Source organism: Burkholderia pseudomultivorans (assembly GCF_902499075.1).
GTDB classification, from domain to species: domain Bacteria; phylum Pseudomonadota; class Gammaproteobacteria; order Burkholderiales; family Burkholderiaceae; genus Burkholderia; species Burkholderia pseudomultivorans.
Window position 1 is genome coordinate 53,841 of sequence record NZ_CABVPP010000017.1, and the last position, 52,745, is coordinate 106,585.

The 52,745-nt window shown below is 68.0% G+C and carries 47 protein-coding genes (1 of these 47 only partly in view); 22 read left to right on the forward strand and 25 right to left on the reverse strand.

From position 1 onward, the window contains the following. The 3 genes from BST28156_RS14190 to BST28156_RS14200 all read right to left on the reverse strand — a co-directional run. Positions 1 to 278: the 5' end (the start) of a branched-chain amino acid ABC transporter gene (locus tag BST28156_RS14190; protein ID WP_254596376.1), read on the reverse strand. It extends 553 nt beyond the left edge of the window; the window shows 278 of its 831 coding nt (coding positions 1-278); it begins with the start codon at positions 276 to 278; its stop codon lies off the left edge, out of view. A 226-nt stretch (positions 279 to 504) separates the two neighbouring features. Then, positions 505 to 1,485 carry a 4-hydroxy-3-methylbut-2-enyl diphosphate reductase gene (gene ispH, locus BST28156_RS14195; RefSeq protein WP_009688994.1) on the reverse strand — a complete coding sequence of 327 codons (981 nt, stop codon included), beginning with the start codon at positions 1,483 to 1,485 and terminating at the stop codon, positions 505 to 507. 2 nt (positions 1,486 to 1,487) lie between these two features. Further along, positions 1,488 to 1,943: an FKBP-type peptidyl-prolyl cis-trans isomerase gene (locus tag BST28156_RS14200; protein WP_009688995.1), complete on the reverse strand. Its 456-nt coding sequence runs from the start codon at positions 1,941 to 1,943 to the stop codon at positions 1,488 to 1,490. Positions 1,944 to 2,078: 135 nt separating this feature from the next. On the opposite strand from BST28156_RS14200, the gene radC reads away from it, so the two are divergent. The 4 genes from radC (at position 2,079) to nadB (ending at position 5,294) form a co-directional block, all read left to right on the forward strand. Next, positions 2,079 to 2,876, forward strand: coding sequence for a RadC family protein (gene radC, locus BST28156_RS14205; RefSeq protein WP_174902511.1), 798 nt, complete (start codon positions 2,079 to 2,081; stop codon positions 2,874 to 2,876). Between the two features lie 238 nt (positions 2,877 to 3,114). Further along, positions 3,115 to 3,348 (forward strand): 50S ribosomal protein L28, encoded by a 234-nt coding sequence (rpmB, locus tag BST28156_RS14210; protein ID WP_004186391.1) that lies wholly within the window; start codon positions 3,115 to 3,117, stop codon positions 3,346 to 3,348. Between the two features lie 17 nt (positions 3,349 to 3,365). Further along, on the forward strand, positions 3,366 to 3,533 hold the full coding sequence (rpmG, locus tag BST28156_RS14215) for a 50S ribosomal protein L33 (RefSeq protein WP_006478046.1): 168 nt from the start codon (positions 3,366 to 3,368) through the stop codon (positions 3,531 to 3,533). A gap of 174 nt (positions 3,534 to 3,707) precedes the next feature. Further along, positions 3,708 to 5,294 carry an L-aspartate oxidase gene (nadB, locus tag BST28156_RS14220; RefSeq protein WP_060245143.1) on the forward strand — a complete coding sequence of 529 codons (1,587 nt, stop codon included), beginning with the start codon at positions 3,708 to 3,710 and terminating at the stop codon, positions 5,292 to 5,294. A gap of 104 nt (positions 5,295 to 5,398) precedes the next feature. Here nadB and nadC read toward each other — a convergent pair whose 3' ends face one another. The 6 genes from nadC to purN form a co-directional block, all read right to left on the reverse strand. After that, positions 5,399 to 6,280, reverse strand: coding sequence for a carboxylating nicotinate-nucleotide diphosphorylase (gene nadC, locus BST28156_RS14225; protein WP_174902512.1), 882 nt, complete (start codon positions 6,278 to 6,280; stop codon positions 5,399 to 5,401). Next, positions 6,277 to 7,413, reverse strand: coding sequence for a quinolinate synthase NadA (gene nadA, locus BST28156_RS14230; protein WP_009687723.1), 1,137 nt, complete (start codon positions 7,411 to 7,413; stop codon positions 6,277 to 6,279). The genes nadC and nadA overlap by 4 nt, the downstream gene beginning before the upstream one ends. A gap of 200 nt (positions 7,414 to 7,613) precedes the next feature. Further along, complete coding sequence (locus tag BST28156_RS14235) at positions 7,614 to 8,807, reverse strand: DesA family fatty acid desaturase (protein WP_040128002.1); 1,194 nt, start codon at positions 8,805 to 8,807, stop codon at positions 7,614 to 7,616. Between the two features lie 211 nt (positions 8,808 to 9,018). Beyond that, on the reverse strand, positions 9,019 to 10,440 hold the full coding sequence (locus BST28156_RS14240) for a mechanosensitive ion channel family protein (protein ID WP_244131359.1): 1,422 nt from the start codon (positions 10,438 to 10,440) through the stop codon (positions 9,019 to 9,021). 18 nt (positions 10,441 to 10,458) lie between these two features. Further along, complete coding sequence (locus tag BST28156_RS14245; protein WP_060299393.1) at positions 10,459 to 11,724, reverse strand: RsmB/NOP family class I SAM-dependent RNA methyltransferase; 1,266 nt, start codon at positions 11,722 to 11,724, stop codon at positions 10,459 to 10,461. Further along, a complete protein-coding gene (gene purN / locus BST28156_RS14250; RefSeq protein ID WP_174902513.1) occupies positions 11,721 to 12,383 on the reverse strand; it encodes a phosphoribosylglycinamide formyltransferase in 663 nt (220 codons plus the stop codon). Before purN ends, BST28156_RS14245 begins: the two co-directional genes overlap by 4 nt. Positions 12,384 to 12,505: 122 nt before the next feature. Here purN and BST28156_RS14255 point away from each other — a divergent pair, with 122 nt between their 5' ends. From BST28156_RS14255 to dut, 5 genes are all read left to right on the forward strand, one after another. Continuing rightward, complete coding sequence (locus tag BST28156_RS14255) at positions 12,506 to 13,498, forward strand: bifunctional riboflavin kinase/FAD synthetase (protein ID WP_040128006.1); 993 nt, start codon at positions 12,506 to 12,508, stop codon at positions 13,496 to 13,498. A gap of 105 nt (positions 13,499 to 13,603) precedes the next feature. After that, a complete protein-coding gene (gene ileS, locus BST28156_RS14260) occupies positions 13,604 to 16,441 on the forward strand; it encodes an isoleucine--tRNA ligase (protein ID WP_174902514.1) in 2,838 nt (945 codons plus the stop codon). A 2-nt stretch (positions 16,442 to 16,443) separates the two neighbouring features. After that, complete coding sequence (gene lspA, locus BST28156_RS14265; protein WP_174902515.1) at positions 16,444 to 16,944, forward strand: signal peptidase II; 501 nt, start codon at positions 16,444 to 16,446, stop codon at positions 16,942 to 16,944. Positions 16,945 to 17,018: 74 nt separating this feature from the next. Further along, complete coding sequence (gene coaBC, locus BST28156_RS14270) at positions 17,019 to 18,230, forward strand: bifunctional phosphopantothenoylcysteine decarboxylase/phosphopantothenate--cysteine ligase CoaBC (protein ID WP_174902516.1); 1,212 nt, start codon at positions 17,019 to 17,021, stop codon at positions 18,228 to 18,230. 55 nt (positions 18,231 to 18,285) lie between these two features. Continuing rightward, on the forward strand, positions 18,286 to 18,732 hold the full coding sequence (dut, locus tag BST28156_RS14275; RefSeq protein ID WP_060245153.1) for a dUTP diphosphatase: 447 nt from the start codon (positions 18,286 to 18,288) through the stop codon (positions 18,730 to 18,732). A 70-nt stretch (positions 18,733 to 18,802) separates the two neighbouring features. Here dut and BST28156_RS14280 read toward each other — a convergent pair whose 3' ends face one another. From BST28156_RS14280 to clpS, 4 genes are all read right to left on the reverse strand, one after another. After that, positions 18,803 to 19,573, reverse strand: a complete 771-nt coding sequence (locus BST28156_RS14280; RefSeq protein ID WP_174902517.1) for a COG4705 family protein — start codon at positions 19,571 to 19,573, stop codon at positions 18,803 to 18,805. Between the two features lie 153 nt (positions 19,574 to 19,726). Beyond that, positions 19,727 to 21,106 carry an amino acid permease gene (locus BST28156_RS14285; protein ID WP_174902518.1) on the reverse strand — a complete coding sequence of 460 codons (1,380 nt, stop codon included), beginning with the start codon at positions 21,104 to 21,106 and terminating at the stop codon, positions 19,727 to 19,729. A gap of 103 nt (positions 21,107 to 21,209) precedes the next feature. Then, positions 21,210 to 23,510: an ATP-dependent Clp protease ATP-binding subunit ClpA gene (clpA, locus tag BST28156_RS14290; protein WP_040128011.1), complete on the reverse strand. Its 2,301-nt coding sequence runs from the start codon at positions 23,508 to 23,510 to the stop codon at positions 21,210 to 21,212. Further along, positions 23,507 to 23,821: an ATP-dependent Clp protease adapter ClpS gene (gene clpS / locus BST28156_RS14295; RefSeq protein ID WP_009689693.1), complete on the reverse strand. Its 315-nt coding sequence runs from the start codon at positions 23,819 to 23,821 to the stop codon at positions 23,507 to 23,509. Before clpS ends, clpA begins: the two co-directional genes overlap by 4 nt. Positions 23,822 to 24,361: 540 nt before the next feature. Here clpS and BST28156_RS14300 point away from each other — a divergent pair. Continuing rightward, positions 24,362 to 24,565 (forward strand): cold-shock protein, encoded by a 204-nt coding sequence (locus BST28156_RS14300; RefSeq protein WP_004196460.1) that lies wholly within the window; start codon positions 24,362 to 24,364, stop codon positions 24,563 to 24,565. A gap of 237 nt (positions 24,566 to 24,802) precedes the next feature. On the opposite strand, the gene BST28156_RS14305 is transcribed toward BST28156_RS14300, so the two are convergent. Then, positions 24,803 to 26,743: a YadA family autotransporter adhesin gene (locus BST28156_RS14305; protein WP_437341288.1), complete on the reverse strand. Its 1,941-nt coding sequence runs from the start codon at positions 26,741 to 26,743 to the stop codon at positions 24,803 to 24,805. Positions 26,744 to 27,174: 431 nt separating this feature from the next. Next, positions 27,175 to 28,758 carry a multicopper oxidase family protein gene (locus tag BST28156_RS14310; protein WP_174902519.1) on the reverse strand — a complete coding sequence of 528 codons (1,584 nt, stop codon included), beginning with the start codon at positions 28,756 to 28,758 and terminating at the stop codon, positions 27,175 to 27,177. A gap of 641 nt (positions 28,759 to 29,399) precedes the next feature. Between BST28156_RS14310 and BST28156_RS14315 the strand changes: the two genes are divergently transcribed. Next, a complete protein-coding gene (locus BST28156_RS14315; protein ID WP_009689862.1) occupies positions 29,400 to 29,624 on the forward strand; it encodes a hypothetical protein in 225 nt (74 codons plus the stop codon). A 141-nt stretch (positions 29,625 to 29,765) separates the two neighbouring features. Here the strand turns inward: BST28156_RS14315 and BST28156_RS14320 are convergent, their stop codons facing one another. Together BST28156_RS14320 and icd are read right to left on the reverse strand one after the other, a co-directional pair. Then, a complete protein-coding gene (locus BST28156_RS14320) occupies positions 29,766 to 31,991 on the reverse strand; it encodes an NADP-dependent isocitrate dehydrogenase (RefSeq protein ID WP_174902520.1) in 2,226 nt (741 codons plus the stop codon). Between the two features lie 274 nt (positions 31,992 to 32,265). Beyond that, the gene (gene icd / locus BST28156_RS14325) at positions 32,266 to 33,522 is read right to left on the reverse strand and encodes an NADP-dependent isocitrate dehydrogenase (RefSeq protein ID WP_174902521.1); all 1,257 of its coding nucleotides are present in this window, start codon (positions 33,520 to 33,522) and stop codon (positions 32,266 to 32,268) included. A gap of 276 nt (positions 33,523 to 33,798) precedes the next feature. Between icd and BST28156_RS14330 the strand changes: the two genes are divergently transcribed. From BST28156_RS14330 to BST28156_RS14350, 5 genes are all read left to right on the forward strand, one after another. Then, positions 33,799 to 34,377: a pseudouridine synthase gene (locus BST28156_RS14330; RefSeq protein WP_174902522.1), complete on the forward strand. Its 579-nt coding sequence runs from the start codon at positions 33,799 to 33,801 to the stop codon at positions 34,375 to 34,377. Positions 34,378 to 34,659: 282 nt separating this feature from the next. Further along, complete coding sequence (locus BST28156_RS14335; RefSeq protein WP_006398520.1) at positions 34,660 to 34,872, forward strand: hypothetical protein; 213 nt, start codon at positions 34,660 to 34,662, stop codon at positions 34,870 to 34,872. Between the two features lie 160 nt (positions 34,873 to 35,032). Continuing rightward, positions 35,033 to 35,533, forward strand: coding sequence for a DUF192 domain-containing protein (locus BST28156_RS14340; RefSeq protein ID WP_009689868.1), 501 nt, complete (start codon positions 35,033 to 35,035; stop codon positions 35,531 to 35,533). Positions 35,534 to 35,751: 218 nt separating this feature from the next. After that, on the forward strand, positions 35,752 to 37,863 hold the full coding sequence (fusA, locus tag BST28156_RS14345) for an elongation factor G (RefSeq protein ID WP_060245160.1): 2,112 nt from the start codon (positions 35,752 to 35,754) through the stop codon (positions 37,861 to 37,863). Between the two features lie 154 nt (positions 37,864 to 38,017). Then, on the forward strand, positions 38,018 to 39,037 hold the full coding sequence (locus tag BST28156_RS14350) for a HoxN/HupN/NixA family nickel/cobalt transporter (RefSeq protein WP_060245161.1): 1,020 nt from the start codon (positions 38,018 to 38,020) through the stop codon (positions 39,035 to 39,037). A 51-nt stretch (positions 39,038 to 39,088) separates the two neighbouring features. On the opposite strand, the gene BST28156_RS14355 is transcribed toward BST28156_RS14350, so the two are convergent. Then, positions 39,089 to 39,934: an aldo/keto reductase gene (locus BST28156_RS14355; RefSeq protein WP_174902523.1), complete on the reverse strand. Its 846-nt coding sequence runs from the start codon at positions 39,932 to 39,934 to the stop codon at positions 39,089 to 39,091. 167 nt (positions 39,935 to 40,101) lie between these two features. Here BST28156_RS14355 and BST28156_RS14360 point away from each other — a divergent pair, with 167 nt between their 5' ends. Then, complete coding sequence (locus BST28156_RS14360) at positions 40,102 to 40,848, forward strand: GntR family transcriptional regulator (RefSeq protein ID WP_060245163.1); 747 nt, start codon at positions 40,102 to 40,104, stop codon at positions 40,846 to 40,848. 51 nt (positions 40,849 to 40,899) lie between these two features. On the opposite strand, the gene BST28156_RS14365 is transcribed toward BST28156_RS14360, so the two are convergent. Continuing rightward, positions 40,900 to 42,291 (reverse strand): CoA transferase, encoded by a 1,392-nt coding sequence (locus BST28156_RS14365; protein WP_174902524.1) that lies wholly within the window; start codon positions 42,289 to 42,291, stop codon positions 40,900 to 40,902. 140 nt (positions 42,292 to 42,431) lie between these two features. On the opposite strand from BST28156_RS14365, the gene BST28156_RS14370 reads away from it, so the two are divergent. Then, positions 42,432 to 43,664 (forward strand): citrate/2-methylcitrate synthase, encoded by a 1,233-nt coding sequence (locus tag BST28156_RS14370; RefSeq protein ID WP_174902525.1) that lies wholly within the window; start codon positions 42,432 to 42,434, stop codon positions 43,662 to 43,664. Here BST28156_RS14370 and BST28156_RS14375 read toward each other — a convergent pair. After that, a complete protein-coding gene (locus BST28156_RS14375) occupies positions 43,637 to 43,960 on the reverse strand; it encodes a DUF2917 domain-containing protein (RefSeq protein ID WP_174902526.1) in 324 nt (107 codons plus the stop codon). The two genes, BST28156_RS14370 and BST28156_RS14375, sit on opposite strands and share 28 nt — an antisense overlap. A 230-nt stretch (positions 43,961 to 44,190) precedes the next feature. Here BST28156_RS14375 and mdtD point away from each other — a divergent pair, with 230 nt between their 5' ends. Together mdtD and BST28156_RS14385 are read left to right on the forward strand one after the other, a co-directional pair. Beyond that, positions 44,191 to 45,627 (forward strand): multidrug transporter subunit MdtD, encoded by a 1,437-nt coding sequence (gene mdtD, locus BST28156_RS14380; protein WP_174902527.1) that lies wholly within the window; start codon positions 44,191 to 44,193, stop codon positions 45,625 to 45,627. A 145-nt stretch (positions 45,628 to 45,772) separates the two neighbouring features. Next, positions 45,773 to 47,047 carry an EAL domain-containing protein gene (locus BST28156_RS14385; RefSeq protein ID WP_060245167.1) on the forward strand — a complete coding sequence of 425 codons (1,275 nt, stop codon included), beginning with the start codon at positions 45,773 to 45,775 and terminating at the stop codon, positions 47,045 to 47,047. Here the strand turns inward: BST28156_RS14385 and BST28156_RS14390 are convergent. The 3 genes from BST28156_RS14390 to BST28156_RS14400 form a co-directional block, all read right to left on the reverse strand. Then, complete coding sequence (locus BST28156_RS14390) at positions 47,016 to 47,648, reverse strand: class I SAM-dependent methyltransferase (RefSeq protein ID WP_174902528.1); 633 nt, start codon at positions 47,646 to 47,648, stop codon at positions 47,016 to 47,018. The genes BST28156_RS14385 and BST28156_RS14390 overlap by 32 nt on opposite strands. Positions 47,649 to 47,747: 99 nt before the next feature. Further along, positions 47,748 to 48,803 carry a 2-dehydropantoate 2-reductase gene (locus BST28156_RS14395; protein WP_174902529.1) on the reverse strand — a complete coding sequence of 352 codons (1,056 nt, stop codon included), beginning with the start codon at positions 48,801 to 48,803 and terminating at the stop codon, positions 47,748 to 47,750. Next, positions 48,796 to 49,320: an Mpo1 family 2-hydroxy fatty acid dioxygenase gene (locus BST28156_RS14400; RefSeq protein WP_174902530.1), complete on the reverse strand. Its 525-nt coding sequence runs from the start codon at positions 49,318 to 49,320 to the stop codon at positions 48,796 to 48,798. Before BST28156_RS14400 ends, BST28156_RS14395 begins: the two co-directional genes overlap by 8 nt. An 89-nt stretch (positions 49,321 to 49,409) precedes the next feature. Here BST28156_RS14400 and BST28156_RS14405 point away from each other — a divergent pair, with 89 nt between their 5' ends. Together BST28156_RS14405 and chrA are read left to right on the forward strand one after the other, a co-directional pair. Next, the gene (locus BST28156_RS14405; RefSeq protein WP_060245171.1) at positions 49,410 to 50,120 is read left to right on the forward strand and encodes a Crp/Fnr family transcriptional regulator; all 711 of its coding nucleotides are present in this window, start codon (positions 49,410 to 49,412) and stop codon (positions 50,118 to 50,120) included. A gap of 119 nt (positions 50,121 to 50,239) precedes the next feature. Beyond that, positions 50,240 to 51,451, forward strand: a complete 1,212-nt coding sequence (gene chrA / locus BST28156_RS14410) for a chromate efflux transporter (RefSeq protein ID WP_174902531.1) — start codon at positions 50,240 to 50,242, stop codon at positions 51,449 to 51,451. A gap of 108 nt (positions 51,452 to 51,559) precedes the next feature. Here chrA and sodB read toward each other — a convergent pair whose 3' ends face one another. Continuing rightward, complete coding sequence (sodB, locus tag BST28156_RS14415; protein WP_040128027.1) at positions 51,560 to 52,138, reverse strand: superoxide dismutase [Fe]; 579 nt, start codon at positions 52,136 to 52,138, stop codon at positions 51,560 to 51,562. Positions 52,139 to 52,377: 239 nt separating this feature from the next. Then, the coding region (locus BST28156_RS14420; protein ID WP_302478017.1) for an exodeoxyribonuclease VII large subunit at positions 52,378 to 52,745 on the reverse strand (368 nt) is incomplete at its 5' end.

Here is a 52,745-nt window from a genome sequence, read left to right on the forward strand (position 1 = left end):
TGCATGTCCTCGATCGCCAAACGTGCCCCGTTTCCCTTGTCCTTGCCCGATTGCGCGATGCGGCGCCCGAACGACGCCGCCCGACCGGTTCTGGCGACGCGCACGTCGCCGGCCGGCGGTGCCGCGAATGCCGCAGCCTCGTTGCCCGCCCCGTCGTCGCTCTTTTTGCTGCAACCGGCAGGCATTGCAACCGGTACGGCGACGGACACGGCGTAAGCCGACTTCACATGCATCGAATAGGTCTCCCGCGCCTTGCCAAAACCCGTTTTCAAAGCCATTCCGGCCTCAAAACGGGCGCATTGTAACTCCATTTATAGAACGCCAATATTCCTGATTTGATGGGGTTTTCCTGCATTGCAACCAATTTTGAGAGACAGGCCGGAATCAGTGGAGCAACCCGGTTGCACCATGATTGTGAACAATGGTTGCGATTGCGCTTTCAATGCACGAAAAAAAAGCGCGCCGTGAGGCGCGCTTCGGTGTTCACCGGGTGCGATGCGGCAATCAGGCGGCGGGCGGCAGGTTCAACCCGCGCGGCAGCGGAAACGAGACGTTTTCCTCGATCCCGTCGAGCGCACGCACGTTGCGCACGCCGAGTTCGCGCAGCCGCGCGATCACGGCCTGCGCGAGCACCTCGGGCGCCGACGCGCCGGCCGTCACGCCGATGCGGCGCTTGCCGGCGACCCATGCCGGATCGATCTGCTCGGGCGCGTCGACCATGTACGCGTCCACACCGCGCTTCTCGGCCACTTCGCGCAGCCGGCTCGAATTCGAGCTGTTCGGGCTGCCGACGACGATCACGACGTCGCACTGCGGCGCCATGAACTTCACCGCGTCCTGGCGATTCTGCGTCGCATAGCAGATGTCCTGTTTCTTCGGCTCGCGGATCTTCGGGTACTTCGCCTTCAGCGCCGCGATGATCTCGGCCGCGTCGTCGACCGACAGCGTCGTTTGCGTGACGAGCGCGATGCGCTCGGGATCGGCGAGTTCGAGCTTCTGCACGTCCTCGACGCTCTCGACCAGATGCATGCCGCGCTCGACCTGCCCCATCGTGCCTTCGACTTCCGGATGGCCCTTGTGGCCGATCATCACGATGTCGACGCCGTCCTGGCGCATCTTCGCGACTTCGACGTGCACCTTCGTGACGAGCGGGCACGTCGCATCGTAGATGCGCAGCCCGCGCACGCCGGCTTCGTCGCGCACGGACTTCGACACGCCGTGTGCGCTGAAGATCACGGTATTGCCGGCCGGCACTTCCTCGAGTTCCTCGACAAAGATCGCGCCCTTCTTCTTCAGATCCTCGACCACGTACTTGTTGTGGACGATCTCGTGACGGACGTAGATCGGCGCGCCATGCATCGCGATCGCGCGCTCGACGATCTCAATCGCACGGTCGACCCCCGCGCAAAAGCCGCGCGGCTGCGCGAGCAGGATTTCGGCGTCGGCTGCGACGGTCTGTCCGGACAGCGTATCGGTGGTGCTCATGATTACAGGATTCCGATGATTTTCACTTCGAACGTGAGCGACTGGCCCGCGAGCGGATGATTGAAATCGAACAGCGCGGAGGTTTCGCCGACTTCCTTCAGCACCCCTGCATACCGTCCGCCGTCCGGCGCATTGAACTCGATCAGTTCGCCCGGCGTGAAATCGTCGCCGACCATCCCGTTCTCGCGCAGCGTCGACAGCGTCACGCGCTGCAGCATGTCGGGATTTCGGGGACCGAACCCCTGTTCGGGCGTTAGCTGAAAAGTCGAGTGGTCGCCGACCTTGAGCCCGAGCAGAATCTGTTCCAGCGAGGGCGCCAGTTGCCCGGCGCCGAGCAGCAGCGTGGCGGGCTTGTCGGAGAAGGTGTTGACGATGTCCGCGCCGTCGGCCAGTGCAAGCCGGTAATGCAGCGTGACATGGGAACCGGGCTTCACTTCGGATAGATCGATGAGGCTCATGAATTACTCGTTCAGTCGGCGCCCGAAAACGGCCGCAAGGCCCAGCGCAAAGCCAATATTGTAAGTCACCTGAGCGCGCAAGGCTGAAAGTGCGACGACGTCGCGCAGCAGGCCGCCGCCAATGGAGTTTCGACGATGCCGACACCCTGCCTTGTTTTCCCCCTCGCCGAGTGCCGCGACGCCGCCGGCCGGCCGCCGATCCGAGCGGTTACGCCGCCGCCCGATCCACCCCGCCGCGCGCGCCCGGCGAAGCCGCGTCGCGGCCGGCCGCGGGGCTGGCAGTCCGACCTGCCGCGCGAGCGGCTGCTGGAACGCGGGCCGGCCGCGCTGACCGACGAGGAGCTGGTCGCGCTGCTGCTCGGCTCGGGCGTGCGCGGCCACAACGTGTTCGACAGCGCCGCGAAGCTGCTCAAGCGGTTCGGCACGCTGCGCGGGATGCTCGACGCGACGGCGGACGATTTCGCCGCGTACCCGGGCATCGGCCCGGCGCGCGCCGCGCTGCTCAGCGCGGTGACCGAGCTCGCGCGCCGCGCGCTCGCCGAAAAGGCCACTGCGCGGCAGCCGATCGATTCGCCGGGCGCGGTGGAGGACTACCTGCGGCTGATGATCGGCGCGCGCACGCACGAAGTGTTCGTCACGCTCTATCTCGACGCGCGCCACTGCCTGATCGACGTGGAGGAAAGCGCGCGCGGCTCGCTGACACGCATGGCCGTCTACCCGCGCGAGATCGCGCGCCGCGCGCTGACGCTGAACGCCGCCGCGGCGATCGTCGCGCACAATCATCCGTCGGGCGCGGTGCGGCCGAGCGCCGAGGATCGCCGCCTGACCCGCGTGCTGCGCGACGCACTCGCGCTGGTCGACACGCGCCTGCTCGATCACGTGGTCGTGGGCGTCGGCGACACTTTCTCGTTCGCGCGCGCCGGTTGGCTGTAGACTGTGGCGCGGCGGCCCGTCCAGCGGCCGCCGCAACGGTGAAGCGAAATTAGGTTTGATTTTCCTGATCTTTTTCTGCTAGAATCGCCGTCTGTCTTTTTTCCAACCAGTTCTAGCCATCGAAGGGCCTTGTCTGCAAGGGCTTGGGCGTTCTGAGTGCGGCCATGGATCACGTGGCGGTACGATGGAACCTTCACCGGCGATCGAACCCCGAATTTAGCGTATTAGGAGTGCTCTCATGGCACGCGTATGCCAAGTAACTGGGAAAGCGCCGATGAGCGGCAACAACGTTTCCCACGCGAACAACAAGACCAAGCGTCGTTTTCTGCCGAACCTGCAAAACCGCCGGTTCTGGGTTGAAAGCGAAAACCGTTGGGTGCGCCTGCGCGTTTCGAACGCCGGCCTGCGCCTGATCGACAAGAACGGCATCGATTCCGTGCTCGCTGACCTGCGCGCACGCGGCGAAGCCTAAGCCTCAGGAGCACAATCATGGCAAAAGGCGCACGCGACAAGATCAAGCTTGAGTCGACCGCTGGCACGGGTCACTTCTATACGACCACGAAGAACAAGCGCAACATGCCGGAAAAGATGGCGATCAAGAAGTTCGATCCCGTCGTCCGCAAGCATGTGGAATACAAAGAAACCAAGATCAAGTAATCTCCGGTTTCTGCCAGCCTGACGACAACGAAAAGCCCCGCGAATGCGGGGCTTTTTGTTTTGCGCGCACGCTGGCGCCCGACGCGGTATGCTCTCCCCTTCCCGCGCGCCGGCCGCCCGAGCGCCGGCCGCAGGGAACGCACAAGATCAAAAGCGTAACGATGGAGATGCAGCATGAAATTCGACGTGGCGATCGTCGGCAGCGGCCTGGCAGGGCTGTCGGTCGCACTCAACCTGGCCAGCACGCGACGTGTCGCGCTGATCGCGAAACGTTCGATGATGGAGGGCGCGAGCGATAACGCGCAGGGTGGCATCGCCGCCGTCCTCGATTCGGCCGACAGCATCGAGAACCATGTCGACGACACGCTGGTCGCCGGCGGCGGCCTATGCGACGAAGGCGCGACGCGCTACATCGTCGAGCACGGCCGCGAAGCGATCGAATGGCTGATCTCGCAGGGCGTGCCGTTCACGAAGGACGACGCGGCCGAACTCGGCTTCCACCTGACGCGCGAAGGCGGCCACAGCCACCGCCGCATCATTCACGCGGCCGACGCGACCGGTCATGCGGTGCTCGCGACGCTGTCCGAGCGTGCGCGCCGTCATCCGAACATCACGTTCTTCGAAAACCATCACGCGATCGACCTGATCACGTCGGAACGGCTCGGCCTCGCCGGCCGCCGCTGTCACGGGCTCTATGCGCTCGACGTCGAACACGACCGCACGATCACGATCGAGGCGCCGCATACGGTGCTCGCGACCGGTGGCGCCGGCAAGGTCTACCTGTACACGACGAATCCCGACACCGCGACCGGCGACGGCATCGCGATGGCATGGCGCGCGGGCTGCCGCGTCGCGAACATGGAATTCATCCAGTTCCACCCGACCTGCCTGTTCCATCCGTATGCGAAATCGTTCCTGATCTCGGAAGCCGTGCGCGGCGAAGGCGGCCTGCTGAAGCTGCCCGACGGCACGCGCTTCATGCCCGCGCACGATCCGCGCGCGGAGCTGGCGCCGCGCGACATCGTCGCGCGCGCGATCGACTTCGAGATCAAGAAGCGCGGGATCGACTGCGTGTACCTCGACATCAGCCACCAGCCGGAAGCGTTCCTGCGCGAGCACTTCCCGATGATCCACGCACGCTGCCTCGAATTCGGCATCGACATCGCAAAGGACCCGATCCCCGTCGTGCCGGCCGCGCACTACACGTGCGGCGGCGTCGTGACCGACCTGGCCGGGCGCACCGATCTCGCGGGACTGTATGCGGTCGGCGAGACCTCGTACACCGGGCTGCACGGCGCGAACCGGCTCGCCAGCAACTCGCTGCTCGAATGCCTGGTGATCGGCCGTGCGGCGGCCGAGGCGATCGAGGCGGCCGGCTTCGACGCGCAAGCGACCGGCGCGCTGCCCGCATGGGACGAAAGCCGCGTGTCGGACGCGGACGAGGAAGTCGTCGTCGCGCACAACTGGGACGAACTGCGCCGCCTGATGTGGAACTACGTCGGCATCGTGCGCACCGACAAGCGCCTCGAACGCGCGAAGCACCGGCTGTCGCTGCTGCGCGACGAGATCCACGAGTACTACGCGAACTTCCGCGTGACGCGCGACCTGCTCGAACTACGCAACCTGGTCGACGTCGCAACGCTGATCGTGAAGAGCGCGCACTCGCGCCGCGAAAGCCGCGGGCTGCACTACAGCCGCGACTGGCCGAACACGCTGCCCAAGGCGCTGCCGAGTGTGCTGCAGCCGCGCGCGCGGCGCTGAGCGGCGCACGCGCGCCGTTCACGGCCGCACGATGAAAAAAGCCGCTGGCAGTTGCATGCCAGCGGCTTTGTCGTTTCGTCGGCGCGCATCCCGCGCACCGGCGCTCAGTCGACGATGCGCATCGAATAGTCGGTCGCGCGCACGTCCTTCGTCAACGCGCCGATCGAGATGCGATCGACGCCCGTCTCCGCGAATGCGCGCACCGTGTCGAGATTGACGCCGCCCGACACTTCGAGCAACGCCTTGCCCGCCGCCACGCGCACCGCTTCGCGCATCATGTCGAGCGTGAAGTTGTCGATCAGCACCGACTGCGCGCCGTGCGCGAGCGCCGTGTCGAGCTGCGCGAGCGTCTCGACCTCGACCTGCACCGGCACGCCCGCGTTCAGCGCGAACGCGGCATCGAGCGCCTCGCCGACGCCGCCCGCCGCCGCGATGTGGTTCTCCTTGATCAGGATGCCGTCGTACAGCGCGAGACGCTGGTTCTCGCCGCCGCCGACGCGCACCGCGTACTTCTGCGCGAGCCGCAAGCCCGGCAGCGTCTTGCGCGTATCGAGGATCTTCGCGCGCGTGCCTTCGACGCGGTCGACGTAGCGGCGCGTCGCGGTCGCGACGCCCGACAGCAGTTGCAGGAAGTTCAGCCCGTTGCGCTCGGCGGTCAGCAGCGCGCGCGCGGGCCCTTCGAGTTCGCAGACGGTCGAATCGGCCGACATCCGGTCGCCTTCGCGGTAGCGCCACTGCACGGCAATCGCCGGGTCGATCCGGCCCGTCACGGCCTCGAACCACGGCACGCCGCACAGCACGGCTTCCTCGCGCACGATGATGCGTGCACGGCGGCGTTCGCCGTCCGGCACGAGCCGGCCGGTCTGGTCGCCGGTGCCGACGTCTTCGGCGATCGCATCGGCGACGTTGCGCGCGATCGCGTCCTCGAATGCCGCGCCGTATTGCGCGCGCACGATGTCGTAAAGCGGAGAAACGGCGCTCGTCATGCCGCCCCCACGTTCGCGAACAGCTGCTGGTCGCGCTGCAGGTCGCCGCTCGCCTGCACGCGCTTCTTGTGCGCGGCCGCGAAGGCGAGCATCCGGTCGATCGGCACGCGTGCGCGCTCGCCGATCGCCGGCTCGACAAAGATCTCGTTGTGGCCGCGTTCGAGCACGTCGGCGAGGTTCGCGAGGCCGTTCATCGCCATCCACGGGCAATGCGCGCAGCTCTTGCAGGTCGCGCTGTTGCCGGCCGTCGGCGCGGCGATGAAGGTCTTGCCGGGCGCCGCGAGCTGCATCTTGTGCAGGATGCCGAGATCGGTCGCGACGATGAAGCGCGTCGCGTCGAACCTGACCGCCGCATCGATCAGCTGCGTCGTCGAACCGACGACGTCGGCCTGCGCGACGACGTTCTCCGGCGATTCGGGATGGACGAGCACCTTCGCGTCCGGATACTCGGCGCGCAGCAGGTCGAGCTCGATGCCCTTGAATTCGTCATGAACGAGGCACGAGCCCTGCCACATCAGCATGTCCGCGCCGGTTTTCTTCTGAATATAGCTGCCGAGATGGCGATCCGGCGCCCAGATGATCTTCTCGCCACGCGCGTGCAGGTCCGCGACGATCTCGAGGCCGATCGACGACGTGACCATCCAGTCCGCGCGCGCCTTCACGGCCGCGCTGGTGTTCGCGTAGACGACGACGGTGCGATCGGGATGCGCATCGCAGAACGCGGAGAATTCGTCGACCGGGCAGCCGAGATCGAGCGAGCAGGTCGCATCGAGATCGGGCATCAGGATGCGCTTGTTCGGGCTCAGGATCTTCGCGGTCTCGCCCATGAAGCGCACGCCCGCGACGACGAGCGTCTGCGCGTCGTGATCGCGGCCGAAGCGCGCCATCTCGAGCGAATCGGCGACGCATCCGCCGGTTTCGTCAGCCAATTCCTGCAGTTCGGCATCCACGTAATAGTGTGCGACCAGCACGGCCTTTTCGCGCACGAGCAATGCCTTGATGCGCGCCTTCAGTGCAGCGCGCTCCTCGGCGGACGGCGTTTCCGGCACCTTCGCCCAGGCCTGCCCGACTCCGCACACGGCCCCTGCCGCGACCGGTCGGTCGTACTCGACGGATTTGATCGTCGATTGCATCTCCAAGTCTCCTGTCGACCGCAGCGCGCGTCGGCGCAGCCCGCGATCCCATGCTTCGCACCGGCCGGCACGCACGCGCGGCGCATGCCCGGCCCCACACCTACCAGCGTCGCCGGCCGCCCGCAAAAACCGGCGGCCGAAAAGAAAAAACCCCGCCAGCGCGGGGTTTGTGACGTCCTCAGATTCTAATCGATTTCGAATCAGGCGTAGCGGCGCAGGCGCATCGCAAATTCCTGCAGCGCCTTGATGCCGCTTTGTTCCGCGCGATGACACCAATCCTGCAATTGCGCGAGCAGCTGTTCGCGCGAGGCGGTCGAGCGGTCCCAGATCGCGGCGAGATCCTGGCGCAGCTGGAAGTACGTATGCAGCTTCTGGCTGTTCGCGAAGATTTCCGGCAGCAGCTTCTTCTGCGGCTCGTCGAGGCCGTCGGCATCCTTGTGGAACCACTTGCGCGCGCCGCGCATCAGCTGGTACTTCTCGCCGCCGATTTCCTTCAGGTGCGCGAGCTCCTGACGGTATGCACGCTTCACGGCCTTGCCGTAGCGCGCCATCACCTCGTAGCGGTTCGACAGCACGGCCTGCAGCGTTTCCTGGTCGAGCACCGTCTTCGGCTTGTTCAGGCGCGGCGTCGGTGCGACCTTCTTGACCTTCGCGAGACCGAACGCCGACATGATGCGGATGTACATCCAGCCGATGTCGAATTCGTACCACTTGTTCGACAGCTTCGCCGACGTCGCGAACGTGTGGTGGTTGTTGTGCAGCTCTTCGCCGCCGATCACGATGCCCCACGGGAACAGGTTCGTGCTCGCGTCGGCCGAGTTGAAGTTGCGGTAGCCCCAGAAGTGGCCGAAACCGTTGACGACGCCCGCGGCCCAGAACGGGATCCAGACCATCTGCACGGCCCACACGGTGAGGCCGAGCACGCCGAACAGCGCGACGTCGATCACCATCATCAGGCTCACGCCGAGGATCGGGTACTTCGAGTAGAGATTGCGCTCGATCCAGTCGTTCGGCGTGCCGTGGCTGAACTTGCGCATCGTCTCCTCGTTCTTCGCTTCCGCGCGATAGAGCTCGGCGCCTTCGAGGAACACCTTCCAGATGCCGCGCGTCTGCGGGCTGTGCGGATCCTCTTCGGTTTCGCACTTCGCGTGGTGCTTGCGATGGATCGCGGCCCACTGGCCGGTCAGCATGCCCGTGGTCATCCACAGCCACGCACGGAAGAAATGGCTGGCGATCGGATGCAGCTCCAGCGCGCGGTGCGCCTGGCAGCGGTGCAGATAGACCGTCACGCCGATGATCGTGACGTGCGTGACGGCAAGCGCGAACAGCACGACCTGCCACCACGAAAAACGCAGGAGCCCGTGGGAAAGAAAATCGAGCAGGGAATTCAACAAGGCAGTTACCTGTGGTGAGTGCGGCGCCGGCGACAGGCCGGCGTCAGAAAGATGAAAGCATACCGCGGATAGACCGAAATTTTACTTCAACCGTTCCAAGTCTTTGTAAAAAATGAATATTTTCTTGTCATGACGCAACGCGGACAGTCCACGGACGGACCGGGAAGGCGCGGCGCTCCGGTTCTGGCCGGCTCGCCCGCGCGCCGGCCGCCTAAACCGCCGGAGATTGCCCGTTCGCCGCGCCGTCGGGCGGCGCGCCGGCGGCGCTCGCCGCGATCGCCGGACGGCCGGAGCCCGGCCCCGGGTCCGGTTCGCCTGCGCCCGCACCGGCGCCCGCGAACCCGTCCGGCAGCCCGATCACACGCACCTCGCGCTGCGGGAACGGAATCGAGATCCCGTGCTCGACGAACAGCCGCCAGATGTTCCGGTTCACGGCCGAACGCACGCCTCCCGTGCCTTTTGCCGCATCCTCGATCCAGAAGCCGAGCTCGAGGTCGATGCCGTCCGCGCCGAAGCCGACCAGATACGGCGTCGGCGCCGGCTCGGCGAGCACGCGCGGCACGTCCTTCGCCGCCTCGGCGAGCAGCGCGAGCGCCTGCTCGACGTCGTTCGTGTACGCGACCTGCACCGCGAGCTTCGCATAGCCGCGCGTCAGGTACGACGACTGGTTCTGCACGACGTCGGTGATCAGCTTCTCGTTCGGAATCAGCGTCTCGTTGCCGTCGAGGCCGCGCACGACCGTATAGCGCGTGCGGATCTGCGTGACGACGCCCTGCAGGCCGCCGACGCTGATCGCATCGCCGAGCCGCAGCGACCGGTCGAGCAGGATGATGAAGCCCGACACGTAGTTGCTCGCGATCTTCTGCAGCCCGAAGCCGAGGCCGACGCCCACCGCGCCGCCGAACACGCCGAGCACCGTCACGTCGATGCCGACCAGCGACAGCCCGATCAGGATCGCCGCGAACGCGAGCAGCGCGCGGCCGACCCGCGACAGCACGACCTTCAGGTTCGCGTCGAGCGTGCTCGCGCGCGCAAGCCGCTCCTCGAACACCGAGCCGAGCCACATCGCGACCATCAGCGTCACGCACACCCACAGCGCGCCGGAGATCAGCGACAGCAGCGTCAGGTGCGCGTTGGCGACGCGGAACTGCACGCTGTCGAGCCAGTCGAGCACGTCGCGCTGGATGCCGAGCACGGTCAGCACCATCGCGGCCCACACGATCACCGACACGATCTTCTCGACGATCGACAGCCACGCATGCGTGTGGCCGTCGCGCGCGAACACGCGCCGCGCGAAGAAGAACAGCACGTAGATCAGCCCGATGCCGAACAGCGGCACGAGTGCGAGCGACAGCAGCGACGTCGACATGAACGGCTCGAACGCGAGCTGCGCGGCCAGCACGACGAGGCCGCCGAACAGCGGGAACAGCGCGCGCTTCAGGCTTTGCGCGCCCGCGCCGGGCATGCGGCCGGCAGCGCGCCGGCGCGCGTCGATGCGGCCATGCACGAAGCGCGCCGCGACCCACGCGAAACACAGCGCGCCGACCAGGATCGCCGCCTGCCAGATCATCACCGGCTGGTTGAAGTCGCGGATCACCGACGCGAGCCGGTGCGACAGCAGTCGGTTCTCCATCATCCGTGCCCTGCTCCGTTACTGCGCCGCGCGCCGCTCGAGCACCGCGGCGAAGAAGCCGTCGGTCGCGTGGCGATGCGGCCACAGCGACAGGTAGTCGCCCGTCTCGAGCTCGATGCGCTGGTCGGCCAGCACCTTCTGTGCGGGCACCAGCACGAAGTCCGGATGATCGGCGAGGAACTGCTCGACGATGCGCTCGTTCTCCGCGTCGAGCACGCTGCAGGTCGCGTAGACGAGCCGGCCGCCCTTCTTCACGAGGCGCGCCGCGCTCGCGAGGATCGACGCCTGCTTCGGCGTCAACTCGTCGATCGACGTACGCGTCTGGCGCCATTTCAGGTCCGGATTGCGGCGCAGCGTGCCGAGGCCGCTGCACGGCGCGTCGACCAGCACGCGGTCGATCTTGCCGGCGAGCCGCTTGATCTTCGCGTCGTGCTCGCTGTCGATCAGCACCGGGTTCACGTTCGACAGCCCGCTGCGCGCAAGGCGCGGCTTCAGCTTCGCGAGGCGCTTTTCCGATACGTCGAACGCGTAAAGGCGCCCGGTCGAGCGCATCATCGCGCCGAGCGCGAGCGTCTTGCCGCCCGCGCCCGCACAGAAATCGACGACCATCTCGCCGCGGCGCGGTGCGACCAGCGAGCACAGCAGCTGGCTGCCTTCGTCCTGCACCTCGATCTGGCCCTCCTCGAACAGCTTCAGGCGCGTGAGCGCCGGCTTGCCGACCACGCGCACGCCGAACGGCGCGAACGGCGTCGCGCCGGCATCGATGCCGTTCGCGCGCAGCGCGTCGATCACCTGGTCGCGCGACGCCTTCAGCGCGTTCGCGCGCAGGTCCAGCGGCGCCGGATAATTCAGCGCGGCCGCGAGCTGCGCGAGCTCCTCGGCCTCGAAGCGGGTGGACAGCGCCTGCTGGATCCAGTCCGGCAGGTTCGTGCGGATGCGCACCGGCAGGCTGGCCGGATCGATCTTCGACACGTGCTCGAGCCACGCCGCCTCGGCCGGCGACACGAACGGCTTCAGCGCGTTGCGGCCCATCGTCTGCATCAGGCCGAGCAGCGTCAGGCGCCGTGCGGGGCTGCCCGTGCCGCTTTCGGCGAGGTGCGCGAACTCCATCTTCCGGCGCAGCACCGCGAACACGGCCTCGGCGATCACGCCGCGCTCGGCGTGGCCGAGCTTCGGATGCGCGCGGAAGAACCGGCTCGTCGTCGCGTCGGCGGGGCCGGTGAACTTCAGCACTTCGGCCAGCAAAGTCTCGGTCTGGCCGATCAGGAATCCGTGCAGCTTCATACGCCCTCACTCGTTTCGGGTTGCGGTTGGTCCGCGAAAATCCAGCGCGCCTCTTCCGGCGCCACGACCGCACGGCCGTTCTCGAGGCGCAGGCGCCCTTCGACGAACCAGCGCACCGCGCGCGGATACAGCACATGTTCGACCGCCAGCACGCGCTGCGCGAGCGCGGCCGCGTCGTCGCCGGCGCGCACCGGCACCGCGCCCTGTGCGACGATCGCACCGCTGTCGAGTTCGGGAATCACGAAATGCACGCTCGCGCCATGCAGCGCGACACCGGCGTCGAGCGCCTGCTGGTGCGTGTGGATGCCCTTGAAACTCGGCAGCAGCGACGGGTGGATGTTCAACAGCAGCCCCTCGAATCGTCTGACGAATTCGGGCGTCAGGATGCGCATGAAGCCGGCCAGCACGACCAGATCGGGCGCGAAGCGGTCGATCTCGGCGGCGAGCGCCGCATCGAAGCTGTCGCGGCTGTCGAACGATCGGTGGTCGACCACCGCGGTCGCCACCCCGTGCGACGCGGCAAAGGCCAGGCCGGCCGCATCGGGCCGGTTGGCGATCACGGCCGCAACCTGGGCCGGCCACCGCTCCTGCGCGCATGCGCGGACGATGGCCTCCATGTTGCTGCCGCGACCGGAAATCAGGATCACGAGTTTTTTCATCCGCGAATTTTACCATTCGGCCCTGCGTTTCCCCCCTCCTCAGCCGCCCGGCCGCCCGAACGTTTATAATCTTCTGCTTTGCGGCACTTCACCGCCCATTCCCCGACGCTGCATCCGCTATCGTGAAAGTCTTCCGCGGCCTGCCCAACGCCGAGAGCCGCGCGCCGTGCGCGCTGACGATCGGCAACTTCGACGGTGTCCATCGCGGCCACCAGGCCCTGCTCGCGCGCGTGCGCGCGGCAGCGGACGCGCGCGGCCTGCCCGTGTGCGTGATGACCTTCGAGCCGCATCCGCGCGAGTTCTTCAATCCGGCCGGCGCGCCGCCGCGCATCGCGATGCTGCGCGACAAGCTCGAGGCGCTGCGCGACCACGGCGTCGACCGCGTCGTCGTCGAGCATTTCAACCACACGTTCGCAAGCCAGACGCCGCAGGCGTTCGTCGAGCGTACGCTGGTCGGCGGGCTGCACACGCGCTGGATGATGGTCGGCGACGATTTCTGCTACGGCGCGAAGCGCGCGGGCACCTTCGACACGCTGAAGGCGGCCGGCGAGCAGTACGGTTTCGAAGTCGAGCAGATGGGCACGATCGCCGGCAGCGACGGCACGCGCATCTCGAGTTCCGGCGTGCGCGCCGCGCTCGCGGCGGGCGATCTCGACGCGGCCGCGAGCGCGCTCGGCCACGGCTATGCGATCAGCGGCCATGTCGCGCACGGGCTGAAGCTCGGCCGCGACCTCGGCTTCCCGACGCTGAACCTGCCGATCGCGCACAAGCGACCGGCGCTCGCGGGCATCTTCGTCGTGCAGGTGCACGGCCTCGGCCCGGCGCCGCTGCCGGGCGTCGCGAGCCTCGGACTGCGCCCGACCGTCGACGATTCCGGCCGCGTGCTGCTCGAAGTCCACCTGCTCGACTGGCACGGCGACGCATACGGCAAGCTGATCCGCGTCGAATTCCTGAAGAAGCTGCGCGACGAGGCGAAGTTCGACGATCTCGAGGCGCTGTCGCGCGCGATCGCGCTGGACGTCGCGAATGCGCGCGCGTACTTCGCCGGGCGCGACCGTGCGCCGGGCAGCCGCGCGACCGGCTTCGCGACGTCGGCGACCGACCGAATTAGCTGATCCGGCCGGCGGCGCGCGTGCGCCGCATCCCCGCGCCGCCGCTTGCGCGCGCACACCCGATTCACGACGCACGAGCGTCCCCCCGATTGAGATAGCGATCCCATCATGAGCAACAAGAAAGCCGATTCGAAACCGCAGGCCAAGTATCCGGTCAACCTGCTCGACACGCCGTTCCCGATGCGCGGCGACCTGCCCAAGCGCGAACCGCAGTGGGTCAAGGAATGGGAGGAGCGCGGCATCTACGAGAAGATCCGCGCGGCCAGCCAGGGCCGGCCGAAGTTCATCCTGCACGACGGCCCGCCGTATGCGAACGGCGACATCCACCTCGGCCACGCGGTCAACAAGATCCTGAAGGACATCGTCGTGAAGTCGCGCAACATGGCCGGCTTCGACGCGCCGTACGTGCCGGGCTGGGACTGCCACGGGATGCCGATCGAGATCCAGATCGAGAAGCAGTTCGGCAAGTCGCTGCCGGCCGCCGAAGTGATGACCAAGGCGCGCGCGTACGCGACCGAGCAGATCGAGAAGCAGAAGATCGGCTTCAAGCGCCTCGGCGTGCTCGGCGACTGGGCGAACCCGTACAAGACGATGAACTTCGTCAACGAGGCGGAGGAAATCCGCGCGCTCGGCAAGATCATCGAGAAGGGCTACGTGTATCGCGGCCTGAAGCCGGTGAACTGGTGCTTCGACTGCGGCTCGGCGCTCGCCGAGGCGGAAGTCGAGTACAAGGACCGCACCGACCCGACGATCGACGTGATGTTCCCGTTCGCCGAACCGGAAAAGACCGCGCAGGCGTTCGGCCTGCCGGCGCTGCCGCGCGCCGAAGGCGGCATCGTGATCTGGACCACGACGCCGTGGACGATCCCCGCGAACCAGGCGCTCAACCTGCATCCGGAAGTCGTCTACGCGCTGGTCGACACCGAGCGCGGGCTGCTGATCGTCGCCGAGGAGCGCGTCGCCGCGTGCATGGAAGAATTCAAGCTGACCGGCCGCGTCGTCGCGACCGCGCCGGGCGTGAAGCTCGTCAACCTGCGCTTCCACCACCCGCTCGCGTCGGCCCATCCCGGCTACAAGCGCACGTCGCCCGTCTACCTCGGCGACTACGTGACGACCGACACCGGCACCGGCGTCGTGCACTCGTCGCCCGCGTACGGCGTCGAGGATTTCGTCTCCTGCAAGACGCACGGGATGACCGACTCCGACATCATCAACCCGGTGATGGGCGACGGCCGCTATATCGAATCGCTGCCGCTGTTCGGCGGCCTGTCGATCTGGGACGCGAACCCGAAGGTCGTCGACGCGCTGCGCGACGCGGGCACGCTGCTGCGCAGCGAGAAGTACACGCACAGCTACATGCACTGCTGGCGCCACAAGACGCCGATCATCTACCGCGCGACGTCGCAGTGGTTCGCCGGGATGGACGTGAAGCCGCGCGACGGTGGCAACACGCTGCGCGAAACGGCGCTCGAAGGCGTCGACGCGACCGCGTTCTACCCGTCGTGGGGCAAGCAGCGCCTGTTCAGCATGATCGCGAACCGCCCGGACTGGACGCTGTCGCGCCAGCGCCAGTGGGGCGTGCCGATGGCCTTCTTCGTGCACAAGGAAACCGGCGAGCTGCATCCGCGCACGCTGGAATTGCTCGAGGAAGTCGCGAAGCGCGTCGAGCAGTCGGGCATCGAGGCGTGGCAGTCGCTCGACGCGCGCGAGCTGATCGGCGACGACGCGAACCTGTACGAAAAGAACCGCGACACGCTCGACGTGTGGTTCGACTCCGGCACGACGCACTGGCACGTGCTGCGCGGCTCGCACAAGGATCAGCTGCAGTTCCCGGCCGACCTGTACCTCGAAGGCTCGGACCAGCACCGCGGCTGGTTCCATTCGTCGCTGCTGACCGCGTCGATGCTCGACGGCCGCGCGCCGTACAAGGGGCTGCTCACGCACGGCTTCACGGTCGACGGCGAAGGCCGCAAGATGAGCAAGTCGCTCGGCAACGGCATCGATCCGCATGAAGTCGCGAACCGCCTCGGCGCGGAAATCATCCGCCTGTGGATCGCGTCGACCGACTATTCGGGCGAGCTCGCGATCTCCGAGGAAATCCTGAAGCGCGTGACCGAAGGCTATCGCCGCATCCGCAACACGCTGCGCTTCCTGCTCGCGAACCTGTCGGACTTCGACTATGCGCAGCACGCGGTGCCGGCCGACGAATGGCTCGAGATCGATCGCTATGCGGTCGCGTTCTCCGCGCAGCTGCAGACCGAACTGCTCGCGCACTACGAGAAGTACGAATTCCACCCGGTCGTCGCGAAGCTGCAGACGTACTGCTCGGAAGACCTCGGCGGCTTCTACCTCGACGTGCTGAAGGACCGCCTGTACACGAGCGCGCCCGACTCGCGCGCGCGCCGCTCCGCGCAGACGGCGCTGTACCACCTGACGCAGGGCCTGCTGCGCGTGCTCGCGCCGTTCCTGTCGTTCACGGCCGAAGAAGCGTGGAAGGTGTTCCAGCCGGCCAGCGACACGATCTTCACGGAAACCTACTACGCGTATCCGGAAGTCGCGGACGCGGCCGCACTGATCGAAAAGTGGGCGCTGCTGCGCGACGTGCGCGGCAACGTGACGAAGGCGCTCGAGGAAGCGCGCACCGCGAACCGCATCGGCTCGTCGCTGCAGGCCGAAGTGACGGTGCACGCGAGCGGCGCGCGCCACGACGCGCTCGCGAGCCTCGGCGACGACCTGAAGTTCGTGCTGATCACGTCGGCCGCGACGGTCGTCAAGGTCGACGACGAAGCGCAGGAAAGCGTCGACGTGGCCGCATCGAAGTATCAGAAGTGCGAACGCTGCTGGCACTACCGCGACGACGTCGGCGCGCACGCCGACCACCCGACGCTGTGCGGCCGCTGCTTCTCGAACCTGTTTGAAAACGGCGAAATCCGGAGCGCTGCGTAAATATGGCGAAAACCCTGTCGAAACCGGCCAGCGGCGCGCTCGCGCCCTGGCTCGGCATTTCGCTGATCGTGATCCTGTTCGACCAGCTGTCGAAGATCGCGATCCAGAAAACGTTCGCGTACGGCGCGCAGCATGCGCTGACGTCGTTCTTCAACCTCGTGCTGGTGTACAACCGCGGCGCCGCGTTCGGCTTCCTGTCGACCGCGAGCGGCTGGCAGCGCTGGGCATTCACCGCGCTCGGCGTCGGCGCGACGCTCGTGATCTGCTTCCTGCTGAAGCGCCACGGCCACCAGCGGCTGTTCAGCCTGTCGCTCGCGCTGATCCTCGGCGGCGCGCTCGGCAACGTGATCGACCGGATCATCTACGGCCACGTGATCGACTTCCTCGATTTCCATCTCGGCGCGTGGCACTTCCCGGCGTTCAACCTCGCCGACTCCGCGATCACGGTCGGCGCGGTGCTGCTGATCTACGACGAACTGCGTCGCGTGCGCGGCGCGCGCTAAGCGCGCATACTCTGCGTCGACGGTCGGCCGCGCGCCGGCCGCCGGCCGTCTCGTTCGACCCTTGGAGACCTGAGTTGGCACACGCGGAACTCGCTGGAAAACACCTCGTTCTCGGCCTGACGGGCGGCATCGCCTGCTACAAGATCGCCGAGCTCACCCGGCTGCTGACCAAGGCAGGCGCGACCGTGCAGGTCGCGATGACCGAAGCGGCCGCCCAGTTCATCACGCCCGTCACGATGCAGGCGCTGTCCGGCCGGCCCGTCTACACGAGCCAGTGGGATGCGCGCATCGACAACAACATGGCGCACATCGATCTGTCGCGCGAAGCCGACGCGATCGTGATCGCACCCGCATCGACGGACTTCCTCGCGAAGCTCGCGCACGGCTTCGCGGACGACCTGCTGTCGACGCTGTGCGTCGCCCGCGATTGCCCGCTGCTGGTCGTGCCGGCAATGAACCGCCAGATGTGGCAGAACCCGGCCACGCAGCGCAACGTCGCGCAATTGCGCGCCGACGGCGTGGCGGTGCTCGGCCCCGATTCGGGCGCGCAGGCGTGCGGCGAAGTCGGCGACGGCCGTATGCTCGAGCCCGAGGCGATCTACGAAGCGATCGTTTCCCATTTCCAGCCGAAGCGGCTCGCGCACCGCCGCGTGCTGATCACGGCCGGCCCGACCTTCGAGCCGCTCGATCCGGTGCGCGGCCTGACGAACCGCTCGAGCGGCAAGATGGGCTTTGCGCTCGCGCGCGCCGCGCAGCAGGCCGGCGCCGAAGTCCATCTGGTCGCGGGGCCGGTCGCGCTCGACACGCCGTGGGGCGTGTACCGCGAGGACGTGCAGACCGCGCAGCAGATGTACGACGCGGTGATGAACGCGGTCAACGACGCCGACATCTTCATCGCGGTTGCCGCGGTCGCCGACTGGCGCGTTGCGCAGCCAGCCGAGCACAAGATGAAGAAGACGGCCGACCGCAAGATGCCGCAGCTCGAATTCGTCGAGAACCCCGACATCCTCGCGTCGGTCGCCGCGCTGCCCGATCCGCCGTTCTGCGTCGGGTTCGCGGCCGAGAGCGGCGACCTCGACGTGCACGGCGACGAGAAGCGCAAGCGCAAGAACGTGCCGCTGCTGGTCGGCAACCTCGGGCCGCTGACGTTCGGCCGCGACGACAACGAAGTCGTGCTGTTCGAGGCGTCCGGCCTCACGCGACTGCCGCGTGCGCCGAAGGACGAACTCGCGCACGCGCTCGTCGCGGAGATCGCGAAGCGCCTGCCCGACAACCGCCTGATCTGATCCCTCGCGCGACGGCACGCGCCGTCGCGCCCTTTCCGACCGAATCGACGACCGCATGAAACTCGACCTGAAGATTCTCGACGCGCGCATGCGCGACTACCTGCCCGCCTACGCGACCACCGGCAGCGCCGGCCTCGACCTGCGCGCGTGCCTCGACGCGCCGCTGACGCTGAAGCCGGGAGAAACGGCGCTCGTGCCGACCGGCCTCGCGATCCATCTGGCCGACCCCGGCTACGCGGCGCTGATCCTGCCGCGCTCGGGCCTCGGCCACAAGCACGGCATCGTGCTCGGCAACCTCGTCGGCCTGATCGACTCCGACTACCAGGGCCAGCTGATGGTCTCGACGTGGAACCGCGGCCAGACCGAGTTCGTGCTGAACCCGTTCGAGCGGCTTGCGCAGCTCGTGATCGTGCCGGTCGTGCAGGCGCAGTTCAACATCGTCGACGATTTCGCGCAGAGCGAGCGCGGTGCCGGCGGGTTCGGCAGCACCGGTCGCCACTGAGCGTCGTACCGGATACGCAAAAGGGCCCGCGGGCCCTTTTTTGTTGCTCGCCGTCCGGGCGCGCCGCGCGTCAGTCGTCGACGCGCCGTGCGACCCGTGCGGGCGTCATGCCGCGCTGCCGCTGCTGCGCGAGCATTGCATAGGCCACCATCGCGACGAGCACGCCGAGCAGCACCGCCGACGATCCGACCGTGCCGAGCGCGAGGCCGCCCTTGGCGATCGGCTTCGTCAGCAAGTCGCCGACTGTCGCGCCGAACGGCCGCGTCAGCACGAACGCGGCCCAGAACAGCAGCACACCGGAGATCCGCGTGAAGTAGTGTGCGACCACGATCGCCGCAATCAGGCCGCCGATCAGCAGCGCACCGCCGCCGAAGCCAAGGCCGGAACTGTCCGCGAGGAAATCGCCGAGCGCGGTGCCGAGCGTGTTCGAGAACAGGATCGCGATCCAATAGAGCATCTCGACCTTGCGCGTCCGGATCCGGTCGACCGACAGCGATTCGCCGCTCAGTCGCCAGATCGCGAAGATCGACAGCAAGATCGCGACGAGAATCGATGCGCCGAGCGCGTAGCCGAGCCCGAGCGTGCGGTCCATGAAGTCGGACATCGTCGTGCCGGCCGTGCTGGTCGCGACGATCACCGCCCAGTAGATCGCCGGCCGATAGCGTGTGGTGCGCATCTGCGCGCCGAGCGTGACAAGGAAGAAACCGAACAGCAGGATCGAGCTCATCGCATAGCCGACGTTCAGCGTCATCGACAGCAGGTCGCCGCCGGTTTCGCCGAGCGTCGTCGCGCAGATCTTCATGATCCAGAACGCGAGCGTGATTTCGGGAAGTTTTTTCATTCGAACCTCTTGCGGAAACGCAGCGCGCGGCCGTGCCGCGCGCATCGCAGACAGGCTCGAATGTAATCGCCGACGGCTTAACGCAACCTTAGCATTCGCCGGACAGGCGGCGCCGCGTGCCGGCGCCGTATCGCGCGGCGCACCGCCGCGGCCTCAGCGTGCGTGTTCGTGCCGGTAATGCAGCACATACGCGCCCACGAGCAGCACGACGAACGCGACTCCGACCGCCATCGTCATCCGGAACTCGCGCGTGAACGCCGTCGTCAGCAGGATCGACGCGACGAGCGCAGCGCCGAGCAGACTGCCGACCGGATGGCCCCACATGCGGAATGCGAGCGCCGGGCCGCGGTAGCGTGCACGAAAACGCAGGTGCGTGACGAAGATCATCATCCACGTGAACAGCGCGCCGAACATCGCGATCGCCATCATCACGGTGAACGCGGTATCGGGCGACAGCGCGACCAGCACGGCCGCGACCGCCACGCCGCTGGTCGAGATCCACAGCGCCGCACGCGGCACGCCGTTCGCGCCGAGCCGGCCGAACACGGCCGGCGCGAGCCGCGCGCGCGACAGGCTGAACATCATCCGCGTCGTCACGTAGAGCTGGCTGTTCATCGCCGACAGCGCCGCGATCAGCAGCACGAAGTTGATCACGCCCGCCGCATACGGCACGTCCGTCGCCGCCATCACCTTCACGAACGGGCTCTCGTCGGTGCCGGCCTGCGTCCACGGCACGATCGCGAGCATCAGCGACAGCGTCAGCAGGTAGAACAGCACGAGGCGGAATACCGTCGAGCGGAACGCGCGCGTCACCGCGTGCTGCGGATCGCGCGCTTCGCCGGCCGCAATCGCGACCGCCTCGATGCTCATGTAGCTGAAGATCGCGACGATCACCGCGACCCAGGTGCCCCACGGCCCCTTCGGCATGAAACCGCCGTGCGCGGTGTAGTTCGCGAAGCCGATGCCGGACGCGGCCGGCGCCGACCACACCAGCCAGGCGCCCAGCACGACGAACACGACGATCGCCGCGATCTTCAGCAGCGAGAACGCATATTCGACCGATCCGTACAGCGTGACGCTCGCCAGGTTCACCGCGATCAGCAGCGCCGAGAAGCCGATCACCCAATACCAGCCGGGCACGGCCGGGAACCAGTACTTCATGAACACGGCGATCGCGCTGATCTCGGTGCCGATCGCGAACACGACCGCGAACCAGTACGCATAGCGCACGAGGAAACCGGCCAGCGGGCCGACGTAGTGCTCCGCATACGCGCCGAACGAGCCGGCCGTCGGATGCGCGACCGTCATTTCCGCGAGCGCGCCCATCAGCAGCAGCGCGATCAGCGCGCCGATCGCATACGAAACCAGCACGCTCGGGCCCGCGAGCCCGATCGCGAACCCGCTGCCGAGGAACAGCCCCGTGCCGATCGCGCCGCCGATCGCGATCATCGCCATCTGCCCCGACGTCAGCGCGTGGCGCAAGCCTTGTTCGCGTTCGACGATGTTGTCGAACGACCGTTGTTGTTGTGTCACTGCGTTGCCACTCCCCTGCCCCACCATCGCGCCGCCGGCGCCGGATAAAACGAAACGGCGCGGAGGACTTCCCGCGCCGTTCGCATGAACAACGAATTATCGCTTACTCGACTTCGACCGTCTCTTCGTTCGGCTTGTGCGGCGGATTCGCCAGCTTGTCGAACGACAGCTGCACCTTGTCGTTCTCGTCGACGTCGACCGTCACGTGGCCGCCGTTGACCAGCTTGCCGAACAGCAGCTCGTCGGCCAGCGCGCGCCGGATCGTGTCCTGGATCAGCCGCTGCATCGGCCGCGCGCCCATCAGCGGATCGAAGCCGTGCTTCGCCAGATGCTTGCGCAGCGCGTCGGTGAACAGCGCATCGACCTTCTTCTCGTGCAGCTGCTCCTCGAGCTGGATCAGGAACTTGTCGACCACGCGCATGATGATTTCCTCATCGAGCGAGCGGAAGCTGATGATCGCGTCCAGACGGTTGCGGAACTCCGGCGTGAACAGGCGCTTGATGTCGGTCATCTCGTCGCCCGTCTCGCGGCGCGTCGTGAAGCCGATCGTCGCCTTCTGCATCGACTCGGCGCCCGCGTTCGTCGTCATGATGATGATGACGTTGCGGAAGTCCGCCTTGCGGCCGTTGTTGTCCGTCAGCGTGCCGTGGTCCATCACCTGCAGCAGCACGTTGAAGATGTCCGGATGCGCCTTCTCGATTTCGTCGAGCAGCAGCACGCAATGCGGCTTCTTCGTGACGGCTTCGGTCAGCAGGCCGCCCTGGTCGAACCCGACATAGCCCGGCGGCGCGCCGATCAGGCGGCTCACCGCGTGACGCTCCATGTATTCCGACATGTCGAAGCGGATCAGCTCGATGCCGAGCGTGAACGCGAGCTGGCGCGCCACTTCGGTCTTGCCGACGCCGGTCGGGCCGGAGAACAGGAACGCGCCGATCGGCTTGTCCATCTTGCCGAGGCCCGCGCGCGCCATCTTGATCGAGGCCGCGAGCGCGTCGATCGCCGGATCCTGGCCGAACACGACGCTCTTCAGGTCGCGGTCGAGCGTCTGCAGCTTGCTGCGATCGTCCTGCGACACGCTCTGCGCCGGCACGCGCGCGATCTTCGAGATGATTTCCTCGATCTCGCTCTTGCCGATCGTCTTCTTCTGCTTCGACTTCGGCAGGATGCGTTGCGCGGCGCCCGCTTCGTCGATCACGTCGATCGCCTTGTCCGGCAGGTGACGGTCGGTGATGAAGCGCGCCGACAGTTCGGCCGCGGCCGACAGTGCGCCCGACGAATACTTGACGCCGTGATGCTCCTCGAAACGCGACTTCAGCCCGCGCAGGATCGCGACCGTCTGCTCGACGCTCGGCTCCGTCACGTCGACCTTCTGGAAGCGCCGCGACAGCGCCGCGTCCTTCTCGAAGATGCCGCGATACTCGGTGAAGGTGGTCGCGCCGATGCACTTGAGCGTGCCCGACGACAGCGCCGGCTTCAGCAGGTTCGACGCATCGAGCGTGCCGCCCGACGCGGCGCCGGCGCCGATCAGCGTGTGGATCTCGTCGATGAACAGGATCGCGTGCGGACGCTCCTTCAGTTCCTTCAGCACCGTCTTCAGGCGCTGCTCGAAATCGCCGCGATACTTGGTGCCCGCGAGCAGCGCGCCCATGTCGAGCGAGTACACCTGCGCGTTCGCGAGGATGTCCGGCACTTCGCCGCGCGTGATGCGGTACGCGAGGCCTTCGGCGATCGCGGTCTTGCCCACGCCGGCCTCGCCGACCAGCAGCGGATTGTTCTTGCGGCGCCGGCACAGCACCTGCACGACGCGCTCGACCTCGGGCTCGCGCCCGATCAGCGGATCGATCCGGCCGTCCTTCGCCATCTGGTTCAGGTTCTGCGTGAACTGCGCGAGCGGGGTTTCCTTCTGCGCGTTCGCGTCTTCGCTTTCCGCGCTCGCATCGCTCGACTTCGCGGCTTCGCCGCTGTTGGTCTTCGCGATGCCGTGCGAAATGAAGTTCACGACGTCGAGGCGCGTCACGCCCTGCTGCTGCAGGTAGTAGACGGCGTGCGAATCCTTCTCGCCGAAGATCGCGACCAGCACGTTCGCGCCGGTGACTTCCTTCTTGCCGTTCGACGTCGACTGGACGTGCATGATCGCGCGCTGGATCACGCGCTGGAAACCGAGCGTCGGCTGGGTATCGACGTCGTCGGTGCCCGGGACGGTCGGTGTGTTGTCGTGGATGAAATTGCGCAGGTTCTGACGCAGATCCTCGATGTTGGCCGCACACGCGCGCAACACCTCGGCTGCCGTGGGATTATCCAGCAGGGCCAGCAGCAGATGCTCGACCGTAATGAACTCATGGCGCGCCTGGCGTGCTTCCATGAACGCCATGTGCAGGCTGACTTCCAATTCCTGGGCAATCATGCTTCCTCCATCACGCACTGCAGCGGATGCCCGGCCTGCCGCGCATGGGTAACGACTTGCTCAACCTTGGTCGACGCGATGTCCCGCGTATAGACCCCACAAACCCCTCGCCCTTCGCGATGGACCTTCAGCATGATCTGCGTGGCCGTCTCGCGATCCTTCTTGAAATACTCCTGCACAACCATCACGACGAACTCCATCGGCGTGAAGTCGTCGTTGAGCAACACCACCTTGTACATCGAAGGCGGCTTCAGCTTCTGCTCCTTGCGTTCCAGGACGGTGCTGTCCTGCTTGTCCGGGATAATCGCCATACACCCATTCTAAACAACTCGGACAGGCCCGCAATCCTGCCATTACCCGACCGATCGGCCGGCGCCCTCCCCGGTCTCCCGGAACACGCGAACGTCCTCGCGCCATGTGAAAGCCGGCTGCGGTGCCGGCTTTCACGCGTGGCGCGGAACACGAACCTTCTCGGGGAATCGCACCGGAACGTCGCATCCGCGTCCAGTATCCCACAAGCCGGGACGACTCGAACGCGTGTCACTCGAGCCTGGTATATGAGCCGATTATGCGACTTTTCAAGTCCCCGCGCTTGGTCGCATGCTGCAAAGCAAAGCCGGAAAAACCCTGAAAATGGGTTCTTTACAACGTCCCCCTAACCGTCTAAAAATTTTCTTGACACCCAAATAAAGAGCGCCAACAATCAAGCTGGCACTTTTTTCAAATTGCCGGCAGGCGATATGAAAGAGGCCGAGGTGAGCTTGTGAGGGGGGAACGGCTGTATTTTCCGGTCGTTTAGCTTTTCGAGCGTGCTCGTGGTAAGTAGCGACTGTGTGACAGGGGAAGTAGGTATGGCAACTGGTATTGTCAAATGGTTCAACGACGCGAAGGGCTTCGGTTTCATCACCCCCGACGAGGGCGGTGAAGATCTGTTTGCGCACTTCTCGGCCATCAACATGCAGGGTTTCAAGACCCTGAAGGAAGGTCAGAAGGTCAGCTTCGAGGTCGTCCAAGGACCGAAAGGCAAGCAAGCTTCGAATATCCAGGCCGCCTGAGGGCAACGGATTTCGGATGAAGAAACCCGGCTGAATGCCGGGTTTCTTTTTTTGTGATTCGCCAAAACGCCGCGGCGATTGGCCGGTCATTTTGCACAATCACGGCGCAGGCACCGCAATTGTCGGAATAAGCGCACAGATCGGTGCATCGCTGCGCGCTTCCGTTTCGCGATCGCGATTGCCGTCATCACGACGCAATATTCGCGCGGGCGGATTTTCCGTGCGGCGCGCGTGCGGCTACCAGCTATACGACGCGCCGGCGCCCCACGTCGTCGCCGCCGCATTCAGGCCCGCGCCGGCACGCAGCTTCAGGTTCTCGCCGAAGCGCATCGATGCACCCAGCGCAACGGCCTGGTAACCCATGTAGTGCCCCGTACCGATGCCGAATGCCATCCTCCTGCCGGTATCGACATCCGGAATCATCGACAGCGCAGTCGCGGCCGCGACGCCCCCGTACGCGCGCCGTGCAACGGCGTGGAGCTGACGCAGGTTGACGGCGTCGGAAGGCAGTACGCCGTCCGCGACGTGGGCGATCTTCCGCTCCCGTCCGGGCGCACCGAGCGACACCGTATCGTCCCGATCGGCGATCGAGCCGTGACCGAGCGCGACCGAGTTCGCGCCGCTCGCCACCGCCTGCGCACCCAGCGCCACGCTCTGCGCCCCCGTCGCGGACGCGCCGTTGCCGAGGCTCGCACCGGCATCGCCGCCAGCCGCCGCGTCGACCCCGAGCGCAATGCTGCGCGGACCGTGGGCCTCGGCGCGCGCTCCGACGGCAACCCCGTCGCCGCCCGTGGCGGACGCTGCGATGCCGAGCGCGACGCCGCTGTCGGCAGTCGCGCGGGCGCCCGCACCGAGCGCGGTGCTGCCGACACCGTCGGCGCTGGCACCCGCGCCGGCCGCGACGCCGCTCGCCGCGGTCGCCTGCGCATCGGCGCCGACCGCGACGCTGCGGTCCGTCGTCGCGATTGCACGCTGCCCGAGCGCCAGACTCGCCGCGCCTGCTGCCGCCGCACCGGCGCCGAAGGCGGCACTGCCGGCGCCCATGGCACTCGACGCCACGCCGACCGCCGCGCCGCCCATTCCGCTCGCATTCGCGTGCGCGCCCACTGCGGTGCCGCGATCCGCCGCTGCGTTCGCGCGCATCCCGATCGCGATGCTGTCGAATTGCGCCGCGCTCGCGCCGCTGCCGACCGCAAGCGCGCCGTCCCCCGACGCCGACGCTTGCGCGCCGAACGCCGTGCTGCCGGTGCCCGTCGCGCCCGATTGCGCGCCGACCGCCGTGCCATCGATCCCGGTCGCATTCGCCTGTGCGCCGAGCGCGGTGCCTTGATCCGCCGACGCATGCGCAGCGACGCCGATCGCGATCGCGTCGAACTCGATGGCGCTCGCGCCGCTGCCGAGCGCCACGCTCCCGTCGCCGAACGCCGCCGCATCCGCGCCGAGCGCCGTGCTGGCCGCACCGGTCGCGCTCGACTGCACGCCCACCGCCGTGCCGCCCGAACTGCGCGCAGTCGCCAGCGTGCCGACGGCCATGCTCTGCTCGCCCTTCGCTTGCGCGCCGGCGCCGAGCGCGACGCCATCGGCGTGGTGCGCGGCCGCCGCGGCACCCACCGCGAGGCTCCCGTCGCCTGCCGCCCACGCACCGGTGCCAAGCGCCGCGCTGTTCGCGCCCGCCGCGAGCGCCCGTGCGCCCATCGCAAAGCTGTCCTGACCCGGCGCCCGCGCACGCGTTGCAGCCGCGATGACGGACGTAGCAGCTGCGTTGGCCTTCGAACCGATCGCTATCGCGTCCGATCGCACGGTATTCGCGTTCACGCCGGTCGCGAAACGCGCGTCGCCGGCTGCCGGTGCATTCGTGCCCGCCGCGATTCGCGGGGCGACAGCCGCTGCTGCGCGCGGGCCGACACCTGCACTGTCGTCGTCACCGGCGAGTACGACGCCTGGCTTCGCCACATCGCCGAAGGCGCCTGGCGACGTCGACATCTCTCCATACCTCGACGCGAACGGTCCGTCGAAGCTGCGTTGCGCATACGCGTCGGGAACGGCCCATCCCAGCATGCCCGCCACGCCCGACGCCAGCATCCGCCGTGTCCGCACACGCGCAGCACGCACCATCGTCGAACCGACATTCGACCCGAACGCGACCGGCCTGCCATTCCGGTTTTTCTCGTTTTCCATAGTTATCCTGATGATGTTTCTCGATATTCGGCATGCGCCGATTCCGGCTCTCATCCGGAGACGATTCATGCCGCGCGTCGACCGCCGCTCGCGGACCGGACGATCCTCTCCGTCCGCCGCCGTTCCCCGTGGCCGATCACATCAAGGACACCATGGATACGCGGCTGCCGATGATCAGGACTTGTCGCATGAACGGGCGGTCGAGATCGAGTATAGGGATGCCAGACATCCCGATATATATGACAAGTCTCAATCTTTCCCGGTCGGCGATGCGAATTCGCACTTGACCGATAGCACCGCGCAGAATCGGCTCGAGCGTGCCGGTGCCTCCAGAATGAAAAAGCCGCGCATCGAACCCGATGCGCGGCCTGCTGCCGACGGCACGATGTCGTCCGCGCCGGTGACGCCGCCGGCGCCGGGCGAACGATCGGTCAGACGACCTTCAGCGTGCCCATCATCCCCAGATCCTCGTGCTCGAGAATGTGGCAATGGAACATGCGCTCGCCGGGCATGTCCTGCGCCGTCAGGATCGTCACGGTCTCGCCGCTGCGCACGTTCACGGTATCGCGCCACGCGCGGAACGGCTCGGGCGTGCGCGCGCCGTCCGACGCGCGCTCGATCACCTGGAACTGCGTGCCGTGCAGATGGAACGGGTGATCCATGTCGGTGGTGTTGCGAATCGTCCAGCGCTCGACGTCGCCGCGCCGGCTGGTCAGCGTCGCGCGGTGCGGCGCGTAGGTCTCGCCGTTGATCGTGAAGCGCATGCCGGCCGGCCGACCCTGCGCCGGCCCCTTCATCATCGCGTCCATGTCCATTTCCTCGCCGAACGCGACCGTCTTGTCCGCGACCGGTTCGCCGAGCGCCGGCACCGCGCGCAGCGTCGCCGGCAGTGCGCGCGGCGCGGCCGGTGCGAACGCGACGTCGGCGAGCGCCAGCGCCGGGTCGGGCGGCAGGCTGCCGTGGCCGTCGTCGTGCGACATCGCCATCTTGCGGCGATCGTATTCGGCCGCCAGCAGCACCGCGCGGGACGCACGATCGCCGGCGCGCACCAGCAGTTCCGCACGTTCGCCCGGCGCGATCAGCAGCGACGCGACCGTGCGCGGCGCGTCGAACAGGCCGCCGTCGGTGCCGGCATGCACGAACGAGCGGCCGTCGTCGAACGCGATGCGCAGATAGCGCGCACTGCACGCGTTCCACACGCGCCAGCGTTCGTCGCCGGCGACGTCGATGCGCGGCCGGCGCGCGCCGTTGACCAGCGCGAACTGGCCTTCGCGGCCGTTCATCCAGTCCATCATGTCGTTCGGCGGAATCGTGCCGTCGCGCGCGAGCTTCAGGTCGGACACGAACAGGTGGCGCTCGGGCCAGCCCGCCAGCGGATCGTCGGCGGCGCGCACGACGAACGGCCCCGCAAGCCCGCGAAACACCTGCTCGGCCGTCATCATGTGCGGATGCGGGTGATACCAGTAGGTGCCGGCGCTCCCCTTCGGCAGCGTGAAGCGGTACACGCGCGACGCGCCCGGCGCGACGGGATCGGACGGATTGCCGTCCTGCTCCGGCGGCACCGGCAGCCCGTGCCAGTGGATCGTCGACGGCTGCGGCAGCTTGTTGACGAACCGGATCTCGACCGTGTCGCCCTCGCGCACGTCGATCAGCGGACCGACGACGGGACCGTCGGCGCCCGCGCCGTACTGCCAGAACGTGGTCGGGCGCGCACCGCGCAGCAGCGGACGCGCGACCGGCTGGGCGACCAGCGTGGCGCGGAACAGGCCGGGTTCGCGGCTTTCATTGGCCAGCGTGCGCAACGACGCGAGCGGCGCGCCGGCCGGCAGCGCATCGGCGGCGGCGAGCGCCGCGGGCGCGGGCTTGCCGTGCCCATGCCCATGCCCCGACATGCCGGGCATGTCATCCATCCCGTCCATGCCCGCGTGACCGGCGTGCTGCGCCCATGCGGTGCGCGCGAACAGCGATGCGGCCGCCACGCCGACGGCGCGCGCCAGAAAGGTTCTCCGTATCATCAATCGTTCCTCGTTATTCATGCTTCGCCGCGCGACAGCCGCGACGCGAAACTGCGGGCCCGCGCCATCATAACCGCCGGCCTGTATCGAAATGCGTGCACGCCGGGCGAGCGGCGATACGACGCAGGTCAGCCGTCGCGTTGCGCCGAGGCGCCGGTCGGCGACCGGTATCGCGTCGATGTCGTCGCGCCGGCCCGCAGCCCGGACCGGTCGCCCGGCCGCCGGACCGGTTCATGCGAGTCCGGCTTCGCCGCCGACGTCCATTCCGGTTGCAGAACCGCTCTCGCTCCCCACCGGCTCACCCCGCCGGAAACGCGAATATTTCACGATGCGGAAAGAACCACTGCGTTATAAAAATTCGTGGTGCACGGCACAAATTCGCCGTTTCGCGATGCCAAAAAACGTTCCGCAATACAAAACGATGATTTTAAATCACTGTTTTTAAAAGATATTTTTCGTTTCGACAAGTCGCTCTACGCGCACCATCCGAACGGGTCGCGGACGTAGACTTTGTCCCATGCACTGACGCTTCGCGACGACGGTCGAGACGGAACCCGACGCAAGCAGCCAGTCGGGCCACGGCCGGTCGAACCGGCGGACGCCACCACAGAATCGCTTGTGATCAGAAAGGGAGAACGGAAATGATGGGATTTCGCTTTGGTTCAGCGCTCGGGTCGTTCTACATCCTGCCGGGTAACGGCGGCTGGGAAGCGACGTTCGGCAACGCCGTGCTCGGCGCATTCTCGTGCCCCGAACATGCGGCGGACCACATTTCGCGCGGCGACTGCGCGGCCCTGTCCGAACTGGACACGGCGACGCTCGAAGTGCCGGACGAAATCGCCGAGTGGGAAATCGTCCACGTCTGAATGGCAAGCCTGCCAGGCAAAACGCTCCGGGCATCCGGGGCGTTTTTTGTTTCCGTCGGGCGGCGATCCGTCGGGCGGCGGTCCGTCAGGCCCGCCGCATCGACACCAGCCGTTTCCGGCGCATCCACGCGCCGGTCGGCGTCAGGCCGCGTCGACGATGCCGTTCAGCGTCGCGCTCGGGCGCATCGCCTGGCTCGTCAGTTCGACGTTCGGACGGTAGTAGCCGCCGATGGTCTGCGGCTTGCCCTGCGCAGCCGACAGCTCTTCGAGAATGCGCGCCTCGTTGTCGGCGAGCGCCTTCGCGACGCCTTCGAACTGCGCCTTCAGCGCCGCGTCGTCGGTCTGCTCGGCCAGCGCCTGCGCCCAGTACAGGCACAGGTAGAAGTGGCTGCCGCGGTTGTCGAGGCCGCCGACCTTGCGCGCCGGCGACTTGTTCTCGTCGAGGAACTTGCCGGTCGCCTGGTCGAGCGTCTTCGCGAGCACGAGCGCCTTCGGGTTCTGGTACGCGTTGCCGAGATGCTCGAGCGACGCCGCGAGCGCGAGGAATTCGCCGAGCGAATCCCAGCGCAGGAAGCCTTCCTCGACGAACTGCTGCACGTGCTTCGGCGCGGAACCGCCGGCGCCCGTCTCGAACATCCCGCCGCCGGCCATCAGCGGCACGATCGACAGCATCTTCGCGCTGGTGCCGAGTTCCATGATCGGGAACAGGTCGGTCAGGTAGTCGCGCAGCACGTTGCCAGTGACCGAGATCGTGTCCTTGCCCGCGCGGATGCGCTCGAGCGAGAAACGCGTCGCGTCGACCGGCGTCATGATGCGGATGTCGAGGCCGCTCGTGTCGTGGTCCTTCAGGTAGCGTTCGACCTTCGCGATGATCTGCGCGTCGTGTGCGCGGGCCGGATCGAGCCAGAACACGGCCGGCGCGCCGGTCGCGCGTGCGCGGTTCACCGCGAGCTTGACCCAGTCCTGCACCGGTGCATCCTTGGTCTGGCACATGCGCCAGATGTCGCCCGATTCGACCGCGTGCTCGAGCAGCACGTTGCCGGCTTCGTCGATCACGCGCACGACGCCGTCGGCCGGGATCTGGAACGTCTTGTCGTGCGAACCGTATTCCTCGGCCGCCTGCGCCATCAGGCCGACGTTCGGCACGCTGCCCATCGTGACCGGGTCGAACGCACCGTGCTGCTTGCAGTCGTCGATCACGGCCTGGTACACGCCCGCGTAGCAGCGGTCCGGAATCACGGCCTTCGCGTCGTACAGCTCGCCGTCCGGGCCCCACATGCAGCCCGACTCGCGGATCATCGCCGGCATCGATGCGTCGACGATCACGTCGCTCGGCACGTGCAGGTTCGTGATGCCCTTGTCCGAGTTGACCATCGCGAGGCGCGGGCGCACCGCGTACTCGGCCTTGACGTCGGCTTCGATCGCTTCGCGCGTGTCGGCCGGCAGGTCCTTCAGGCGCGCATACAGGTCGCCGATCCCGTTGTTCGGGTTGAAGCCGGCCTGCGCCAGCACGTCCGCATGCTTGGCGAGCGCGTCGCGGTAGAACACCGACACGAAATGGCCGAACAGGATCGGATCGGAGACCTTCATCATGGTCGCCTTCAGGTGCACCGAGAACAGCACGTCCTGCGCCTTCGCGTCGGCGATCTGCGCCTCGATGAAGCTGCGCAGCGCCTTGCGGCTCATCACCGACGCGTCGATCACTTCACCGGCCTTCACGGCCGTCTTTTCCTTCAGCACCTTCTTCACGCCGTCGGCGGTCGTCAGCTCGATCTTCACGCTGCCGGCATCGGCGATCAGCGCCGACTTCTCGCTGCCGTAGAAGTCGCCTTCGCTCATGTGCGCGACGTGCGCCTTCGAGGTCGCCTTCCAGGCGCCCATCTTGTGCGGATGCTTGCGTGCGTAGTTCTTGACCGACAGCGGCGCGCGGCGGTCGGAATTGCCTTCGCGCAGCACCGGGTTCACCGCGCTGCCCTTGATCTTGTCGTAACGTGCCTTGACGGCCTTCTCTTCGTCGGTCGACGGCTCTTCCGGATAGGCCGGCAGCTTGTAGCCCTGCGCCTGCAGTTCGGCGATCGCGGCCTTCAGCTGCGGCACCGATGCGCTGATGTTCGGCAGCTTGATGATGTTCGCCTCCGGCTTCAGCGTGAGCTGGCCCAGCTCGGCCAGATCGTCGGAACCCTTCTGCTCGGGCGGCAGCACGTCTGCAAATGCCGCGATGATGCGGCCGGCGAGCGAGATGTCGCGCGTCTCGACGGCGACGCCGGACGAACGCGTGAAGGCCTTGACGATCGGCAGCAGCGAATAGGTCGCGAGCGCGGGCGCTTCGTCGGTGAGGGTGTAGATGATCTTGGGCGATGTGGACATGGTCGATGCGTTGCTACGTGAAAATGGGACTGAAGAGCGCCGGCGGTAACCGGCGGGGAGCGACCGGGTCGGTCGCGAAAGGGGCGCCGGCTCAACCGGGCGGTGGTGTTGCGAGGGCCGTCATGTTCTACCTTGCAGGGCTTGCGGGCCGCGTCGCGGCGCCGCGGCCCGGATCCCGGACCGCCCTGCCAAACCTGCCATCCACGAAACGCCCCGGCGCCGGCAGCAGGCGCCGGGGCGGCCGGCTGCACGCCGGCCCACCCCGCAAGGGGTCTTACATGTTCTCGATCAGCACTTCGCCGAAGCCCGAGCACGACACCTGCGTCGCGCCTTCCATCAGGCGCGCGAAGTCGTACGTGACGCGCTTCTGCAGGATCGACTTCTCCATCGCGGCGATGATCGTGTCGGCCGCTTCGGTCCAGCCGAGGTGGCGCAGCATCATTTCCGCCGACAGGATCTCGGAACCGGGGTTCACGTAATCCTTGCCTGCGTACTTCGGCGCGGTGCCGTGCGTCGCCTCGAACATCGCGACCGAATCCGACAGGTTCGCGCCCGGCGCGATGCCGATGCCGCCGACCTGCGCGGCCAGCGCGTCGGAGATGTAGTCGCCGTTCAGGTTCAGCGTCGCGATCACGTCGTACTCGGCCGGGCGCAGCAGGATCTGCTGGAGGAACGCGTCGGCGATCGAATCCTTGATCACGATCTCGCCGCCCGTCTTCGGGTTCTTCACGCGCATCCACGGGCCGCCGTCGATCAGCTCGCCGCCGAACTCCTTCTGCGCGAGCGCATAGCCGGCGTCACGGAACAGGCCTTCCGTGAACTTCATGATGTTGCCCTTGTGCACCAGCGTGACCGACTTGCGATCGTTGTCGATCGCGTACTGGATCGCCTTGCGCACCAGTCGCTCGGTGCCCTCGGTCGACACGGGCTTGACGCCGATCCCCGACGTTTCCGGGAAACGGATCTTCTTCACGCCCATCTCGTCCTGCAGGAACTTGATGACCTTCTTCGCCTGCTCCGAGCCGGCCGCCCATTCGATGCCCGCGTAGATGTCTTCCGAGTTCTCGCGGAAGATCACCATGTCGATCTTCTGCGGCTCGCGCACCGGCGACGGAACGCCCTTGAAGTACTGGACCGGACGCAGGCACACGTACAGGTCGAGCTCCTGGCGCAGCGCGACGTTCAGCGAACGGATCCCGCCGCCGACCGGGGTCGTCAGCGGCCCCTTGATCGACACCACGTATTCCTTCAGCACCTGCAGCGTCTCGTCCGGCAGCCACACGTCCGGACCGTACACTTTCGTCGCCTTCTCGCCCGCGAAGATCTCCATCCAGTGGATCTTGCGTTTGCCCTTGTAGGCGTGCGCCACCGCCGCATCGACGACCTTGATCATGACCGGCGTGATATCGAAGCCCGTACCGTCGCCTTCGATATAGGGAATGATCGGCTGATCGGAAACGTTGAGCGAGAAATCCTTGTTGACGGTGATCTTGTCACCGCCTTCCGGAACCTTGATGTGCTGATACGGCATGATCGACTCCAGTGACGTGGCTGAGCAGGTGTTGCTGGTCGAAGCTGCGTGCGCGGCGTGGGCGACAGGGCGCGCCCCCGTGACGGCCACAGCGAGCCGCTATTCTAGCGCCCCAACCGGGCGTGGCGGCACGAAGCGCGGCACTGCGTATCAAGTCTTCCCTTATGTCTTATATAAGACAGAGGACTTGCCGTTCCGTATTATGCATTAAGATTCCGCCATTTGCCATAGACTGCCCGCCCCGCCTCGCGCGGCCCGCCGGGCGGACCTCCCGCCATGTCCCTGATCGCCCTCAACAAGCCGTTCGGCACGATTTGCCAGTTTTCCGCGCACGAGACGCGGCCGTCGCTCGGCGACTGGGTAAAGACGCCCGGCGTCTATCCGGCCGGCCGGCTCGACGCGGACAGCGAGGGCCTGCTGCTGCTGACCGACGACGGCGCGCTGCAGGCGCGCATCGCGGAGCCGCGCCACAAGCTGGTCAAGCGCTACTGGGCGCAGGTCGACGGCGCGCCGGGCGCGGCCGACCTGAAGGCGCTCGCGCGCGGCGTCGATCTCGGCGACTACGTGACGCGCCCGTGCCGCGCCGAATTCATCGAGCCGCCCGACACGCTGTGGCCGCGCAACCCGCCGATCCGCTACCGCGCGGCGATCCCGACGACCTGGATCGAACTCGCGATCACCGAAGGCAAGAACCGGCAGGTGCGCCGGATGACGGCAGCGGTCGGCTTCCCGACCTTGCGCCTGGTGCGCGTCGGCATCGGCGCGCTCGACATATTCGCGCTCGGCATTGCGCCCGGCGAAACAATCGCGCTGCCGCCGCGCGCGCCGTGGGACGGTTTCGCCCGCGTCGAATGAACCGCGCCGGCAGACCCGGATTTTTCGTCATCTTTTTCGTCAACCGCCTGCGAAGATCGCGCGTTAAACCACGCAGATGCCAACCTTAGCTATCCGGCATTGGCAGCCGAAGCCGTGTTTGCGTCACGAAAGCGACGTTTTCTTCGAATACGATTCGGCGCCCGCAGCGCAAAGAGAAATTTCTCGAAGCGTCTGTCAACCGAAAGGTGGATGGCACCGTTAGACGACATGACTCCTATTGCCGGGTCATTTGGTTAATTAACTAAAGCTGAGGAACACAACATGAACAAACTGATCGCCGCTCTGGTCGCTGGTCTCTTCGCAACGGCTGCTTTCGCACAAGCATCGGCTCCGGAAGCTGCTTCGGCTGCTGCTCCGGCAGCTGCTTCGGCACCGGCAAAGCACAAGGCTGCCAAGAAGCACCACGCAAAGAAGCACCACGCAGCCAAGAAGGCAGCTAGCGAAGCCGAAGCACCGGCAGCTGCTTCGAACTAAGCAGGCTTGCTGTAATAACGCAGTCAAGAACACGCAGTCTTGCCGTTCTTACGGCGTTGAAAGGCAGATCGCCGCGAGGCGATCTGCCTTTTTCTTTTTTGTGCCCGCCCGCGCGCATCGCGTACCATGCGGGTCTCGTTTTCCAGACAGGAGTCCAGCTGTGCGATTCTCCCTGCGCTCGTCGCTCGGCCGCCTTGCGCGCGCCGCCGTGTTCCCCGCCGCGCTCGCCGTCCTCGCGTTCGGCATGCAGAGCGCCGGCGCGCAGATGCCGCCCGGCGCCAAGCAGCCGAGCGAATTCCCCCGCGTCAAGCTGCGCGCCGGCATGTACGTGATCGACGCGGCCGTCGCCGCGAACGACGCGGACCGCGAGCAGGGCCTGATGTACCGGTCGCAGCTCGCGCCGAACGAAGGCATGCTGTTCGTGTTCAACGAAAATGCGGTGCACTGCTTCTGGATGAAGAACACGCTGATCCCGCTGTCGATCGCGTTCATCCGCGCGGACGGCACCATCACCGACATCGCCGAGATGCAGGCCGAGACGACCGACAATCACTGCCCGCGCAACAACGGCGTCTATGCGCTCGAAATGAGCAAGGGCTGGTTCGCCGCGAAGGGCATCAAGCCCGGCATGAAGCTCGACGGGCTGCCGAAGCTCCAGTAGCGGCCGCCGCCGCGGCGCACGCGCCGCGACGCCCCGCCCGGCCGGCCGCCTGCGCGCGCCGGCTTTTTTTTCGTCCGCCGGCGGCGGCCGGCTTGATTCCGCCGAGCCGGTCCGCATCTGCAAAAGCCACGCGCAAGCGCTATGCTTGAAGTCTCGCTTGTTCCAGCCCGGGCCGGCCCAGCCGGCCCGCTTACGATCCGAACCACCAGGAGGTTCACGTGCCCCGCAAAACCCCCATCGAGCGCTATCGCAACATCGGGATCAGCGCTCACATCGATGCCGGCAAGACCACGACGACCGAACGCATCCTGTTTTACACCGGCGTGAGCCACAAGATCGGTGAAGTGCACGACGGCGCGGCCACGATGGACTGGATGGAGCAGGAGCAGGAACGCGGCATCACGATCACGTCGGCGGCGACCACGGCCTTCTGGAAAGGCATGGCCGGCAACTATCCGGAACACCGCATCAACATCATCGACACGCCCGGGCACGTCGACTTCACGATCGAGGTCGAGCGCTCGATGCGCGTGCTCGACGGCGCGTGCATGGTCTACGACTCGGTCGGCGGCGTGCAGCCGCAATCCGAAACCGTGTGGCGCCAGGCGAACAAGTACAAGGTGCCGCGCATTGCGTTCGTCAACAAGATGGACCGCGTCGGCGCGGACTTCTTCCGCGTGCAGCGGCAGATCGGCGAGCGGCTGAAGGGCGTCGCGGTGCCGATCCAGATTCCGATCGGCGCGGAAGAGCATTTCCAGGGCGTCGTCGATCTGGTCAAGATGAAGGCGATCGTGTGGGACGACGAAAGCCAGGGCGTGAAGTTCACGTACGAGGACATCCCCGCGGAGCTCGAAGGGCTTGCGCACGAATGGCGCGAGAAGATGGTCGAGGCCGCGGCCGAAGCGAGCGAGGAACTGCTCGAGAAGTACCTGCACGACCATGAGTCGCTGACCGAGGACGAGATCAAGGCCGCGCTGCGCCAGCGCACGATCGCCAACGAGATCGTGCCGATGCTGTGCGGCAGCGCGTTCAAGAACAAGGGCGTGCAGGCAATGCTCGACGCGGTGATCGACTACCTGCCGTCGCCGGTCGACGTGCCCGCGATCCTCGGCCACGACTTCCACGATCCGGAAAAGCCGGCGGAACGTCATCCGAGCGACGACGAGCCGTTCTCGTCGCTCGCGTTCAAGATCATGACCGACCCGTTCGTCGGCCAGCTGATCTTCTTCCGCGTGTATTCGGGCGTCGTCGAATCGGGCGACACGGTGCTCAACGCGACCAAGGACAAGAAGGAACGGCTCGGCCGGATCCTGCAGATGCACGCGAACGAGCGCAAGGAAATCAAGGAGGTGCGCGCGGGCGACATCGCGGCGGCCGTCGGCCTGAAGGAAGCGACCACGGGCGACACGCTGTGCGACCCGGCGAAGCCGATCATCCTCGAGAAGATGGAATTCCCCGAGCCGGTGATCTCGCAGGCGGTCGAGCCGAAGACCAAGGCCGACCAGGAAAAGATGGGCCTCGCGCTGAACCGTCTCGCGCAGGAAGACCCGTCGTTCCGCGTGCAAACCGACGAGGAATCCGGCCAGACCATCATTTCGGGGATGGGCGAGTTGCACCTCGAAATCCTGGTCGACCGGATGAAGCGCGAATTCGGCGTCGAAGCGACGGTCGGCAAGCCGCAGGTCGCGTATCGCGAGACGGTGCGCACGACGGCCGCCGACGTCGAGGGCAAGTTCGTCAAGCAGTCGGGCGGGCGCGGCCAGTACGGTCACGCGGTGATCACGCTCGAGCCGAACCCGGGCAAGGGCTACGAGTTCCTCGACGAGATCAAGGGCGGCGTGATTCCGCGCGAATTCATCCCGGCGGTCAACAAGGGCATCGAGGAAACGCTGAAGAGCGGCGTGCTCGCCGGTTATCCGGTCGTCGACGTGAAGGTGCACCTGACGTTCGGCTCGTACCACGACGTCGACTCGAACGAAAACGCGTTCCGGATGGCCGGCTCGATGGCGTTCAAGGAAGCGATGCGCAAGGCGAAGCCGGTGCTGCTCGAACCGATGATGGCCGTCGAGGTCGAGACGCCCGAGGACTTCATGGGCAACGTGATGGGCGACCTGTCGAGCCGACGCGGCATCGTGCAGGGGATGGAGGACATCGCGGGCGGCGGCGGCAAGCTGGTGCGCGCCGAGGTGCCGCTCGCCGAGATGTTCGGCTACTCGACGTCGCTGCGCTCGGCCACGCAGGGCCGCGCGACCTACACGATGGAGTTCAAGCAGTACGCGGAAACGCCGGCGAACGTGTCGGAAGCGGTGATCAACGCGAAGACGAAGTAAGCCGCGCAACCGCCGCGCGGCACAAGCAGCCCGTCCGGCTCCGGACGGGCTTTTTTTCGTCCGCCTGACGACCGGCCTGCAGTTTCGATCGGCGCGCCGCGCATTTTTTTCACGTGCCACAATATTTCGCGATTCGTCCGATGGAACCGTCCCGATGCCGTCCGCCTCTCCTGCCCTGCGCCGCCTGCTGTTGCTCTATGCCGGTCTGATCGCCGCGAACGCGGCCGTGTGGCTGTGGGCGCTGGCGGTATTGCGCGACCATCCGCTGCTGCTCGGCACCGCGGCGATCGCCTACGGTCTCGGGCTGCGCCACGCGGTCGACGCGGACCACATCGCGGCGATCGACGTCGCGACGCGCAAGCTGATGCAGGACGGACGGCGTCCGCTGACGGTCGGCCTGTGCTTCTCGCTCGGCCATTCGACGATCGTGCTCGGCGCGACGCTCGGCATCGCGCTGACCGCGTTCGCGCTGCGCGACCGTTTCGACGCATTCCGCGACATCGGCGGCACGATCGGCACCGCGGTATCGGCGACGTTCCTGCTCGTGCTCGCGTGCGTGAACCTGATGATCCTGCGCGATCTGTGGCGGCGCTATCGCGGCGGCGCGCCGGCCCCTCACGCGCACGACGCCGTGCATGCGCATCGTCCGGCGGGCCTCGTCGCACGGCTGCTGCGTCCGCTGCTCCGACTGGTGTCGAAGAGCTGGCACATGTATCCGGTCGGCGTGCTGTTCGGGCTCGGCTTCGACACCGCGACCGAAATCGGGCTGCTCGCGATCGCCGCCGCGCAGGCGAGCCAGGGGCTGCCGATCTATACGGTGATGCTGTTTCCCGCGTTGTTTACGGCCGGCATGACGCTGATCGATTCGACCGACAACGTGCTGATGATTCATGCGTACGGGTGGGCAATGGACGATCCGCAGCGCAAATTGCTGTACAACGCGAGCATCACGTTCGTGTCGGCGGCGGTCGCGCTCGCGATCGGCGGCATCGAAGCGGCCGGCCTGCTCGCCGACAAGCTGTCGCTGACAGGCCCCGTGCGCGACACGCTCGATGCGATCGGCGATCGCTTCGGCGCAATCGGCTACGGGATCGTCGCGTTGTTCATCGTCTGCTGGATCGCGTCGATCCTGTTCCATCGCTGGCAGCGGGCGGCCGACGCGCCGGCACGCTGATGTGCCGATGCAACGCGCCGCACGTCGCGCGGCGCCATGCAGCGGCACCGTTCACAGCATTTCCAGCGCGCGCTTGCTGCGCGGCGCGCGGAAATACGCGTCGAGCTGCGTGCGTTCGTCGTCGGTCAGCACGAGATCGAGCGCCGCGCGATTGTCGCGCACGTGTTCGAGCCGCGCCGCCTTCGGGATCGCGAACACGCCCGGCCGCGCAAGCACCCACGCGAGCGCGACGCGCATCACCGACACGCCGCGCTCGCGCGCGATCTCGTCGAGCGGCGAGCGCTTCGGCAGCCGCGCGTGATCGACCGGGCTGTACGCCATCGCCGGCATCCGGTGATCGGCGAGCCACGGCAGCAGGTCGAATTCGGGGCCGCGCCGCGCGATGTTGTAGAGGATCTGGTTGGTCGCGCATGCGCCGCCGCCCGCCTCGTCGACAAGCTCGGCCATGTCGGCCGTATCGAAGTTGCTCACGCCCCAGTGGCGGATCTTGCCGGCCTGCTTCAGCGCCTCGAAACCTTCGACCGTCTCCTCGAGCGGCACCGAGCCGCGCCAGTGCAGCAGGTACAGGTCGAGACGGTCGGTGCGCAGGCGCTTGAGGCTCGCGTCGCACGCGGCGACCACGCCGCGCCGGCTCGCATGGTGCGGATAGACCTTGCTGACGAGGAACACGTCGTCGCGCAGGCCGTGCAGCGCTTCGCCGACCAGGGTTTCGGTCGCGCCGTCGCCGTACATCTCGGCCGTGTCGATCAACGTCATCCCGAGCGCGATCCCTTCGCGCAGCGCGGCGATCTCGTCGGCGCGCCGGGCCGGCCGCTCGCCCATTTCCCAGGTGCCCTGGCCGAGCTTCGGAATCGTCTCGCCGTCTGGCAACGCAACCTTGGCGATCGTGTCTGTCATGCGCTCCTCGCTGCGGATTCGTGGCCGCCACATCGCGGCCGAAGCATGGAATACGACGCATCAGTGTAGTCAATCGGCGCGCGCGGCGCCTATTGCACGGCAAAAACCGGCTATAACGGCGCCGCACGATGACTTAGAATGGCCGCAACCTGATCGACACCCATCCCATGAAGGCACCCACGGACGACCGCTGGCAGGACCTGCGCCCCGACCCCGACAACGATACGCCGCTCTACCTGCAGCTCGCCCGCAAGCTCGGCGACGCGATCCACGACAACCGCTGGACGGCCGGCGAGGCACTGCCCTCGGAGCGGGTGCTGTGCGATGCGCTCGGCGTGTCGCGCATCACCGCACGCAAGGCGATCGCGCTGCTGGTCGAGCAGGGTTTGATCCGCCGGACGCAGGGCGCGGGCAACTTCATCCAGCCGCGCTATGAAGATCCGCTGTCGCGGCTGTCGAGCTTCAGCGAGATGCTCGAGCGGCGCGGCTTCAAGCCGAGCTCGCAATGGCTCGCGCGCGAGATCCAGCCCGCCAACCGCGACGAAGTGATCCAGCTCGGGCTGTCGCCGGCCGCGTCGGTCACGCGCCTGAAACGGCTGCGCCTCGCCGACGGCATCGTGATGGCGGTCGAGAACTCGACGTTCCCCGCAACGCTGATTCCCGATCCGCAGGCGATCGGCGGTTCGCTGTACAGCTACCTCGAAGCGCGCGGCACGCCGATCGTGCGCGCGCTCCAGCATTTCCGCGCGGTCAACGCGACCGACGAGATCGCCGAACAGATGGGCATCGCGCCGCACGACGCGCTGCTGCTGATCACGCGGATCGGCTATACGGCGGACCAGCGCGCGATCGAGCTGACCGACACCTACTGCCGCAACGACTACTACGACTTCGTCGTCGAGCTGCGCAAGTAAGTCGCGGCACGCGCGCGGAAAACGCGTGAACCGGCGCCGGGCCGCCGGCGTTCACACCCAGCAAGCGTCGTCGGTGCCGAGCAGCACCGGCGGCCGCGCGAACGACGGCGGCGTCGCCGACAACCGCTCGGCCGGACGCACCGCGTCGATCGTGCCGAACGGCGACGCGATGCGATCGATCCGGTCGCGCACGTCGGCAGGCGCGAGATCGGGCGCGCCCGCGCCGTCCGGCACGAGGCCGAACGACTGCAGCCAGCGTCCGGTCTGCGCGAGCGACAGCCGCACCTGCCAGCTGCCGCCTTCGCGCGCGCGGCGCGCGAGCGCGATCATCGCGCCGAACGCCGCCAGATACCCGGTCGCATGATCGAGCGCCTGGCACGGCAGATGGCGCGGCCCGTTCGCGTGCGCGGCCTGCTGCTCGCGCCATGCGATCCCGCTCGCCGACTGCACGAGACTGTCGAAACCGCGCCGCTTCGCCCACGGCCCCGCATGCCCGTACGCGGACACCGACACGCAGACGATCCCGGGCCGCTGCTGCGCCAGCGCCTGCGGCGCGAAGCCGCGCGCCGCGAGCGCGCCGGGGCGATACGCCTGCAGGAACACGTCGGCATCGCGCACGAGCCCGCGCAGCGTGTCGACGCCGGCCGCGTCGCGCAGGTCGATCCACGTCGAGCGCTTGCCGCGCCCGTTGTCGATCACGAGCGGCGCGATGTTCGGCAGGTGCGGGCCGTTGACGAGCAGCGTCTGCGCGCCGTGCGACGCCAGCGTGCGTCCCGCGACCGGCCCCGCGATGATGCGCGTGAGGTCGAGCACGCGCACGCCCGCGAGCGGCCGGTCCGCCTCGCCGCGGCCGATCGGCTCGACCGGCGCATCGCCGATCCGCTCGATCTCGAACAGCGGCAGCGACGCGACTGCCTGCGCCTGCTCGTGCGCGGCCCATTCTTCAGGGGTTCTGATCAAGGCCGCGCACAGCCCGGCTTCGGCGAGCGCGGTATCGAGCGCCGCGCCGTCCCAGCTGCGGATCGCCCTGGCGACGTCGTCCGGCTGCGCACCGCAGCCGAGCACGTCGAGTATGCCGTGCAGGTGATGCGCAAAGTTCGCATGCAGCTGGATCCAGCGTCCGTCGCGCGTCTCGTAGAAACCGGTCACCGGATGACGCAGCTCGGGCGGCGGGCCGTCGTCGACGCGCAGGTAGCGTTCGCTGCGAAACGCGACGAGCGCATCGCGCACCGACACGTCGACCCGCTGCGCGACGCCCGTGCGCAGCCGGTGGCATTCGGCGGCCGCGAGCCCGGCCGCGGCGATCGTCGCGGCGGCGAGCGTGCCGACATGAAACGCCGACGGCAGCGTCGGATCCTGTCCGGCGATGGTCGCGCGGGCGAGCGCGTCGGCATCGCCGTGCGCGAGTTGCCACAGATGATTCAGTGCGAGTGCGGGTGTCATGGTGAGAGGCGAACCGTTGGGGAGACGGAATCGAGTCTAGAATTCACGACAGGTGCGATCAATCTTGATTGCACGAATCAATACATAACGAATAGTTGTAGCGCGGCTGCGCTTCATGCGCGCCGACTGGAGCGATCGGCATGACCTCCCTCAGTGCGCCGGAAGCGGCCGGCATCCTCGGCGTCAGCGTCAGCACGCTCTATGCGTATGTGAGCCGCGGCCTGCTGCGCTCGCTGCCCGACGGCGCGAGCAAGCGCCGCCGCTACGACGCGGATGAGGTGCGCCTGCTCGCGCGCCGGCGCGCCGACGCGAAGCGCGCGGGCGGCGTCGCCGAGCGCTCGCTCGACTGGGGCGTGCCGGTGCTCGAATCGCGGATCACGCAGATCGCCGACGGCCGCCTGCGCTACCGCGGCGCCGATGCGATCGCGCTCGCCGACGACGCGACGCTGGAACAGGTCGCGGCCCGGCTCTGGGACTGCGCGCCCGCGCGGCTCGCCGCCGCGTCGCTCGCGGCGGCCGGTTTCGATGCCGCGCAATGGCAGGACTGGTCCGCCCGCTGGGCGCATCTCGCGCCGCTCGAACGCACGCTGGTGCTGCTGCCGGCGGCGGCCGCGTCGCTGCCGCGCCGCTGGGCGCAGGGCCGCGACGCGCAACTCGATTCCGCCGCGCTGCTGCTACGCGTCACCGCCGCCGCGCTGGCCGGCATCGCGCCGGACGATGCGCCCGTGCATCGACAGCTCGCTGCCGCGTGGCGCGTGCGGCAGCGCGACGAAGCCGACCTGCTGCGCCGCGCGCTCGTGCTGTGCGCCGACCACGAACTGAATCCGTCGACGTTCGCGGTGCGCTGCATCGCGTCGACCGGCACGCATCTGTTCGGCGCGATCGCGGGCGGGCTCGCGGCGCTGTCCGGCCCGCGCCATGGCGGCGAGACCTTCCGCGCCGCGGCGCTGCTCGACGACGCGGCCCGCGCCGCCGATCTCGACCGCTTTCTCGCGCTGCGCCTCGCGCACGACGAACGCAGCGACGGCGGCCGCACCGTGCTGTCCGGCTTCGCGCATCCACTCTATCCGGACGGCGACCCGCGTGCGCACTCGCTGCTCGACGCGTTGCAGGCCGCCGTGCCGAACCGTCCCGCGCTGCGCACGGCCCGCGCGCTTGCCGCGCGCGTCGAAGCGGCGACCGGCCTGCGGCCGGCGATCGACTACGCGCTCGCGGTGCTCGAACGCACGCTCGCGCTGCCGGACGGCGCCGCATTCACGCTGTTCGCGGCCGGCCGCACGGCCGGCTGGATCGCGCACGCGCTCGAGCAGTACGCGGACGGCAAGCTGATCCGGCCGCGCGCCCGCTATGTCGGCAGCGACGCGGCCGTCTGACGCCGGCTGTCGAGCCACGCGGCGAACGGCCGCCACCATGCGTGCGCGGTCCGCACGACCGGCGCCGGCGGCGGCCCGAACGCGAAGCTCGCGCCATCGCGCGCCGCGCTGATCCAGACGCGCATCCCGGGCGTCAGCGTCAGCACGTCGCCGGCGCGCAGCCAGTGATCGTCGGGCCGCCCCTCGACCGTCGCCCACAGCGCGCCGTCCGCCACCTGCAGCGCGGTGCGATCGACGATCCGCCAGCGCGCGGCCGGCTCGTCGCCGTCCATCACGTAGAGTCGCAATTCACGCATGGCCGCCTCCTGGTCGCATCGATCCGATGACAGCAGTATTTCGGACAGTGGCAGCACGCGGACAGATACGCCTGCAGACACTTTCGGCTGAACTGTACCGGCCTGCCGGCGGACGGGCATCCGCTCGCAGCCCCGACCTGCGCCGGCGCGACACGCACGCGGGGTCGAATCTGCAAGGCGCGGCCGCTTTCCCTACAATGGCGACTGTCCCGCGCCACCGCCCCGCCGACATGTTCCAACGCCCGCCCGCCGCCGCTCCCGGCGAAAAAAACCTCACCGTCATGCTCTGGCTCGTCGCGACGGGCTTCTTCATGCAGACGCTCGACTCGACGATCGTCAACACCGCGCTGCCGTCGATGGCCGCGAGCCTCGGCGAATCGCCGCTGCGGATGCAGTCGGTCGTGATCGCGTATTCGCTGACGATGGCAGTGATGATCCCGGTGTCCGGCTGGCTCGCGGATACCTTCGGCACGCGGCGCGTGTTCTTCAGCGCGATCCTGGTGTTCTCGCTCGGCTCGCTGTTGTGCGCGAACGCGCATATGCTGACTCAGCTCGTCGCGTTCCGCGTGCTGCAGGGCGTCGGCGGCGCGATGCTGCTGCCGGTCGGCCGGCTCGCGGTGCTGCGCACGTTTCCGGCCGAGCGCTACCTGCCCGCGCTGTCGTTCGTCGCGATTCCCGGCCTGATCGGGCCGCTGATCGGGCCGACGCTCGGCGGCTGGCTCGTGAAGATCGCGTCGTGGCACTGGATCTTCCTGATCAACGTGCCGGTCGGCGTCGCGGGCTGCATCGCGACCTTCTATTCGATGCCCGACGCGCGCAATCCGGCCGTCGGCCGCTTCGACCTGAAAGGCTACCTGCTGCTGACGATCGGCATGATCGCGATCTCGCTGTCGCTCGACGGCCTCGCCGATCTCGGCATGCAGCACGCGGCCGTGCTGGTGCTGCTGATCCTGAGCCTCGCGTGCTTCGTCGCGTACGGGCTGTACGCGGTGCGCGCGCCGCAGCCGATCTTCTCGCTCGAACTGTTCAAGATCCATACCTTCAGCGTCGGCCTGCTCGGCAACCTGTTCGCGCGGATCGGCAGCGGCGCGATGCCGTACCTGATCCCGCTGCTGCTGCAGGTGAGCCTCGGCTATTCGGCGTTCGAGGCCGGGCTGATGATGCTGCCGGTCGCCGCGGCCGGGATGTTCTCGAAGCGGCTCATCACGCGCCTGATCACGCAGCACGGCTACCGCAAGGTGCTGCTCGCGAACACGATCATGGTCGGCGTGATGATGGCGAGCTTCGCGCTGATGCGCGACACGGTGCCGGTGTGGGTGAAGGTGGTCCATCTCGCGCTGTTCGGCGGCTTCAACTCGATGCAGTTCACTGCGATGAACACGCTGACGCTGAAGGATCTCGGCACCGGCGGCGCGAGCAGCGGCAACAGCCTGTTTTCGCTGGTGCAGATGCTGTCGATGAGCCTCGGCGTGACCGTCGCGGGCGCGCTGCTCGCGACCTTCACCGGGATGCTGCGCACCGTGACGCCGAGCAACACGCTGCCCGCGTTCCATGCGACCTTCATCTGCGTCGGCATCATCACGGCCGCGTCCGCGTGGATCTTCGCGCAGCTCGCGCCGGAAATCCGCAGCACCGCGCGCAAGACCGACCCGTCCGAACGCACGTGACGCGTGCCGGCGCATCGCGCACCACGACGGTGCAATCCGGCCGTGCGATGCGCCGCGGCGGCCCGTCGCACGGGGCACGATGCCGTGCATGCTTCTTGCTCGCCTATTCTGTAGGTAAACTGGCAGCCTTCCTTCGGCCGACATCATGAGCATGATCGACATCGATCCCCCCGGCTTTCAGCCGCCCCGCCCCGTCGCCGGCGACGACGGCAACCGGCGCACCGTGCTGTACGGCGGCTATACCGTGTTCAGCGTGTTCCAGCCGGTTTTCTCGGTGTCGCACCGGCGCGCGATCGGCTATCACGCGTCGCTGCGCGCGCACGACGAGGACAACCGCCAGGTCGCGTCGCACGAGGTGTTCACGCAGGCGGCGCGGCGCGGCGACCTGCTCGAGCTCGGCCGGCTCGCCGAATCGCTGCATCTCGGCAACTTCCACGCGTTCGACAGCCACGACGAATGGCTCTTCCTGAGCCTGCATCCGGCCGCGCTGATGGACACCGTCTATGGCGACGCGCTGCTCGCGAACCTGAAGGCGCTCGGGCTGCCGCCGCACCGCGTGGTGCTCGAGGTGCCCGAGCAGGCGGGCGGCGAGACGCCGCGCTACGCGGCGATCGTCGACGGGCTGCGCAAGGCCGGCTTCCTGATCGCGCTCGGCGGTTTCGGCGCCAAGCATTCGAACATCGACCGCGTGTGGCACCTGCACCCGGACATCGTCACGCTCGACCGCGGGATCCTCGCGCAGGCGAGCGAGCACTCGCATCTCGAACGCGTGCTGCCGAAGCTCGTGTCGCTGCTGCACGAATCCGGCCAGCTCGTGCTGATGGGCGGGCTCGCGACCGAACGCGACGCGCTGATCGCGCTCGAGTGCGACGTCGATTTCGTGCAGGGCCAGTATTTCGCGGGGCCGAGCGTCGAGCCCGTGCAGCCGCAGGCCGCCGCGGGCTGCATGGACACGCTGTCGGCCGCGTTGCGGCTGCGCGTCGCCGCGCGCGAGCGCACCCAGGCGGAACGACTCGCACCGTACGTCGCCGCGCTCGAGGAGGCCAGTCGAAAGATCGGCGCGGGCGCGACGCTGCTCGATGCGGCCGCCGCGGTGCTGGGGCTGCCCGAGACCGCGCGCTGCTTCCTGCTCGACGCGTCGGGCCGCCAGATCGGCGACAACGTGCTCGCGCGCGGCAGCGTATCGCAGCGCGCGAAGCGCTTCCGGCCGCTGCTGCATTCGGAAGGCGCGAGCTGGGAGCGCCGCGCGTACTTCATCCACGCGATGCGCGCGCCGGGCCGCGTGCACCTGACGCCGCCCTACCTGTCGATCAACGAGGCGCACCTGTGCGTGACCGCTTCGGTCGCCGCGCCGGCCGCGAGCGGCATGCAGGTGCTGTGCGTCGACATCAACTGGGAAGCGGCGCTGAATCGCGAATAAGCGCGGCATCCGCCTTGCGCGCAATCAACCGGTGCACACGCTTGCCGGACGACGCGCTGACCACCTCATGCTCGTCGATCACGCGCACGCCGGCGCCAAGCGCGGCACGTATGCGCGCCGCGTCGAGCGGCGTGTACAGGCGCCCGCGCTCGTCGCGCAGCGCGCCGCTGCCGGCCACCCGCCAGCTCAGGTACAGCGTGCCGCCCGGCATCAGCAGATCGGCCAGCCGTGTGGCCGCCGCCACCGCGTCCGCCGGTTCGAGGTGCATCACGACCGTCTCGCACAGCACGTTGCGAAACGCGCCGGACGGCACGCCGGCCAGCGCCGGCAACGCGGCCTGTTCGAACCGCAGCTGCGGATGGCGCCGCCGCGCCTCGTCGAGCAGCGCCGCGCTCGCGTCGTAGCCGCGTGCGTCGAAGCCGCGCTGCGTCAGCCACGCGGTGTCGCGCCCCGCGCCGCAACCGACGTCCGCGGTCGGTCCGGGCGAAAAATACTGCTCGAGCAGCGCATACATGTCGTCGGGCGGGGCCTGGTCGAGCCAATCCTGCGCGTATTGCGCGGCATGGGCGTCGTAGGCGTCGAGGGTCGGGCGATCCACCATGTCGGTTGCTCCGCGGGCGCGTCGTGCGACGCATCCACGCATCTTAGCCGTTGCGCGGCACGCACGCTGCCGGCCGCCACAGCCCGCCCATAAGCGCGCTCATACGGCCGGCACCGCGCCATCGCGCGACGCGGCTGCCGCGAGCGTCGCCCACAATGCATCGCCGCGCCATGCCGGACGCACCGCGGCGGCTTCGGCGTCATGCACGAGCGCGCACAGCCGCGCATTGACGCTCGCATGGCCGCCGGCGCGCTGCGCAAGCTGCACGACCTCGCCGTTGATCCACTCGACTTCGGTCGCGCGGCGCGCGGCCAGATCATCGGACATCGACGAACGCGCGAGCGGATCGATCGCGAGCATCGCGCCGCCGAGCACGCGAAATACCGGATCGGGCAGGTCGAGCACGGCCGGCACCCAAGCGGCCGGCAGCGGCGTGAGCCGCGCGGGCCGGATCGCCGCGCGCGCGAGCCAGTGCAGCGCCTCGCGCTGCGCGAGCGCGACGCAGCGCCGGTACGCATGCTGCGCGAGCTCGTCGCGCAGCGGCAGGTTCGCGAGCGCGTTGATCGCGTTGTTCAGGTTCAGCAGCAGCTTCGCCCATTGCACGGCCTGCATGTCGCGGTACAGCGCCAGCGGCAGGCCGGCGCGCGCAAACAGGCGAGTGAACGGTTGCAGCGCGGGCGACGCGTCGGCCGCGAGCGTGCCGGCCGAGCCCTGGTGGAACGCGCCGGGCGCGCGTTCGATCACGTTGAACGGCACCATGCCGGCCAGCACGGTCGCGTGCGGCAGCGCGTCGTGCAGCACGCGTGCGTTGTGCAGCCCGTTCTGGAAGCTGATCACGATCGCGTTCGGCCGCAGCACGCCGGCCAGCTGCGTCGCCGCATCGTGCGTCGCGGCCGACTTCACCGTGACGAGCACCAGCCGCGCATCGGCCGCCGCGGCCGGATCGGTCGAGAACGCGACCTCGGCCGGCGCGAGCGCCGCGCGATAGCCGCGCCGGTCGGTCAGCACGAGCCCGTGCGCGCGGATCGCGTCGCCGATCCGTGGCCGCCCGACCAGTTGCACGGGCGCGCCGGCCGCCGCGAGCCGGCCGCCGAGATAGCAGCCGACCGCGCCCGCGCCGAACACGCAGACCGGCGCCGCCCGCGCGTCAGACATGCGAATGCGCGCCGCCGTGCACGGGCCCCGCGCGCCGCTCGACCTCGCTGCGCACGTCAGCGCGCAGCCCCGCGAAGAACGCGACCTCGGCGACGACGAACAGCGGCCCGACCATCAGCCCGACCAGATCGTCGACGAACGCGGGCTTGCGCCCCTCGAACCAGTGCCCGACGAACTGCACGATCCAGCCGACGACGAACGCGCCGACGCCGATGCCAACCCATTGCGCGGTCGGCAGCAGCGCGAGCGACTGCGCGCCCCACAGGCCGAGCGCGAACAGCGCGGTCATCACCATGCCGAAGCGCAGGTCGAGCCGCAGGTAGAACGCCGCGAACGCGACGGCGAGCAGCAGCGCCGGCGACAGCGCGACGCCGGCCAGCATGCCGAGCGCCGGCCGCGACAGCAGCACCTCGACCGCGAACACGATCAGCGGGATGCCGACCAGATGCGTCGCGATGTTGCGCGCGTCGCGGTGGTAGGTCGCATACTGGGCAAGATGGTCTTCGAGCGTCTTCATCGCGTGTCCTGTACGGTCATACGGTCATTGAGCGCTATGATGCGCGTCACGCCCGAGAACCTCTGTCGGCTACCCGACATCGCATGCCCATGCCGTCGCCGCTCGACCCTTACCTTCCGCAGATCGAAGCCAACCCGTGGTTCGCCGCGCTGCCGCACGCGCTGCGCACGGCGCTGCTCGCCCGCGCGGCGCTGCGCCGCCTGCCGGCCGGCCATGCGCTGTTCCGGCGCGGCGACCCGCCATGCGGGCTGTATGCGGTGCTGGCCGGCTCCCTCACGATAGGCGCGGTCGATCCGCAGGGCAAGGAAGCGCTGCTGACGGTTGCCGAACCCGTCACGTGGTTCGGCGAGATCGCGCTGTTCGACGGCCAGCCGCGCACGCACGACGCGATCGCGCTCGACGACGCGCTGCTGCTGCACGTCCCGCAGGCCGCGCTGCTCGAAATCCTCGATGCGACGCCGCAATACTGGCGGCAGTTCGCGCTGCTGATGGCGCAGAAGCTGCGCCTGAGCTTCCTGACCGTCGAATCGATGAGCGTGATGCCGGCCGCGCAGCGGCTTGCCGCGCGGCTGCTGATGATCGCCGACGGCTACGGCGGCATCAGCGCGGGCCGCACGCGCATCCGCCTGTCGCAGGAGAAGCTCGCGGCGATGCTGTCGCTGACGCGGCAGACCACCAACCAGCTGCTGAAGGCGCTGCAGGCCGACGGCGTCGTGCGGCTGCATGTCGGCGAGATCGAGCTCGTCGACGTCGAGGCGCTGCGACGCGCGAGCGGGCTGCCGGACGGCGGCGCACGCTGAAGGCGACGCGCAAGCGCCCGCGTGATTCGCGCGCCGCTGCAAAACACCGAACGCCGCCGCCCCGCCGTCATCGCGTTGCGCTATCGTGGCGGCTCGTCCATTCGCCATCCCGCCCCGTGTTGAAACCCTCCACCGCCGCCGTCACGTCGCACCGCCCGTGGCCCGTTTTCGTCGCGTTCCTGCGGCTCGGCCTCACGTCGTTCGGCGGGCCGGTCGCGCATCTCGGCTATTTCCGCGACGAATTCGTCGCGCGACGCGGCTGGCTGACCGAGCGCACCTATGCGGATCTGGTCGGCCTGTGCCAGTTCCTGCCCGGCCCCGCGAGCAGCCAGGTCGGCATGGCGATCGGCCTCGCGCGCGCGGGTTATGCGGGAATGTTCGCCGCGTGGCTCGGCTTCACGCTGCCGTCCGCGCTGCTGATGATGCTGTTTGCGCTCGGCGTGCACGCGACCGGTGCGCCGATCGCAGCGGGCGCGCTGCACGGTCTTCGCCTCGTGTCGGTCGCGGTGATCGCGCAGGCGGTCTGGGGGATGGCGCGCACGCTGTGCCCGGATGCGCGCCGCGTGACGCTGATGGCCGCGGCCGCCTGCGTCGCGCTGCTCGTGCCGGGCGCGTGGCTGCAGGTCGCCGTGATCGCCATGGCGGGCGCGGTCGGCCTCGTGCTGCTGCCGCAGGCCGCGCGCAGCGCGCACGACCCGTTGCCGCTGCACGTATCGCAGCGCGCCGGGGTGCTGTGGCTCGTGTCGTTCGCGGTCCTGCTGGTCGCGCTGCCGTTCGCGGCGCGCGCGCTGCATTCGGACGCGCTCGCCGTCGCCGACGCGTTCTTCCGCACCGGTGCGCTCGTGTTCGGCGGCGGCCACGTCGTGCTGCCGCTGCTGCAGGCCGCGGTCGTCGCGCCCGGCTGGGTCGGCGACTCGGCGTTCCTCGCCGGATACGGCGTCGCGCAGGCGGTGCCGGGGCCGCTGTTCACGTTCTCGGCGTTCCTTGGCGCGTCGCTGCGGATTGTGCCGAACGGCTGGCTCGGCGGCGCGCTCGCCCTCGTGTCGATCTTCGCGCCGTCGTTCCTGCTCGTCGCGGGCACCGCGCCGTTCTGGGAACGCCTGCGCCGCAGCGCGCGCATGCAGGCGGCGCTGGCCGGCGTGAACACGGCCGTCGTCGGGCTGCTGCTCGCCGCGCTCTATCACCCGGTCTGGTCCGACACGATCGTGTCGCCGCGCGACTTCGGCGCGGTGCTCGTCGCCTTCGTCGCGCTGACGTTCTGGCGCGTGCCGCCATGGGCCGTCGTGATCGCGAGCGCCGCGCTCGGCTGGCTGGCGGCGGCGATCGCGTAAGCGGGCGCGGCCGGCGCGCACGGGTACGCGCAAAAACGAAAAAGCCCTCGTTGCGAGGGCTTTTTCGGGGTGCCGCGCGCCGCCGGAGCGGCGCGCATGGCGTCGGACTTACGCGAAATTCTTCGCTGCGAAGTCCCAGTTCGCGATGTTCCAGAACGCTTCGACGAACTTCGGACGGGCGTTGCGGTAGTCGATGTAGTACGCGTGTTCCCACACGTCGATCGTCAGCAGCGGCTTGTCGGCGGTCGTCAGCGGCGTGGCGGCGTTGCTCGTCGACACGATGTCGAGCGAACCGTCGGCCTTCTTCACGAGCCATGCCCAGCCCGAGCCGAACGTGCCGACTGCGGCCTTCGTGAACGCTTCCTTGAACGCGTCGAACGAACCCCACTTCGCGTTGATCGCGTCGCCGAGCGCGCCGGTCGGGGCGCCGCCGCCGTTCGGCGACAGGCTGTTCCAGAAGAACGTGTGATTCCAGACTTGCGCGGCGTTGTTGAAGATACCGCCCGACGACTTCTTCACGATCTCTTCCAGCGGCAGGTTTTCGAATTCCGTGCCCGGGATCAGGTTGTTCAGGTTCGTCACATAAGCCTGGTGATGCTTGCCGTAGTGGTACTCGATCGTCTCTTTCGAGATGGTCGGCGCGAGTGCGTCTTCAGCGTACGGGAGCGGCGGGAGCGTATGAGCCATGGCGAATTCCTTCGTTGAGTATGTAGGGAGGCTGTGTTGAATGCTGCCGAGCGTCCGATTGTAGGCGAGGACGAATAACCCCGCAAACTCGTCGGCCATTTATCTGCGGTATGCGGAAAAGCGGTGCTGGCGCACCGTCCGGCAGGACGAGCCGACCACGCGCGCAGCATCCGTTCCCGCGCCGGCTCGATTCAGACGACGACGGGTATGACGGATGCGCGCCGGCATGCGCGCCTGCGTCAGATCGTGTCGGTCAGCCGCGGCTGCACGTCGGCGAGCGACACGTCGGCCGAGCCTTCCGCGAGATGCACGGTCAGCCGGCGCTGCGGCTTCAGCGCGTTCGGCGTGCGCACCGCGCGGCCGGTCTGCGCATCGATCAATGCCGCATAGCCGCGCTCGAGCGTGCGCTGCGGGCTCAGCACCTCGAGCCGCGCCGCGCATGCGGCGACGCGCGCCGTATCGCGTTCGTGACGGCGCTGCAGCGCGGCCGCCAGACGCTGCGACAGGCCCGCAAGCGCATGGCGCGCATGCGCCGGATCGGGGCGCGCGCGCTGCCAGCGCAGCTGCGCGAGCGCGAAGCGCGCACGCGCGTCGCGCACCGGCCGCC

Coding starts and splice junctions, on each gene's coding strand:
- nadC (WP_174902512.1), bottom strand. CDS start 6,280: ATGACGAGCGCCGTTTCTCCGCTTTACGACATCGTGCGCGCGCAATAC.
- clpA (WP_040128011.1), bottom strand. CDS start 23,510: ATGATTGCCCAGGAATTGGAAGTCAGCCTGCACATGGCGTTCATGGAA.
- BST28156_RS14375 (WP_174902526.1), bottom strand. CDS start 43,960: ATGCGTGAATTGCGACTCTACGTGATGGACGGCGACGAGCCGGCCGCG.
- clpS (WP_009689693.1), bottom strand. CDS start 23,821: ATGGCGATTATCCCGGACAAGCAGGACAGCACCGTCCTGGAACGCAAG.
- rpmG (WP_006478046.1), top strand. CDS start 3,366: ATGGCAAAAGGCGCACGCGACAAGATCAAGCTTGAGTCGACCGCTGGC.
- BST28156_RS14315 (WP_009689862.1), top strand. CDS start 29,400: ATGATGGGATTTCGCTTTGGTTCAGCGCTCGGGTCGTTCTACATCCTG.
- icd (WP_174902521.1), bottom strand. CDS start 33,522: ATGCCGTATCAGCACATCAAGGTTCCGGAAGGCGGTGACAAGATCACC.
- BST28156_RS14390 (WP_174902528.1), bottom strand. CDS start 47,648: ATGGTGGATCGCCCGACCCTCGACGCCTACGACGCCCATGCCGCGCAA.
- ispH (WP_009688994.1), bottom strand. CDS start 1,485: ATGAGCACCACCGATACGCTGTCCGGACAGACCGTCGCAGCCGACGCC.
- BST28156_RS14320 (WP_174902520.1), bottom strand. CDS start 31,991: ATGTCCACATCGCCCAAGATCATCTACACCCTCACCGACGAAGCGCCC.
- BST28156_RS14350 (WP_060245161.1), top strand. CDS start 38,018: ATGCCGTCCGCCTCTCCTGCCCTGCGCCGCCTGCTGTTGCTCTATGCC.
- mdtD (WP_174902527.1), top strand. CDS start 44,191: ATGTTCCAACGCCCGCCCGCCGCCGCTCCCGGCGAAAAAAACCTCACC.
- BST28156_RS14330 (WP_174902522.1), top strand. CDS start 33,799: ATGTCCCTGATCGCCCTCAACAAGCCGTTCGGCACGATTTGCCAGTTT.
- BST28156_RS14355 (WP_174902523.1), bottom strand. CDS start 39,934: ATGACAGACACGATCGCCAAGGTTGCGTTGCCAGACGGCGAGACGATT.
- BST28156_RS14300 (WP_004196460.1), top strand. CDS start 24,362: ATGGCAACTGGTATTGTCAAATGGTTCAACGACGCGAAGGGCTTCGGT.
- BST28156_RS14365 (WP_174902524.1), bottom strand. CDS start 42,291: ATGACACCCGCACTCGCACTGAATCATCTGTGGCAACTCGCGCACGGC.
- sodB (WP_040128027.1), bottom strand. CDS start 52,138: ATGGCTCATACGCTCCCGCCGCTCCCGTACGCTGAAGACGCACTCGCG.
- BST28156_RS14240 (WP_244131359.1), bottom strand. CDS start 10,440: ATGGAGAACCGACTGCTGTCGCACCGGCTCGCGTCGGTGATCCGCGAC.
- BST28156_RS14405 (WP_060245171.1), top strand. CDS start 49,410: ATGCCGTCGCCGCTCGACCCTTACCTTCCGCAGATCGAAGCCAACCCG.
- BST28156_RS14280 (WP_174902517.1), bottom strand. CDS start 19,573: ATGAAAAAACTTCCCGAAATCACGCTCGCGTTCTGGATCATGAAGATC.
- rpmB (WP_004186391.1), top strand. CDS start 3,115: ATGGCACGCGTATGCCAAGTAACTGGGAAAGCGCCGATGAGCGGCAAC.
- radC (WP_174902511.1), top strand. CDS start 2,079: ATGCCGACACCCTGCCTTGTTTTCCCCCTCGCCGAGTGCCGCGACGCC.
- BST28156_RS14200 (WP_009688995.1), bottom strand. CDS start 1,943: ATGAGCCTCATCGATCTATCCGAAGTGAAGCCCGGTTCCCATGTCACG.
- BST28156_RS14370 (WP_174902525.1), top strand. CDS start 42,432: ATGACCTCCCTCAGTGCGCCGGAAGCGGCCGGCATCCTCGGCGTCAGC.
- lspA (WP_174902515.1), top strand. CDS start 16,444: ATGGCGAAAACCCTGTCGAAACCGGCCAGCGGCGCGCTCGCGCCCTGG.
- BST28156_RS14310 (WP_174902519.1), bottom strand. CDS start 28,758: ATGATACGGAGAACCTTTCTGGCGCGCGCCGTCGGCGTGGCGGCCGCA.
- dut (WP_060245153.1), top strand. CDS start 18,286: ATGAAACTCGACCTGAAGATTCTCGACGCGCGCATGCGCGACTACCTG.
- nadB (WP_060245143.1), top strand. CDS start 3,708: ATGAAATTCGACGTGGCGATCGTCGGCAGCGGCCTGGCAGGGCTGTCG.
- BST28156_RS14385 (WP_060245167.1), top strand. CDS start 45,773: ATGAGCATGATCGACATCGATCCCCCCGGCTTTCAGCCGCCCCGCCCC.
- BST28156_RS14305 (WP_437341288.1), bottom strand. CDS start 26,743: ATGGAAAACGAGAAAAACCGGAATGGCAGGCCGGTCGCGTTCGGGTCG.
- BST28156_RS14360 (WP_060245163.1), top strand. CDS start 40,102: ATGAAGGCACCCACGGACGACCGCTGGCAGGACCTGCGCCCCGACCCC.
- BST28156_RS14400 (WP_174902530.1), bottom strand. CDS start 49,320: ATGAAGACGCTCGAAGACCATCTTGCCCAGTATGCGACCTACCACCGC.
- BST28156_RS14245 (WP_060299393.1), bottom strand. CDS start 11,724: ATGAAGCTGCACGGATTCCTGATCGGCCAGACCGAGACTTTGCTGGCC.
- purN (WP_174902513.1), bottom strand. CDS start 12,383: ATGAAAAAACTCGTGATCCTGATTTCCGGTCGCGGCAGCAACATGGAG.
- ileS (WP_174902514.1), top strand. CDS start 13,604: ATGAGCAACAAGAAAGCCGATTCGAAACCGCAGGCCAAGTATCCGGTC.
- nadA (WP_009687723.1), bottom strand. CDS start 7,413: ATGCAATCGACGATCAAATCCGTCGAGTACGACCGACCGGTCGCGGCA.
- BST28156_RS14395 (WP_174902529.1), bottom strand. CDS start 48,803: ATGTCTGACGCGCGGGCGGCGCCGGTCTGCGTGTTCGGCGCGGGCGCG.
- BST28156_RS14335 (WP_006398520.1), top strand. CDS start 34,660: ATGAACAAACTGATCGCCGCTCTGGTCGCTGGTCTCTTCGCAACGGCT.